The organism is Lujinxingia vulgaris, from assembly GCF_007997005.1.
GTDB lineage: Bacteria > Myxococcota_A > Bradymonadia > Bradymonadales > Bradymonadaceae > Lujinxingia.
The window spans coordinates 1-57,671 of the sequence record NZ_VOSL01000146.1 but is presented as its reverse complement, the minus strand read 5'-3'; the positions used below and the strand labels follow the sequence as shown (position 1 = coordinate 57,671).

General features: G+C 64.6%; 45 protein-coding genes and 1 tRNA gene (1 of these 46 running past the window's edge). 23 read left to right on the top strand and 23 right to left on the bottom strand.

Annotated elements, in window-relative coordinates:
* Nucleotides 1-340 carry the 3' portion of a tetratricopeptide repeat protein gene (locus FRC96_RS20565; protein WP_230470526.1) on the top strand. 533 nt of this gene lie to the left of the window's left edge, so only the last 340 of its 873 coding nucleotides appear in the window; the start codon falls outside the window, past its left edge; the stop codon is at nucleotides 338-340.
* Between the two features lie 15 nt (nucleotides 341-355).
* On the opposite strand, the gene FRC96_RS20560 is transcribed toward FRC96_RS20565, so the two are convergent.
* Complete coding sequence (locus tag FRC96_RS20560) at nucleotides 356-2,794, bottom strand: serine/threonine-protein kinase (protein ID WP_230470525.1); 2,439 nt, start codon at nucleotides 2,792-2,794, stop codon at nucleotides 356-358.
* Nucleotides 2,795-2,804: 10 nt separating this feature from the next.
* On the bottom strand, nucleotides 2,805-3,794 hold the full coding sequence (locus FRC96_RS20555) for a tetratricopeptide repeat protein (RefSeq protein WP_146977400.1): 990 nt from the start codon (nucleotides 3,792-3,794) through the stop codon (nucleotides 2,805-2,807).
* A 272-nt stretch (nucleotides 3,795-4,066) separates the two neighbouring features.
* Here FRC96_RS20555 and FRC96_RS20550 point away from each other — a divergent pair, with 272 nt between their 5' ends.
* Nucleotides 4,067-9,460: a translocation/assembly module TamB domain-containing protein gene (locus tag FRC96_RS20550; RefSeq protein ID WP_146977398.1), complete on the top strand. Its 5,394-nt coding sequence runs from the start codon at nucleotides 4,067-4,069 to the stop codon at nucleotides 9,458-9,460.
* 99 nt (nucleotides 9,461-9,559) lie between these two features.
* Here FRC96_RS20550 and FRC96_RS20545 read toward each other — a convergent pair whose 3' ends face one another.
* The gene (locus FRC96_RS20545; RefSeq protein WP_146977448.1) at nucleotides 9,560-10,696 is read right to left on the bottom strand and encodes a cystathionine gamma-synthase; all 1,137 of its coding nucleotides are present in this window, start codon (nucleotides 10,694-10,696) and stop codon (nucleotides 9,560-9,562) included.
* 442 nt (nucleotides 10,697-11,138) lie between these two features.
* Here FRC96_RS20545 and FRC96_RS20540 point away from each other — a divergent pair, with 442 nt between their 5' ends.
* The 6 genes from FRC96_RS20540 (at nucleotide 11,139) to FRC96_RS20515 (ending at nucleotide 18,725) form a co-directional block, all read left to right on the top strand.
* Nucleotides 11,139-12,221 (top strand): hypothetical protein, encoded by a 1,083-nt coding sequence (locus FRC96_RS20540; protein WP_146977396.1) that lies wholly within the window; start codon nucleotides 11,139-11,141, stop codon nucleotides 12,219-12,221.
* A gap of 72 nt (nucleotides 12,222-12,293) precedes the next feature.
* Nucleotides 12,294-13,643, top strand: a complete 1,350-nt coding sequence (locus FRC96_RS20535; protein WP_146977394.1) for a hypothetical protein — start codon at nucleotides 12,294-12,296, stop codon at nucleotides 13,641-13,643.
* A 335-nt stretch (nucleotides 13,644-13,978) separates the two neighbouring features.
* The gene (locus FRC96_RS20530) at nucleotides 13,979-15,694 is read left to right on the top strand and encodes a 30S ribosomal protein S1 (RefSeq protein ID WP_115604353.1); all 1,716 of its coding nucleotides are present in this window, start codon (nucleotides 13,979-13,981) and stop codon (nucleotides 15,692-15,694) included.
* A gap of 300 nt (nucleotides 15,695-15,994) precedes the next feature.
* Nucleotides 15,995-17,005 (top strand): ArsA family ATPase, encoded by a 1,011-nt coding sequence (locus tag FRC96_RS20525; protein WP_230470523.1) that lies wholly within the window; start codon nucleotides 15,995-15,997, stop codon nucleotides 17,003-17,005.
* A gap of 21 nt (nucleotides 17,006-17,026) precedes the next feature.
* Nucleotides 17,027-18,241, top strand: a complete 1,215-nt coding sequence (locus FRC96_RS20520) for an ArsA family ATPase (protein WP_146977390.1) — start codon at nucleotides 17,027-17,029, stop codon at nucleotides 18,239-18,241.
* A gap of 4 nt (nucleotides 18,242-18,245) precedes the next feature.
* Nucleotides 18,246-18,725, top strand: a complete 480-nt coding sequence (locus tag FRC96_RS20515) for an NUDIX domain-containing protein (protein WP_146977388.1) — start codon at nucleotides 18,246-18,248, stop codon at nucleotides 18,723-18,725.
* Nucleotides 18,726-18,737: 12 nt separating this feature from the next.
* Here the strand turns inward: FRC96_RS20515 and cmk are convergent, their stop codons facing one another.
* From cmk to mutL, 4 genes are read right to left on the bottom strand one after another with little or no spacing between them, the layout of a single operon-like run.
* Nucleotides 18,738-19,397: a (d)CMP kinase gene (gene cmk, locus FRC96_RS20510; RefSeq protein ID WP_146977386.1), complete on the bottom strand. Its 660-nt coding sequence runs from the start codon at nucleotides 19,395-19,397 to the stop codon at nucleotides 18,738-18,740.
* Complete coding sequence (gene hisC, locus FRC96_RS20505) at nucleotides 19,394-20,518, bottom strand: histidinol-phosphate transaminase (RefSeq protein WP_146977384.1); 1,125 nt, start codon at nucleotides 20,516-20,518, stop codon at nucleotides 19,394-19,396. The genes cmk and hisC overlap by 4 nt, the downstream gene beginning before the upstream one ends.
* 23 nt (nucleotides 20,519-20,541) lie before the next feature.
* Complete coding sequence (miaA, locus tag FRC96_RS20500) at nucleotides 20,542-21,579, bottom strand: tRNA (adenosine(37)-N6)-dimethylallyltransferase MiaA (protein WP_146977383.1); 1,038 nt, start codon at nucleotides 21,577-21,579, stop codon at nucleotides 20,542-20,544.
* Entirely contained in the window at nucleotides 21,576-23,570 is a 1,995-nt protein-coding gene (gene mutL, locus FRC96_RS20495; protein WP_146977382.1) for a DNA mismatch repair endonuclease MutL, read from the bottom strand. Before mutL ends, miaA begins: the two co-directional genes overlap by 4 nt.
* A 130-nt stretch (nucleotides 23,571-23,700) precedes the next feature.
* On the opposite strand from mutL, the gene FRC96_RS20490 reads away from it, so the two are divergent.
* Nucleotides 23,701-24,540 (top strand): type II CAAX endopeptidase family protein, encoded by an 840-nt coding sequence (locus FRC96_RS20490; RefSeq protein ID WP_146977381.1) that lies wholly within the window; start codon nucleotides 23,701-23,703, stop codon nucleotides 24,538-24,540.
* Nucleotides 24,541-24,637: 97 nt separating this feature from the next.
* Here the strand turns inward: FRC96_RS20490 and lexA are convergent, their stop codons facing one another.
* Nucleotides 24,638-25,318: a transcriptional repressor LexA gene (gene lexA / locus FRC96_RS20485; RefSeq protein ID WP_146977447.1), complete on the bottom strand. Its 681-nt coding sequence runs from the start codon at nucleotides 25,316-25,318 to the stop codon at nucleotides 24,638-24,640.
* Nucleotides 25,319-25,721: 403 nt separating this feature from the next.
* Here lexA and FRC96_RS20480 point away from each other — a divergent pair, with 403 nt between their 5' ends.
* The 8 genes from FRC96_RS20480 (at nucleotide 25,722) to FRC96_RS20445 (ending at nucleotide 32,989) form a co-directional block, all read left to right on the top strand.
* Nucleotides 25,722-26,099, top strand: coding sequence for an NADH-quinone oxidoreductase subunit A (locus FRC96_RS20480; protein WP_146977380.1), 378 nt, complete (start codon nucleotides 25,722-25,724; stop codon nucleotides 26,097-26,099).
* Nucleotides 26,090-26,647 carry an NADH-quinone oxidoreductase subunit B gene (locus tag FRC96_RS20475; RefSeq protein WP_111730221.1) on the top strand — a complete coding sequence of 186 codons (558 nt, stop codon included), beginning with the start codon at nucleotides 26,090-26,092 and terminating at the stop codon, nucleotides 26,645-26,647. Before FRC96_RS20480 ends, FRC96_RS20475 begins: the two co-directional genes overlap by 10 nt.
* 111 nt (nucleotides 26,648-26,758) lie before the next feature.
* The gene (locus FRC96_RS20470; protein WP_146977379.1) at nucleotides 26,759-27,310 is read left to right on the top strand and encodes an NADH-quinone oxidoreductase subunit C; all 552 of its coding nucleotides are present in this window, start codon (nucleotides 26,759-26,761) and stop codon (nucleotides 27,308-27,310) included.
* 44 nt (nucleotides 27,311-27,354) lie between these two features.
* Nucleotides 27,355-28,560: an NADH dehydrogenase (quinone) subunit D gene (nuoD, locus tag FRC96_RS20465; protein WP_146977378.1), complete on the top strand. Its 1,206-nt coding sequence runs from the start codon at nucleotides 27,355-27,357 to the stop codon at nucleotides 28,558-28,560.
* A 65-nt stretch (nucleotides 28,561-28,625) separates the two neighbouring features.
* Nucleotides 28,626-30,164: a molybdopterin-dependent oxidoreductase gene (locus FRC96_RS20460; RefSeq protein WP_146977377.1), complete on the top strand. Its 1,539-nt coding sequence runs from the start codon at nucleotides 28,626-28,628 to the stop codon at nucleotides 30,162-30,164.
* Nucleotides 30,165-30,218: 54 nt separating this feature from the next.
* Nucleotides 30,219-31,364: a complex I subunit 1/NuoH family protein gene (locus FRC96_RS20455; RefSeq protein ID WP_146977375.1), complete on the top strand. Its 1,146-nt coding sequence runs from the start codon at nucleotides 30,219-30,221 to the stop codon at nucleotides 31,362-31,364.
* A 61-nt stretch (nucleotides 31,365-31,425) separates the two neighbouring features.
* A complete protein-coding gene (locus FRC96_RS20450; protein ID WP_146977373.1) occupies nucleotides 31,426-31,956 on the top strand; it encodes a NuoI/complex I 23 kDa subunit family protein in 531 nt (176 codons plus the stop codon).
* A 28-nt stretch (nucleotides 31,957-31,984) separates the two neighbouring features.
* On the top strand, nucleotides 31,985-32,989 hold the full coding sequence (locus FRC96_RS20445; RefSeq protein WP_146977372.1) for a hypothetical protein: 1,005 nt from the start codon (nucleotides 31,985-31,987) through the stop codon (nucleotides 32,987-32,989).
* On the opposite strand, the gene FRC96_RS20440 is transcribed toward FRC96_RS20445, so the two are convergent.
* Nucleotides 32,946-34,454 carry a serine/threonine protein kinase gene (locus FRC96_RS20440; protein ID WP_146977370.1) on the bottom strand — a complete coding sequence of 503 codons (1,509 nt, stop codon included), beginning with the start codon at nucleotides 34,452-34,454 and terminating at the stop codon, nucleotides 32,946-32,948. The two genes, FRC96_RS20445 and FRC96_RS20440, sit on opposite strands and share 44 nt — an antisense overlap.
* 222 nt (nucleotides 34,455-34,676) lie before the next feature.
* Here FRC96_RS20440 and FRC96_RS20435 point away from each other — a divergent pair, with 222 nt between their 5' ends.
* Entirely contained in the window at nucleotides 34,677-35,600 is a 924-nt protein-coding gene (locus tag FRC96_RS20435; RefSeq protein WP_146977368.1) for a hypothetical protein, read from the top strand.
* Between the two features lie 29 nt (nucleotides 35,601-35,629).
* On the opposite strand, the gene FRC96_RS20430 is transcribed toward FRC96_RS20435, so the two are convergent.
* On the bottom strand, nucleotides 35,630-36,157 hold the full coding sequence (locus FRC96_RS20430; protein WP_146977366.1) for a 2'-5' RNA ligase family protein: 528 nt from the start codon (nucleotides 36,155-36,157) through the stop codon (nucleotides 35,630-35,632).
* A 436-nt stretch (nucleotides 36,158-36,593) separates the two neighbouring features.
* On the opposite strand from FRC96_RS20430, the gene dnaJ reads away from it, so the two are divergent.
* Nucleotides 36,594-37,706, top strand: coding sequence for a molecular chaperone DnaJ (gene dnaJ / locus FRC96_RS20425; protein ID WP_146977365.1), 1,113 nt, complete (start codon nucleotides 36,594-36,596; stop codon nucleotides 37,704-37,706).
* Nucleotides 37,707-37,802: 96 nt separating this feature from the next.
* On the opposite strand, the gene FRC96_RS20420 is transcribed toward dnaJ, so the two are convergent.
* The 8 genes from FRC96_RS20420 to FRC96_RS20385 form a co-directional block, all read right to left on the bottom strand.
* Nucleotides 37,803-38,432 (bottom strand): RNA polymerase sigma factor, encoded by a 630-nt coding sequence (locus FRC96_RS20420; RefSeq protein ID WP_146977363.1) that lies wholly within the window; start codon nucleotides 38,430-38,432, stop codon nucleotides 37,803-37,805.
* 66 nt (nucleotides 38,433-38,498) lie between these two features.
* Nucleotides 38,499-41,270, bottom strand: a complete 2,772-nt coding sequence (locus FRC96_RS20415; RefSeq protein WP_146977361.1) for a tetratricopeptide repeat protein — start codon at nucleotides 41,268-41,270, stop codon at nucleotides 38,499-38,501.
* Nucleotides 41,271-41,360: 90 nt separating this feature from the next.
* On the bottom strand, nucleotides 41,361-41,903 hold the full coding sequence (locus tag FRC96_RS20410) for a hypothetical protein (RefSeq protein WP_146977360.1): 543 nt from the start codon (nucleotides 41,901-41,903) through the stop codon (nucleotides 41,361-41,363).
* Nucleotides 41,904-41,996: 93 nt separating this feature from the next.
* On the bottom strand, nucleotides 41,997-44,288 hold the full coding sequence (locus FRC96_RS20405; protein ID WP_146977358.1) for a tetratricopeptide repeat protein: 2,292 nt from the start codon (nucleotides 44,286-44,288) through the stop codon (nucleotides 41,997-41,999).
* Entirely contained in the window at nucleotides 44,251-44,922 is a 672-nt protein-coding gene (locus FRC96_RS20400) for a DUF192 domain-containing protein (protein ID WP_146977357.1), read from the bottom strand. The genes FRC96_RS20405 and FRC96_RS20400 overlap by 38 nt, the downstream gene beginning before the upstream one ends.
* 1 nt (nucleotide 44,923) lies before the next feature.
* Nucleotides 44,924-47,230 carry a HEAT repeat domain-containing protein gene (locus FRC96_RS20395; RefSeq protein WP_146977355.1) on the bottom strand — a complete coding sequence of 769 codons (2,307 nt, stop codon included), beginning with the start codon at nucleotides 47,228-47,230 and terminating at the stop codon, nucleotides 44,924-44,926.
* A gap of 236 nt (nucleotides 47,231-47,466) precedes the next feature.
* Nucleotides 47,467-47,685 (bottom strand): hypothetical protein, encoded by a 219-nt coding sequence (locus tag FRC96_RS20390; RefSeq protein WP_146977353.1) that lies wholly within the window; start codon nucleotides 47,683-47,685, stop codon nucleotides 47,467-47,469.
* Between the two features lie 102 nt (nucleotides 47,686-47,787).
* Nucleotides 47,788-47,858 (bottom strand) — tRNA-Gln (locus FRC96_RS20385).
* A 200-nt stretch (nucleotides 47,859-48,058) separates the two neighbouring features.
* Between FRC96_RS20385 and FRC96_RS20380 the strand changes: the two genes are divergently transcribed.
* Nucleotides 48,059-48,262 (top strand): DUF465 domain-containing protein, encoded by a 204-nt coding sequence (locus FRC96_RS20380; protein ID WP_146977352.1) that lies wholly within the window; start codon nucleotides 48,059-48,061, stop codon nucleotides 48,260-48,262.
* A 179-nt stretch (nucleotides 48,263-48,441) separates the two neighbouring features.
* On the top strand, nucleotides 48,442-51,579 hold the full coding sequence (locus tag FRC96_RS20375; RefSeq protein WP_146977350.1) for a tetratricopeptide repeat protein: 3,138 nt from the start codon (nucleotides 48,442-48,444) through the stop codon (nucleotides 51,577-51,579).
* 96 nt (nucleotides 51,580-51,675) lie between these two features.
* Here the strand turns inward: FRC96_RS20375 and FRC96_RS20370 are convergent, their stop codons facing one another.
* Nucleotides 51,676-52,131 (bottom strand): RrF2 family transcriptional regulator, encoded by a 456-nt coding sequence (locus tag FRC96_RS20370; protein WP_146977348.1) that lies wholly within the window; start codon nucleotides 52,129-52,131, stop codon nucleotides 51,676-51,678.
* A 25-nt stretch (nucleotides 52,132-52,156) separates the two neighbouring features.
* Nucleotides 52,157-53,386: a DUF368 domain-containing protein gene (locus FRC96_RS20365; protein ID WP_230470521.1), complete on the bottom strand. Its 1,230-nt coding sequence runs from the start codon at nucleotides 53,384-53,386 to the stop codon at nucleotides 52,157-52,159.
* Between the two features lie 77 nt (nucleotides 53,387-53,463).
* Between FRC96_RS20365 and FRC96_RS20360 the strand changes: the two genes are divergently transcribed.
* The gene (locus tag FRC96_RS20360; protein ID WP_146977345.1) at nucleotides 53,464-54,156 is read left to right on the top strand and encodes a hypothetical protein; all 693 of its coding nucleotides are present in this window, start codon (nucleotides 53,464-53,466) and stop codon (nucleotides 54,154-54,156) included.
* An 82-nt stretch (nucleotides 54,157-54,238) separates the two neighbouring features.
* Here FRC96_RS20360 and FRC96_RS22510 read toward each other — a convergent pair whose 3' ends face one another.
* On the bottom strand, nucleotides 54,239-56,170 hold the full coding sequence (locus FRC96_RS22510; RefSeq protein ID WP_230470520.1) for a GYF domain-containing protein: 1,932 nt from the start codon (nucleotides 56,168-56,170) through the stop codon (nucleotides 54,239-54,241).
* Between the two features lie 218 nt (nucleotides 56,171-56,388).
* On the opposite strand from FRC96_RS22510, the gene FRC96_RS20350 reads away from it, so the two are divergent.
* Nucleotides 56,389-56,943, top strand: a complete 555-nt coding sequence (locus FRC96_RS20350; protein WP_146977343.1) for a hypothetical protein — start codon at nucleotides 56,389-56,391, stop codon at nucleotides 56,941-56,943.
* A gap of 3 nt (nucleotides 56,944-56,946) precedes the next feature.
* Here FRC96_RS20350 and xseB read toward each other — a convergent pair whose 3' ends face one another.
* Both xseB and FRC96_RS20340 read right to left on the bottom strand, forming a co-directional pair.
* Nucleotides 56,947-57,177, bottom strand: a complete 231-nt coding sequence (gene xseB, locus FRC96_RS20345; protein ID WP_146977341.1) for an exodeoxyribonuclease VII small subunit — start codon at nucleotides 57,175-57,177, stop codon at nucleotides 56,947-56,949.
* A partial coding sequence (locus tag FRC96_RS20340) for an exodeoxyribonuclease VII large subunit (RefSeq protein ID WP_230470519.1) occupies nucleotides 57,174-57,671 on the bottom strand: 498 nt, incomplete at its 5' end. The genes FRC96_RS20340 and xseB, both read right to left, overlap by 4 nt.

Here is a 57,671-nt window from a genome sequence, read left to right as displayed (position 1 = left end):
CCGCCAGGCCGGCCTGCGACTCGGCATCCTGCTCCTCTCCGAAGGCCGCCACCGCGAGGCCCTCCCCTACTTAAACACCCTCTACCAGGCCCACCCCGACGATCTCCAGGTCGGACTCAACCTCACCGACGCCCTGGAGCACCTCAACCGCCCCTCTCGGGCCACCGAGGTCTTTGAGGAGCTCCTGGAGCGCATCGGCGAGCAGCCCGGGCTTCTTTTTCGCTACGCGGCCTTCCTGGAGCGCCAGGGCCGCCCGGACGACGCACGCCAGATGCAGGATCGCGCCCGCGACGCCATGCCCGCCCTGCAGCAACGCGACGACATGCGCCCCCTGCGCTGACACACCTCCAACGCCTCAGGCCCGCGCCGCCGTGGCCGCACTCAGCGCGTCGATCACCTCTTTGGCCGACTGGTAACGCCGGTCGGGCTCCTTCTCCAGCAACTTCAAGATCATCGCGTCCGTCTCCTCGCTCAACCCCGGGTTGATCGAGCGTGGCGAGGGCGGACGCGTGTGCAGGTGATGGTAGCTCAGATCGCCCTTAAAGAAGGGCACGGTGCCCGTCGCACACTCAAAGATCGTGCATCCCAGGCTGTACAAGTCGCTACGGAAGTCGATGTCTTTGCCGATGATCTGCTCCGGCGACATATAGAAGGGCGTGCCCACCTGCTGGGTATGGTTGTTCTGGTACTCCTTCAAAAACTTCGCCAGCCCGAAGTCCATCACCTTGAGCGCCCGATCGCGCGTCGTCATCACGTTGCCGCTCTTGATATCGCGGTGAATGATGCCCTTGCCGTGCGCGTAATGCAGCGCCCGGCTGCACCCCAGAAAAATGTGGCGCACCTTGTCATCGGGGAGCGCCCCGGTGCGGCGAACGAGCTCTTTGAGCGTGGTCCCCTCCACGAACTCCATCGCCATATAATACTCGCCATCCTGCTCCCCGGCGTCGTAAATCGTGACGATGTTGGGGTGAGAGAGCGCCGCTGCGGCCCGCGCCTCACGCAAAAAGTACTTCACCGCGGTCTCATTATCGCGCAGGTTCTCGCCGAGGATCTTAAACGCCACCACCCGGCCCAGCACCGTGTCGCGCGCCTTGTAGACAATGCCCATCCCGCCGCGGGCGATCTCTTCGAGGATCTCGTAGCGCCGCGTCTCTTCGCCCTCGGCACCACCCCCGCCAAAGAGCCCGCTGGTGGTGCGGCCGGTCAATGTACCGCGGCGCATCCGCTTGCGAATCGCCCCCACACGCATCGTCGTGTCTTCGAAGTTGGGCTCAACCTCCAGGACCTTACTATAACATTCGAGAGCACCGGCCAGGTCGGGCTCCTCTTCCAGCGCACGCCCCATCTTGTAGAGCAGCGGCAAGGTCGCGGGCGAGGCTTCCCGATTGCCCAGCGCCGCGCGGTACTTGCCGTAGGCCTTCTCGGCGCGCCCCTGGGCGCGCAGCACATCGCCCTGAAGCTCCAGGCTGCGGCTGTACATCGCGTCGCGAGAGTCGATCTTCGAGAGGGCGTCGAGCGCCTCCTCGTACATGCGATGCTCAAAGCGCAGCCGCCCCACCCGGAAGTAGTCCCCCTGCTGATCGAGCACCCGCAGCTGCCCCTCCACATCGCCGGCTTCCTGATAGTACTCCGCAGCCCGCGCCAGATGGCCGGCCTGCTCGGCGCAACGCGCCGCATGCGCGAAGCGTGGAATCTCCAGATAGAGCTTAAGCGCCTCCTCAAACTCGCCGAGCTTCTCGTAGAGCTCGGCGGCCTGCTCCATCTTGCCGATCTCCGCAAACAGCTCGGCGGCCTGCGCATACTCTCCGGCGTCGCGAAGATGCGCGGCCGCCTCCGCACGCTCGCCATCGGCCAGGGCCACCTGCGCTCGCATACGCGCGGCCCGTTTGGCCTCACCGGCCTCTTCCAAAAACTTCGCAGCGAGCTCCGGCTGACGCGCTTCGATCAACAACTCCGCGGCACGCGTAAAGTCGCCGGAGACACGCAACGTCTCGGCAGCCTCAGCCGCAAACCCCGCCGCCAGAAAGATCTCGCTGGCGCGCTGATTCTCGCCGGCCTCCCGGAACAACTCCCCGGCGCGCCGGGCCTGCTCACGCAGCTCGTCGGGAAGCGCCGCCGCATCAATGCCATGCTCGGCGCGTTGCCGCTCCACATGGCGCGCATAATACTCGGCCGCATCCCCCGGGCGCTGGGCGGCGTCGTAGGCCCGGGCCGCCTCCAACCAGCGCTCCGCGCGCACGTAATTCTCGGCGGCCCGACGCATATCGTCGGCGCGCTCGTAATGCTGCGCCGCGCGCTCCCAGGCCCCCGCCTGAAAGTACTCCGCGGCAGCCGCGCGCGTGTCCCCCATCTGCTCATAGACCCGCGCGGCCTGCTCGTGATCGCCGGCGCGTTTAAAACAATAGATCGCCTGAAGTCGGCTCCCGGCCTGCTCAAAGGTGCGCGCCGCCTTCAAAAACACGCCCCCCTTGAAGTACGCCTCCGCCGCCTCATCGAGCGCTTCGGCCCGCGTGAGAAGATCGCCAGCGACCTCAAACTCCCCCGACGCGATCGCCTTATCGACCCGCTCCCGCGTCTCACGCGGCAGCATCTGCACCGGCGCGCTGTTGCTGGCGCTCATCGCCACGCGCACCCAGCGAATCCCGGCAAACACCACTCCGACGAGCACGCCCACCACAACAAGACCGCCCACCAGCGCGATCCAGGACGAGAGGCTGGTGCCGTAGCCCACACCCTCAGCCAGGTCCACGTAATCCGCGACCTGCGCCACCAACCACACGCCTGTTCCGATCATTGAGACACCTTCAGAATCGACCGCGCAGCCCGACAAAGCCGCCATCGGGGCTGACGCCGCCCTCAAAGCTCAAGCCCTCCTCCGAGGCCTCCTCGCCCTGCGTGGCGTTGTAGATGAGCATGCCCACGCCGGCCGCCGTCAACACACCGCCGGCGATGTACGCCGCGCGCGCCGTCTGGAAGTAGCCGGTGGCGTCGCTCTTCAGCCCCTCGAGCTCCTCGCGGCTCGCGCCGGCGGCCTGCTTGTCGTAGGAGTTCACCTCTTCGGTCGTGCCGTTTTGAAGGAGCGTGAACACACCGCCGGTGGCCAGCGCTGCCACGCCCAGACCGGTCGTCGTCCAGCCCCAGGTCCCCAGCGTGCCGCCTTCACCCTGCACGTCGCTCACATCGTCTTGAGCCACCAACACCGGCGCCGCCTCCACGAGCACGGGCGCCCAGGTGTAGCTGCCTTCGGCCTCGGCGTTCTCCTGCCAGATCGCCTCCTCGTAGCCCTCGGCGCGCAGTACCACGGTGACCTCTCCCGGCCCCACATCCACCTGGGCCGGCGTCACTCCGAGCTCCTGCTCGCCACCTTCGGCGTCCACCGCCACGATCGCGGCCCCGGCCGGCTCACTGCTCACATCGAGGATCGCCGGAACCTTCTCGCGCAACATCGGCACCACCTCGGCGATGCGTCCGATGAACTCAATATCCTGCCCCTCATCGAGGTAGGTCGTGTAGTGATCAATGGCCTCGCGGTACATCCCCAGGTTTTCGGCGGCCTGGCCCATACGGTAGAGGATCGTCGGCTCCGGAAGCTGCTCATACGCCTCGCTGTAGAGATCGTACGCCGTCTGGTAGTCCTCCGACTCAAACGCATCGTTGGCCGCGCGGATCGTCTCCAACATCGACATCCCCTGCGCCATCACCGGCGAACTCAGCGCGAGCGCGCCCACCACAAGACAAAGCCCTACCAGCGCTCGCCAGAACGCGCCCGGCGCGTCGCTACGAAAAACCACCATCACCTGCCTCCTCAATCTTGCGGACGCGTCAACCTTCTACACGTCCATGCGTGGGCCCGGAAAACCGATCCTCACGTGAAATGCTCATAGTATCCTGGACATCGTCTCACGCGTGTTATCGTAACGCCGTGTCACCGACGCGCGCAACCTCCGCCTCGCTCCCCCTCATCGACTCACCACATGGGCCACCGGCCTTGCGCCTCTTTTGGAATCTGGGAAGATGACGCGCCGCTTCATGTCGCGCCTGGCGCTGGATTAGAATGAAACGCTGGATGATAAGAATTGGTAAAGCGCTCGGGTTGGTCCTCGCGATCATCCTCGGCCTGATCGTGCTCGCGCTGCTCATCGTTCAGATCGGCGCGGTGCGGGACCCGCTCGTCCAACGCATCCTCGCCAGCGTCAACACCTCCCTCGAAGGCCGCATTGAGGTCGGCGAGCTCAGTGGCCCCCTGCTTGGAAGCGCTTCAGTGCGCGATATCGCCATTTACGATGGTCGCGACAACCTCGCTGCCTTCATCCCCGAAGCCACCCTCTCCTACTCCCTGGGCTCGCTCACCCGCGGGCAGCTGGTCATCGAAGAGGTCGCCGCGGAGCGCCCCGCGCTCGTCGTGCGCACCTACCCGGACGGCGCCCTCAACTGGACCACCCTGGCCCCCCCTTCCGACGAAGAGAGCCAGCCTCTGGCCACGCCGATCTTCGTCGAACGCGTCGCCATCAACAACGCGACGTTGGCCTATGTCGACGAGGCCACCGAATCACCCGACACGCCCGACCTCCTTCAACAACGCGACACGCTGCTCAACGCCCTGACTCAGGCATCCGACACCCCCGCCCAACTTTCCACACTCTGGCGCGGCGCCTGGAACGCCTCCTCCCCCCAGACCGACGGCGCTCCGGCCGCACCTCTGAGCGCAAGCCTCACCGATCTCAACGCAGAGGCCTCCGCGAGCCTCTACCAGCGCGACATCCTCGCCAACCTCACCCGCTTTGACGTCAACGCGGAGCTCGACTGGCTCGCCAGCGCACTTGCCATCAGCCTCGGTGAAAGCGAGGTCCGCATCAGCGACACCCTCACGCACGTCGAGCTCGGCGCGCTCAAGCTCGACGACCTCCTCTCGCTCAGCGCGCTACGCGCCACCCTCATCCTGCCCGAGACGCCCGCCGACGCGAACGCCGAGCCCGGCGACGATGTCGACAACGCCACGCCGCCTTTTCAAGAACTCTCCGCACACCTCGACACTCTGACCCTCCCGGCGGCCACCCTGGAGCGCTTCAGCGGACAGGATCTCGGCCTGCCAGGCGATCTTCGCTTGAGCGCACGCATCGGCGGCAGTGACCAGCTCGGCGCGCTGGCCGAAGTACACCTCCCTGGCATCGATGAGCCCATTCGGCTCAGTGCACAACTCGCCGACATCACCTCCGAGACGCCCCGTTACCTGGCCACCTTGAGCACGCCGCGCCTGGACACCGCCACACTGACCCCCGGACTCGACCTCCCGCCCCTCACCACGCGCCTCCGCGCTCAGGTCATGGGCATGGGCTTTGACCCACAGACGCTGCACACCGGCCTGCGCGCCCGCCTCGATGAGACGCGCTACGACTCCTACGAAGCCTCGCTCACCTACCTGGCCGGCGATCTCTCCGAGGGCGACATCCGCGCCCAACGCCTTGCCGCGCTCTCCCCCTACCTCAACCTCTTCGCCTCGGCGCACCTCGACCCGGAAGGCCGCGCCCGCGCCGTCGTGCGTACCACCGCCGATCCCGCTCAGGCCGAACGCACCGCTGACCTCACAGGCACACCGCCAGTCACCGCCGATCTGGCCGTCGATCTCGACGCCACGTTTAACCCCGAGCACAGCGACCTCCTTCAGGCCGCCCGCGCCCTCGATCTCGACGCGTCGTGGCGCTTTGAAGGCTTCGACGCCTTTGACATCGTCATCAACAACAGCCGCGGCACCCTGACCGCCGATCTGGAGCGCGTGGAGACCGCCACCGACCGCTACCGCGGCCGCTACACCCTGGACGCCCGAGCGGCCGGGGTGCGCTTCGACGGCATGAGCCTGGGCACCTTGCGCGCACGCGACCAGGGCCGCATCGAGCTTCAACTTCCCCTCGACGACCCGCTGGCCAGCCTCACTGACCTGAACAACGACCTGCGGATCGACCTCACCAACCTTCGCGTTCAGGACAATCGCCTGGAGCGAGCATCGCTACGCGCCACGAGCCAGAAGCGCCCCGACGCCCCCCGCTCCCTGCAGTCACGCCTGCGCCTTGGGGCCTCCGGCATCGCCACGCCGGACGCCTCCGTCGACCAGCTGGAGGGCGACCTCCGCGCCACCGCCCGCCTCGGGAGCGGAAGCGATCCCTTCGAGTCCCTTCGCGCCTTCACCCTGGCGGGCGAGCTCTCCGCCGACGCCCTGCGCGCCCCGGCCTCCAACGCCACCATCGCCTCGGCCGCCGTGGGACTTGACCTCCGCGGACAACTCGACGCCCCCCTGGGCGATGTGCGCCTGCAGCTCAATGAGATCACTTTCGGTACCGAAACCTTCGAGCGCGCCGACCTTCGTCTGGCCATGGCCTCCGGCGACACTGCGCGCCTCGAAGCCGAGCTCTGGCGCGACGCCACACGTCGCTACGACGTGGGCGCAACCGTGCAACATCGTCGCCGCTACACCGATCTCACCCTCACCGAGCTCCACCTCGCCAGCGACCTCACCCGCTGGGAGACCACCGAAGAGTCTCGCCTCAACTTCGACGGGCGTCGCCTGACCCTCGACGACGTGGAGCTCAACCGCCAGGACAGCAACCAGTCCATACGCGCCCACGGCACGTTCACCCCCGGGCGCTCCCAGGATCTGGAGATCGGCCTGCGCAATGTCGCCCCCGGCGAACTCGCGCGCGACTTCCACCTCGATCAGCTCCCCGACATCGGCGGTCAGATCGACCTGGCCCTGGCGCTGGGAGGCACCGCCTCCAACCCCACCGTCGATCTTCAGACCGACGCCTCCGAACTGACCTATGAGGGCGAAGGCCCCTTCAACCTCACGCTTGCCGCCAACTACGCCGATGGCCAGGCCCGCATCCCCGAAGTCACACTGAGCGCCTACGATCAAGACATCCTCGAGATGAGCGCCACCCTCCCGGTCAGCTTCAACCTCAACGGTGACTACGCCATCGACTGGGATGAAGACTTTCGGCTTAACCTCGATCTGGCCGAGATCACTCTGCGCGACTTCCACCAGCCCCTGCCCATCCTCAACGACTACGGCATCGAGGGCGACGTCAACGGTCGCATCCGCTGGTCGGGATCGTTGGAGAACCCCAACCTCGAAGTCGACCTTAACGCCCAGGGGCTTCAGTTCTCTGGCGAGGTCAACGGCGACTTCATCTCGCTGCGCAGCATCGATCTGGCCACCCAGACCACCTACAGCCCACCGCGGGGCCGCCGCGGCGGGCTCGACACCCGCATCAACCTCGACTGGCGCAGCGAGCGCATCGCCCGGGTGCGTGCCAGCGCCGCCCTCCCCCTGGCCCAGTGGCTGCGCTCGGCCACCGGCTACTCCGACGAGGAGATCCTCTGGCGCGACGCCTTCCTCACGCTACCGGTGCGCCTGCTCGTCGACATCCCCGACATCAACTTAGAACGCATCCCCCTGGAGCAACTTCGCGAAGCTGACGCCACCGGCGAGGGCTCCATCCTCATCGACCTCGACGGGACCGTCGCCCGGCCCACCGGCCGCATCGACATCGGTCTGCAAAAGCTCGGCTGGACGCACTTCCGTGACATGTTCATCGATCTTAACGCCCGCCTCGGTGAGGGTCGCCTCAACGTCGAGCGCCTGCGCTTTGAGTGGGACGCCGACGAGATCCTCGTCGCTGACGGCTCCTTGCCCCTTCCTGTCGAAGATCTCCTGGCCGGAGAGACGCTCGAAGACATCCCGCTGAACTTCCGCGCCCAGCTGCGCCAGCTCCCCATCTCCAAACTCAGCGCCTTCAACTACGAGTTCGCCCGGGTGCGCGGCGACATCGCCGCCTACATCACCCTCGACGGCAGCCTGCGCGCCCCGCGCCTGGAAGCCCGTGCTGGCCTCTTCGACACCCGCCTGGGCGACGGATCCACCGGCACCATCAGCATGGAGCTCCGGGGCGAAGACAACCTCCTCAACCTCGACGCGCGCCTCTGCCGCCAGTACAGCGACCTCGCCACCATGACCGCCGCGCTGCCGATCAACCTCGACGTCATCGCGCTGGCCAGCGGCGCCGACTGGCAGGCCCCCGGCGAGCTGCGCGTCGACGTCAAAAGCGACCCGATGGAGCTCGACAAGGTACTGCCCACCCAGCTCCTCTCGGACCTCATCGAAGAGCCCGAGGGCACCCTGAAGGCCGACCTGAAGATCCGCGGCGACTGGCAAGAACCCCGCATCGACGGGCAATTCAACCTCGACAAAGCCGCCATCACGCTGGTGCCTCTGGGACGACGTTTTGTCGACATCGACGCCGACATCGCGCTCGACAACGACACCCTCGACATCAACACCTTCGTGCTCAACGACGGCCCCAGCCGCGCCACGCTCACCGGCTCGGTGGGCCACGAGCGCTTCATCCCCGACGAGGTCGACCTCCGCCTGGAGGCAAAAGAATTCAACCTCGCCGGGCTCGCCGTCGACTTCCCCGTTTACGTCAGCACCACCACCACCGCGCGCGGCTCGTTGCGGGGATCACCGGGCAACATCAACGTCAACGTCGCGGGCCTCGAGGTCGTCCTCACCGACAATCAGGAGCAGGGCCTGCACACCACCGAGCTCGACCCGGACATTGTCATCATGGACGGGAGCAACCGAAACCAGACCAAAGATCAGACCGACGCCAGCGAACTCGCCAACCGCGACTTAAGCGACCCCGGCGCGTTGAACCTGCGCGTCAACGTGACCGTCGACCGCAACGCCTGGGTGCGTCACCCCATCGGCGACGTCAACATTCAGGCCAACATCGTCGCGCTGCTCGCCGGCACCAACGTCTCACTCACGGGCTCGGCCGAGGCCATCCGCGGCGATCTCGAGTTTCTGGGACGACGCTTCATCGTCGAACCCAGCGAAGTCGTCTTCACCGGCGCCACCCCGCCCAACCCCCGCCTGCAGCTCGAAGCCACCTACGAGCTCGACCGGTCCATCACCCAGTCGCTCGGCCCGCCCTCCGAGGGCGACCCGCGCATCATCTTCCGCATCAGCGGCAGCGCCGATAACCCGCAGCTTCTTCTGCAGAGCGACCCGGCGATGACCGACACCGAGATCCTCTTTGTGCTGATGACCGGGCGTCCCCCCAGCCGTGGCGACGTCGGCCAGGATGAGGGCGTCGCCAACCAGGCCCTTGGCGCCGTGAGCGGGCTCTTCTTCGGCCTGCTCCAGGATCAGCTCGCCGGCACCGTTCCGGTCGACGTGCTCCGACTGGAGCCCGGCGACGGCGGCCTCCAGGGCGGCCGCCTGGAGTTCGGCAAGTACATCACCAACGACATCTTCGTCTCCTACCGCGTGCAGTTCGGCGGCGAGGAAGACGACGCCACCAACATCGTCCGCGTGGAGTATCACTTCTTACCCCGCTGGATGGTCGAGCTCACCTACACCGACCGCAATGAGGGCGGCGCCAACATCTTCTGGGACGTGTACTGAGCCGCAGCGCGCATCACAGCCATCGCTCGACCACAAAAAACGCCGGCGTCCAATAGGGCGCCGGCGTTTTTGGTTCTCAAGAGCATCAAGCGTCGCGGATCAGCTCAGCGCCTGCTCCAGGTCGGCGACGAGATCCTGCACATCTTCAATGCCCACCGAGAGGCGTACCAGCCCATCGCTGATCCCCAGCTCCGCACGAACCTCCGGGGGTACCGAGGCGTGGGTCATGATCGCCGGATGCTCGATCAGGCTCTCCACCCCGCCCAGGCTCTCGGCCAACGCAAAGACCTTGACGCGCTCCAACATCGTGCGCGCCGGCTCCAGACCGTCTTTCAGCACGAAGGTGATCATGCCGCCAAAGCCCGACATCTGTTTTTTGGCGATCGCGTGCTGCGGATGGCTCTCAAGCCCCGGATAAAGCACCTTCTCCACGGCCTCGTGCTTCTCCAGATATTCGGCGATCACCTGCGCGTTCGCCGCATGCTGACGCATGCGCACCGCGAGCGTCTTCACACCGCGTAGCACAAGCCAGCTATCAAAAGGCCCGGGCACCGCCCCGATGGAGTTCTGCAGGAAGCGCAACTTCTCGGCAGCCTCATCGTCGTTGGTGATCACCACACCGCCCACAACATCGGAGTGCCCGTTGATGAACTTCGTCGTGGAGTGCACCACCAGATCCGCGCCCAGAAGCAGCGGATTCTGGAAGTAGGGGCTCATAAAGGTGTTGTCGACCACCACCGGAATGCCCTGCTCATGCGCGATCTCACAGATGGCCTGGATGTCGCAAATCTTGAGCATCGGGTTGGTCGGGCTCTCCAGCCACACAAGACGCGTCGCCGGCGTCAGCGCCGCCTTAAAGGCCTCAAGGTCCGTCATATCCACAAAGCTAAAGCCAATCCCCATCGGCCGAAACACTTTGGTGAAGAGGCGGTAGGTCCCCCCGTACACGTCGTCGCCGCTGACCACATGATCGCCCGCGTTGAGCATGTGCATGATCGTCGAGGTCGCGGCACACCCGGAGGCAAACGCCACCCCGTGCTTGCCCTTCTCCAGGCTCGCCAGGCAGTCCTCCAGCGCGTTGCGCGTCGGGTTGTGCGTGCGCGTGTACTCAAAGCCCTGGTGATGCCCTGGCGAGGACTGCACGTAGGTCGAGGTCTGAAAGATCGGCGTCATGATCGCGCCGTTGGACGGGTCGGGCTCCTGGCCAGCATGGATCGCCCGCGTATCAAAGCCCATCTGGCCGTAGTCGAGTTCCGGCTTATGCATCGCTCACTCCTCAGAAAGTCGCATGGTGAAAGAATCATCGGCTGTCTTGCGCGGCCATCATAGGGCTGTGGGCGTTTTTCACAACCGCCGAGAGAACCTCTCGCACCGCCTGGACCATCGGCATCGCATCGCCGACGTTGGAGGATTGAAAAGAATTGCAACAAACACCCTCTTAGATTTGACCCCCCCTCAAGAGGGTTATTACCCTCCGAAACATAATTCGTACTCTCCGAGTGGGGGAGGTGAATTCAGATGTCTCGCCAGTGGTGGCGAGTCGTTGGATAATTTTATCTTTTTGGAGGTAGCATCATGGTTGTTTCTCGCACCAAACTGCTTGCACTTGGCGCATTCCTTACCCTTTTCGGGGGGGGCTTGTGGTGAAAGCACGTCGCCTGAGCTCGAATCCAGCGACGTGATCCGCAGCGTCGCCCAGGCCTCCGAGAGCCAGTGCCGCACCGTCTCCACCCTCATCCCTCTCGACAACCTCTCCAACTGGCAAGACAACTTCAAAACCCCGCCCTGGCGCACCGTGAAGACCGATGGCCAGCCCGGCATCGACTACCGCGTGTACATTGATGTCGACGCCCTCAACGGCGGCGTCATCCCCACCGCTCCGGGACAGGGACACTACACCTCGCTCGAGCACTACCTCGACACTCTTTCCGACCTCGTCGGCGTCGATGTCCACAACAACTCCTACTTCCTCACCACGGTGGGCTCCAGCCTCAAGACCGACGCCAACGGCCTCCCGCTGACCTCATCCACCGGCGTCTTCGTCTACGACGCCCTCTCCGATGAAAAAGGCCAGATCTACATCGATGGCGTCAACGTCACCAAGCAGCTCCATCACCCCGAGCGCTTCCACAGCTACGCCATCGACTACGCCAAACTCAACGCCGCGCAGACCGCTACCGTCAACGCGCTCAACACCAACATCGGCGTGGCGCTCAACCTGCAGCAGTCCTCCCAACTGAACCTGTGGCCCGCTACCGAATGGGTCGACGGCATCGAGCTTGTGCCCCAGTCCGGCAAATGGCGCGCCTACCTCAACATGTTCCACGGCGAGTGGAACGCCAATAACGAGGGCCTGCCCCCCCAGTCCTGGAGCGACATCTACTGGCCCGGCGAATCCTACTCGCAGATCAAGGACGTGGTGGATTGCTACGTTCCCAACGCCTACCCTTGCACCTACACCGTCATCAGCCTGACCCCCTTCATGGCGGAGCGGGTTTGCTCGCCGGCCGACGAACTCACTCTCGACATGAAGGTGTTCCGGGATGGCGGCACGTACCCCCGAATTGGCCGCGAAATTGCCAACCTCGAAGACGTCAGCGCGATCGATGTAGGCTACTATTCAGTTCCCAACTCCAGGACCCCGAACGGAAACTCACAGGCCTGCGCCACCGGAGACGCCGTTTTCAAATACAGTCCATGGGAGTTCGACTCGGAACGTGTGAAGACCGATAATGTTACCTATGGTCATTGTGACCTCTAATTATCGGCCGAAGCCCCCCTAAGGAGAACGGTCTAACTCCCGACAGGGGGGCTTTTAAAAAAAAGGGACAATATGCCATCACTTGCACACGTTGTATCTCTGTCGCCCCCATTAGTTATCGCGGTTATTTTATTTAGCTGCACACAAGAGCCACAGCAACCCATCTACATTCCAGAAAACACCGATGATGTTAACCTGGTAGTTGATGCAGCCCCCCCCTTCGATGCGACGCCAGAAGATCTTGATGTGCAGACCGAACCGGACGCCGAGACCTGCAACCGCGACGTCATGACGGAAGACGCAGACTTTCAAAAACCTGCACCAGATGAAGACTGCAACATCGGCTACGGCTCACTACCCCAAACATACTCATGCGACGCGTCATGTGTGGAAGGCGTATTCTTCCGTTTCTCAATGGGTATGCGAAACCACATCCCTTACTCAGCAGGGATGAAAGAAGTCTGGCTTTTTGACGGGGAATATCTCGTTCTCGATACCGCACTCACCCAGAGCGACGCTCACTGGTGGCTGCCTGGCGAGTTTCAAGTCGTTGCCCTGCACGAAGGCCGCTACCTACCGATCCGTTACGTCGAGATCCACGAGCCGCACTTCCCCACGATGGAGGAGATCGAGTCCTGGCCCGAGAGCGACTACGCGACCGTGCAAACAATTTATCGCGAGCCTTTCGTCACATTTAACTCCACCTTCGTCATTCCCCCCTGGGCCTTTCCTGAAAAAGGCACTTATAACGTGCAACTTCTCATCTTGCCCATCTGGCGCGAACACCCTGAACGTCGCTTTCTTGCCGAACGAAACAGCTTCATTCACGTGCGAAACTCGGAACTCCATCGCACTTATACGGTGTACTACGGCAGCTACGACTTCAAATCCCACGCCGACATCGAAGATCGCCAGGACGACGCCGTCCCCTGGGAAGACGCCAGCCCCTGGGGCTACGTGCAAGAGCTCAATCTCATGTTCCTCGCCCCACCCACCGATCGTTTCGACTGGCGCCAGTACAACTGGGTTTGGGAGGACGCTTTCCCCACCGGCGAGCTCACGAAAGAGTTCGTCTTCAATGAGCCCACCGTCACCCTCGACTTTTTCACCGTTAATGGTGGCCTACGTCACACGCACACCACCGGCCAGAACCTCTATTACGTGCTGCGCAACGAGGAGGTCATTGACATGTTCCTGCTCGAGCCGCCCTCCATCGAGGGACTCGACCCGGTCTGGGAAGAGGAGCGCGGCGTGAAGCTCCCCATAACCTTCGAGCTCACCGAAGAGATGGCGTCTTATAAGATCATCGTTGTACCCGATCCCTTCGAACCCCAACGCGAATTCCCCATGCCCTCGGGCAACGTCCCGATCGCTTCCAACGCGTTGTTGATGCGTTATGAGCCGCCGGCTGAGGCCGAATGATCGCTGCGATGGCCCCTCCTGGCGATCCTCTCGCACGACGCCCTGATCGCGGGCGCGGCGGGCGCGCTCCCGGCCAACGCTCGACGCACCTCACCACACCATTGACAACCCCATCTCCCGTCGTTAGGTTTCCGCGTCGCCGATTTACCCGCGACTGAAGCATGGAGTGCGCCCGCCTTAAAGCGGTGCATATCTTCTGGCGGTTTACAGGCGTCACACACGTTCTACTTTTCACGGCGAAGGTCGCCTTCTAAGAGACGCTGGCCACGGGGGCCGGCGGGCGAACCTCCCCAAAACCAACCGTCGCTCATTGAGCGATATGTTCAAGGTCGTCAATGACTGTTCAACAAAACGAAAACTTCCCCACCACCGATGACTTCGCGGCGCTGCTCGACACCCACGAAGACTTCACCAGTGCGGTTCGCGAGAACGAAATCACCACCGGCCGCGTGCTTGAAGTCGGTGATGACTACGTGCTCGTCGACATCGGCTTTAAGTCCGAAGGCCGCATCGACCTCTCCGAGTTCATCGACGAGAAGGGTGAGGTCACCGTGCGCGCCGGCGATGACGTCGACGTTCTGCTCGAGAAGCGCGAAGACGAGTCCGGTCAGTGCATCCTCTCCAAGGAGCGCGCCGACCGCATGAAGGTCTGGGAGATCATCAGCGAGAAGGCCGAGGCCGACGAGCTGGTCCGCGGTACGATCACCAACCGCGTCAAGGGCGGCCTCCAGGTCGACATCGGCGTCAAGGCCTTCCTGCCTGGCAGCCAGGTCGAACTGCGTCCGACCCGCAACCTCGACAAGTACATCGGTCAAGAGTTCGCGTTTAAGATCATCAAGTTCAACAAGCAGCGTGGCAACATCGTGCTTAGCCGCCGCGCCCTGCTTGAGAAAGAGCGCGCCGAGCTCAAGAAGAAGACCCTCGAGAAGCTCAAGGCCGGTGCGGTCATCGACGGTATCGTCAAGAACCTCACCGACTACGGCGCCTTCGTCGACCTGGGCGGCATCGACGGCCTGCTGCACATCACCGACATGAGCTGGGGCCGCGTCTCGCATCCCACCGAGCTCTTCAACGTCGGCGACGAGATCCAGGTCAAAGTGCTCAAGTTCAGCGCCGAGAGCGAGCGAGTCAGCCTGGGCTACAAGCAGCTCACCCCCGATCCGTGGGAAGGTGCCGAGGACCGCTACCCGGACGGCGCGCACGTCCTGGGTCGCGTGGTCAGCCTCATCGACTACGGTGCCTTCGTCGAGCTTGAAGAAGGCATCGAAGGTCTGGTGCACATCAGCGAGATGAGCTGGACTCGCCGCATCAAGCACCCCAACCGTGTGGTGAGCGAGGGCGAGATCATCCGCTGCGTCGTGCTCAACCTGGATACGGACGCCAAGAAGGTCAGCCTGGGCATCAAGCAGGTCGAGCCCAACCCCTGGACCCTGCTCGAAGATCGCTACCCGGTCGGTACCCGCATCCTCGGCAAGATCCGCAACATCACCGACTTCGGTATCTTCGTGGGCATCGAAGAGGGCATCGACGGTCTGGTCCACATCAGCGACATCAGCTGGACCCAGAAGATCCGCCACCCCTCCGAGATCTACGAAGCCAACCAGGAAGTCGAAGCCGTCGTGCTCAACATCGACGTCGAGAACGAGCGCTTCAGCCTGGGTATCAAGCAGCTTGAGAGCGATCCGTGGGAGACCCTCCCGCAGCGCTATCCGCCGGGCAAGATCGTCGACGCCACCATCACCAAGCTCACCGACTTCGGTGCGTTTGCGGAAGTGGAAGAAGGCATCGAAGGTCTCATCCACATCTCCGAACTGGCCGACGAGCGCATCGAGAACCCGAGCGAAGTCGTCAAGGTTGGCGAAGAGCACAAGGTTGAGGTCATCAGCGTCGATCCGAAGGAGCGCAAGATCGCGCTCTCGATCAAGAACTTCGTGCGTCGCTCGGAGTCGGGTCACCTTCGGGAGTACGCCGAAGAGAGCGGCGCCACCGCGCAGCTCGGCGACCTGCTCAAGGGCAAGCTCGGCGACCTGACCGGCGACGAAGAGGAGTAAGCTCCTCACCCTGGCGAGCGTTACATCGCTCGCCTGCGTCCCGCGTCATGTGCGAGTAGCTCATGATCACAGCGAGGCGGCCCCTTTTCGGGGGCCGCCTCGTTGCGTTTGCACCCCTGGCGACAGCACCTGCCGCATTGACACCGGCAAGGCCCCTCTCTACAACCAGTGGCACCTGAGCGCCCGGTCCTGCGCGCCCCCCAATGAGGCGCGCGAGAGATGTTTGACGTTGCCCACTGCGCCGATGTCGCTAGCTTGTCCCTGTTGTTTCTCGCCCGCAGTGCAAGGATTTTCCTGACGATGCTGGACCCCCTCCTCGACAAGCGCTTGATCTTCGTCACCGGCAAAGGTGGCGTCGGCAAAAGCACCGTGACCGCCGCCCTGGGCAAAGCTCTGGCCGCGCGCGGAAAGCGCACCCTGGTACTGGAGACCGACACCTTCTCGGCCATGGAAGATCTTTACGGCTACGAAGGCACGGGCCTAGAGCCGGTGAAGCTCTCCGAGACGCTCTACGCCTCCAACCTGATGGCCGAGGATTGTTTTGTGGCCACACTGACCCGCTTTGTGCCTGGCGAGCGTGTGGCGCGAGCGGTGATCAACAACCGCGTGGCCCGCGTCTTCTTTAAGGCGGCGCCCTCGGTCAACGAGGTCACCATCCTCGACCAGATCCGCGTTTTCTATGAGGCCGAAGATCAGGGCAAGCCGCGCTACGACCACATCGTCGTCGACCTGCCGGCGAGCGGCCACGCGGTGACCTTTCTCAACGTACCGGCGACCATGAACGGCATGATGCGCGGCATTGGCCCCATCGCAAAGATGACCGCCCAGGTCTCAACGATCATCAACGATCCGAAGCAGACCGCCATCGCCGCGGTGTGCCTGCCGGAAGAGATGCCCGTCAACGAGACCATCGAGCTCGCGAGCAACCTTAAAAGCGTGCTCGGGCGCCCCCTCACACTGGCCATCGCCAACATGGTGCACCGCGCCCCCCTGCATGACGATGACCGCCCCATCTTTGACGCCCTGCTCGCCCGCGTCCGCGCCAACGCGCCGGGCACCAGCAGCCTGCTCTTTGACGAGGAGCCCACCGACGAGTCCGACGCGCTGGCTCGCCTTGTCGAAGGCAACGCCCTGGCGTTGGGCTGGCACGACCGCGATCAGCGCTATCTGGGCGAACTTCGCAGCCGCGTCGACGCCCCGGTCATTGAACTGCCCATCTTCTATGAGACCTCCGGCGACGACGTGGTCGCTAACGTCGCCCGTCAGCTCGGCGGCGACTCCTCCTCGCTCGATCATCCCCTGGCCATCTAAGCGCCCTGTAGGAGTTCCTCGGTGACAGCAAGCCCTCGCTCAGACGCCAACGCCGCGCCACTGCGCCACCTGCTCGACTCCGGGCGCCTCATCGTCTGCGTGGGACCGGGCGGCGTGGGAAAAACCACCACGTCGGCCGCCGTCGGTTTACGCGCGGCGATGGCCGGTCGTAAGACGATCGTCATGACCATCGACCCGGCGCGCCGCCTGGCCAACAGCCTGGGCCTCGATGACCTCACCAACGACCCGCAGCAGATCGATCTGAGCGACGCCCTCAACCTCACTGGCAACGAGGATCACGGCGGCGAGCTCTGGGCGATGATGCTCGACTCCGAGAAGACCTTCAACGACCTGGTCGACCGACTCGCCCCCGACAAAGGCGCGCTGAAGCGTGCCAAAGAAAACAACATCTTCCGCCTGCTCTCCTCGGCGCTGCACGGCATGCAGGAGTACATGGCGCTGGAGAAGCTCCACGACCTCTACACCGGCGGCTACTTCGATCTCGTCATCCTGGACACCCCGCCGACCAAAAACGCTCTGGAGTTTTTGGAGACACCGGGGCGGGCCAGCACCTTTTTTGATGAGCGCATCATCAAGTGGTTTTTGCCCAACCGCAAAAGCGGGCTTCTGGGGCGCGTCTTTAACCCGGGCTCCATCGTGCTTGGCCTCATCTCCAAGGTGCTGGGAGAGAGCTTCGTCAACGACCTTGTGGAGTTCTTCGACACCTTCCACTACCTGCAGGAAACCCTGCAGCAGCGCGGCGAGCTCATCGAGTTCATCCTGCGTGACCCGCTGACGCATTTTTTCATCATCACCAGCGCCGACCCCCGACGCATCAAAGAGGCGGTCTATTTTCATGAGAAGCTCGGGCAGCTGGAGCAGCAGGCGGACTTTTTCATCATCAACCGCGTCATCCCTCGCTTTCACCCCGAGGACATCGCGGCCATTGAAGACACCGACCTCGACGCTTTGCTGCGGGAGGCCGACCACGAGGCCAGCGCCGACCGTATCAGCGGGCTGCGCCAGCGCCTGGAGACCCATTACCTTCAGCTGGCCAGGCTCGCCATCCGCGACCGCGAAGCCATCGCCTCATTGGCCACAAAGGTCGGACACGAAGCGCTGCGGCTGATCCCCCTGCTGGGCGAAGACGTGCATAACCTCACACACCTGCTCAAGCTCAGCGACTTCATCACCCCGCTTGCCCCCGACGCGCGCGTCGCCACGGCGAAGGGCTAAGCAGATGCCCATCTCAGATTTTTTACGGGGTCTGCGAGACAAGGTTGGCCACGACCTGCTCTTTGTGCCCGCGGTCGCCGCGGTGGTGCGCGACGACCAGCGGCGCGTGCTCTTTCAGCGTCGCAGCGACAACGGGCTGTGGTCGCTTCCCTCGGGCACCATCGACCCGGGAGAGTCGCCGGCCCGGGCGATCGTGCGCGAAGTCTATGAGGAGTGCGGGCTTCACGTGCAACCTACACACATTCTGGGCGTCTACGGCGGCGACCGCGAGGGGTTTCGGGTCACCTACCCCAACGGCGACGAGCTGGAGTCGGTGGTCATCGTCTTCGCCGTCGAGGTGCTCGGAGGGGAGTTGGAGGCCATCGACGGGGAGAGCGCCGAGTTGCGCTACTTTGAGCCCGCCCAGCGCCCTCCGCTGATGTCGAAGTACCCGGACGCGATCTTTGAGGACCGCGGTCCGGTGTCGGCCGACTTCGACCGCTAAGCTGAAGCGCTTCTATCGGAGCGCGGCGATGCGCTCACAGAGCCCGGCCACGATCTCCTCGACGCTGGCATCGGTCGAGTCGATGCCGATGGCATCTTCTGCTTTCTTCAGGGGCGCGACGTCGCGCTCGGAGTCGCGCCGATCGCGCTCGACAATGTCGCGGAGCACCTCGGCCTCATCGACCTCGTCGCCCGCTTCGCGCATCTGCTCGACGCGTCGTTTCGCACGCACCGCTGGCGAGGCGGTGATAAAGACCTTGAGCTCGGCGTCGGGAAAGACCACCGTGCCGATGTCGCGCCCTTCCAGCACGCTGGAGCGCTCGCGCCCCACCTGGCGCTGCTGGTCGACAAGCTCGCGCCTGACCGAGGGGTGGGCCGAGATCACGCTGGCGTTACGACTTACCTCGGCGCTGCGGATCTCCTGATGGAGCGCGCGCGTATTGCAGTAGATGACGTTCTCACCGCCCTCGAACTTAAATTCAAAACGCAACCCGCGGGCGATCTCAGCGACGCGCTCCGCGTCATGCAGATCCACCCCGGCAGCGGCCGCCTCATAGGCCACCGCACGGTACATCGCGCCGGTGTCCACGAGCTGAAACCCCAACTTCTCGGCCAGCGCGCGGGCGATGGTCGACTTTCCGGCACCCGCCGGACCATCAATCGCGACAATCATGCCTCCTCCCTGCTCAAAAGCGCGGGGAGCACCTCGCCAAGCGAGCTCAGGCATCGACGCACCTCATCGGGTGTGCCGATCGAGATGCGCACGAAATCGCCCAGACCGTAGCCCGCCATCGGGCGCACGATCACGCCTTTGCGCAGGAGCGCGTCGTAGACCTTCACGCCTTCCACCGGCGTCTTCACCAGCAGGAAGTTCGTCTGGCTGGGAATCCAGCTCACGCCCAGCTCGCTCATCGTCGCCAGGCCCTCCTCCAGAATCGCTCGCCCCTCCTCATTGACGCGCACCGAGCGCCCCACGAACGCCACATCGGTGAGCGCAGCCGCAGCGGCGTCCTGTGCGAGGATGTTGACGTTGAAGGGCTCACGCACCCGGTTCATGCGATCGATGAGGCTCGCAGGCGCAATCCCGTAGCCGGCGCGAATGCCCGCAAGACCATAGCATTTGCTGAAGGTGCGGCAGATGATCAGTCGCTCCCGAAGATCGCGCATCGTCTCCGCGCTGGCATAATCCTCGGCCTGCACATACTCGTGATAGGCCTCATCCACCACTACGATCACATCTTCGGGCACCACCTTCAGAAAGGTGCGCAGCTCGTCGGCAGGCACATACGTCCCGGTGGGATTGTTGGGGTTCGCCACGAACACGATCTTCGTCTTCGGCGTGATCGCCGCGGCCATCGCTTCCAGGTCAAAAGTCAGGGGCTCTTTCATCGGCGCGCGCCGAATCGTCATCCCCTGCGCCTGACAGATAATCGGGTAGGCTGCGAAGCTGTACTCCGAGACCACCGCCTCGTCATCCGACGTGCAGAACGTCCGCACCGCGATGGTGAGCACCTCGTTGGAGCCATTACCGGTGATGACTTCATCGGCGTCCACCCCGTGAAACTCCGCAACCGCTGCACGCAGGCGATGCGCGGCCCCATCCGGGTAGATATGACCTTTGGACAAGAGCGCCCGGGCGGCCTCGGTGGCCTTCGGGCTGGGGCCCAGCGGGTTCTCATTGCTGGCCAACTTGATCGACCCTTCGATGCCCAGCTCTCGCTCCAGCTCCTCGATCGGTTTCCCGGGTACGTAGGGCTTAAGCGTCTCGATATGCTCTCCGACTAACGCCTTCATCGTTCCTCGTTTTGCTTGCGTTTTCAGGTGGGGCGCGACGCGCGCTCCACGTTATACGGGTCGATCTGGGCCCATTCAAGCGTGGGTTTGCCGCCCTCGATAAAGGCACGCAAATCTGCGAGCACCTCGCTCGGAATGCGCCCTTCACGCAACACCGGGGCCATCGCCCAGTGGGTGTGGGGCTCGCTTCGAAACCACGAGATCTGCTGCTTGGCGTAACGCCGCGTCTGCTGCTTGATCTCATGAATCGCGTCATCGAGATCTCGCCCCTCCAGAAGATGCTCTCCCACCTGACGGTACCCCAGGCTCTGCATCGGCTTGTGCTGCGGACCATAACCGCGCTCCAGCAGCCGCCGGTACTCGTCGATCAGTCCCTCCTCAATCATCTGATCGACCCGAGCGTTGATGCGCTCGTAGAGCTCTTCTCGCGGCCGTATCAGCGCGATCTTCAGCGCGTGATAGTTCGGCGCCTTAAAGCGATGCGCCCGCTGGTGCTCGCTAAGCGGCGTCCCGGTCTGATCGAAGATCTCCAGTCCTCGGGTCACACGGACCACGTCGTTGCGATTTACGCGTGCAGCCAGCTCCGGATCCACCTGTTCGAGGCGAGCGTAGAGCACCTCGAGCCCTTCCCGCTCGGCGATGTCTCGGTACGTCGCCCGCAGCGCCTCACTGGGTGGCGGCGCCTCAAAGAGCCCGTGCACCAGCAATCGCAGGTAGAGCCCGGTCCCTCCCACGAGAAGGGGAACCTTGCCCCGCGCCACGATCGAGGCAATGGCCTCACTCGCGGCCTCGCGAAAGTCGGCCGCGTTGAACTCTTCATCCGGCTCGGCCACATCGATCACGTGATGGGGCAGGCGCGCCCGCTCCGCCTGGCTCGCCTTTGCCGTCCCGATGTCGAGATGACGGTACACCTGGAGACTGTCCACACTCACGATCTCGGCATTCAGCGTTTCCGCCAGCTCGAGCGAGAATGCGGTCTTTCCCACGCCGGTCGGCCCTACCAGGGCCACCACGCGCGTCAGCCCCTCAAACAACTCCGGGTTATCTGCGATCTGCATCATCGGCGATCAAAGGCCTCTTCAAGTTCCATTAACGGAATGCGGTAGTACACCGGCCGCCCGTGGGGGCAGTTGGCGCGAAAGTCGATTTGATCCATCTGCACGAGCAGCCCCTCACACTCCTCCAGAGTGAGCTGCGTGGGGCCTCGCACCACCGAGTGGCAGGCCATGCGGCTCAGCACCGACTCCATCGCTTCTTCCACGCGGCTCGATCCGCCGAAGTTGGAGAGGTCATCAAGCGCGTCTTTGATGATCTTCTCGTGGGGCGCGCGTTGCAGCACCGCCGGTACCTCTTTGAGCACGTAGGTGTTGCCGCCAAAGTGATCGATCTCAAACCCGGCCTGAGCGAAGAACCCCATGGCTTCGCTCATCGCCGCCGACCGCAACGCGTCGAGCTCCATGCGCAGCGGAAAGAGCAGGGGCTGAGTCTCTTTATGTTCCCGCTTAAAGAGCGCTTTAAGCCTCTCAAACCCGACGCGCTCGTGGGCCGCGTGCTGGTCGATGATCACCATCCCGGAGGCGTCTTCACACACGATGTAAGCCCGCCGAAACTGGCCGATCACCTTTAAGGTCGAAAAATACGCATCTCGCCCCGACGGCCCGCCCTCCCCGGAGGGACTTCCGCCGACCTCGCCAAGGTCCATGCGCGGCGGCTCACTCAGAGGCGTCAACCCTCGCGCGATGAACCCGCCCTGCACATCTCGGGGTTCGGAGTGAAAGGGTGAGCGAAGCTCTCCCGGATCCAGTCGATCCTGCTCCGAGAGGCGTCGATGACGCGCGTTGAGGGGTTCAATCTTCACGCGCCCCGGCTGAAGCATCCCCCCGGTAAAGCCGCCGCCTTTCGCCGGTGAGCCTGCGGCCATGCTGCCCTCGGCAGCGTCTCCACTGAGTGTACGCCGCTCGCCAAGGTTGTACGCACGGGCTGCCTGCCCCTCCAGCCAGGGTGCCTCTGCCAGTGCATCGGCGATCGCGTGGTAGACCGCTCGGTAGATGGGCTGCGTGTCATGAAAGCGTACCTCGGTCTTGGCCGGGTGCACGTTGATGTCCACCATCGAAAAGGGTACGTCGATAAAGAGCACCACACTTGGATAGCGCCCCCGCTCCAATAGATGCTTGTACGCACCGGTGATCGCCGCGCGAATCGTGCGGTCGCTGACGTAGCGACCGTTGACGAAGGTGTACATGTTGTTGGGCGAACGCTGCGAATGGCCCGGTTTCGAAAAGTACCCGCGGGCCACCACGCCGTGAATCGCCGGATACTCAAAGGTCGGATAGAGGTCATCATAGACCTCTCGACCGAGCACTTCCAAAATGCGATCTTTGAGTCGGTCGACCTGAGGAAGATCCAGACGCAGCTTCCCATCCTTCACAAACTTGATGCGCACGTCGGGCCGGCTCAACCCCACCCGCACCAACATCTCGGTGATGTGCCGCGTTTCGGTCGCGGGCGTCTTCAAAAACTTCAAGCGCGCCGGCGTATTATAGAAAAGCTCCTCGACAAGGATCGTGGTCCCCGCGGCCATCCCGACGTCTTCAATCTCCTGCATCACCCCCCCTTCGATATAGATGCGCGTACCCTCCAGTTGATCCCTGGGGCGCGTGCAGATCTCCATCCGTGACACCGAGCCAATCGAGGGCACTGCCTCCCCTCGAAAGCCCAGCGTGCCGATGGCAAAGAGATCCTCAACCCGTGCGATCTTGCTGGTGGCATGTCGCTCCACGGCGCGCAGCGCATCTTCACGGCGCATCCCACAGCCGTCGTCCTCCACTCGGATCAGGTCTCTTCCCCCTCCCTCGATCGTCACCTCAATGCGCCGCGCGCCCGCGTCGAGGCTATTCTCCACCAACTCTTTGACCACCGACGCCGGACGCTCCACGACCTCGCCAGCGGCGATCTGGTTGGCGAGCTCCGGGGGCAGCACCGCCACCGAGCGAGGGGCGTCAGCGGCGTGACGTGCCGCGGTATTTCTCCAGAGAGGATCGTCCTGACTCACTGCTTACTCCCTTACAATGTTCGCGCCCGGGCTCGCTGTCGCTGACACAGGCTGGAAACCACCGCGCTTCTAGCGTAAAAGGTCGCCTCGCGCGACTGATGCCTCCGAACTTCTCCCGGCCTTGCTCCTTATGTTCTCTCCCCTGAAACGCCTCTGGGTGCTAACCCGTGACCTGGTCATCCAGGTTGAGACCCAGAGCAAGCACGCTCGAAACGCTCGCCAGGACACCGACATCGACTGGACGACGATGGGCGTGCTCACCCTGGCAGCACTGATCCTCTCGATCCTCGAGTATTACGGCTCGTCCACGCATTGGAAGAGTTTGGAGCCCCTGGTGGGACTCTTCTCGGACGATCCGGCCGCGACCCTCGGTGCAATCTTTGCCGATCGCTACTACGGCCGGCTGGCGCGACTGACGTACTGGAGTGGCACGACTTTTCTTGGCTACTTCGTGATCCCGGCGCTCTTCATCACGCTGATCATGAAACATCGGCTGCGCGATTTCGGCATGAAGCTCGAAGGGGCCCTCACCCATTGGAAGATCTACGTCGGCCTCTACGTGCTTGTGCTCCCCTTTGTGATCGCGGTGGCGTTCCACCCCAGCTTTCAGCGAACCTACCCCTTCTATCAAGCCGCAGACCGGAGTCTGCTCGACTTCTTCGCCTGGCAGATTGTGTACGCTGCACAGTTCTTCGCGCTGGAGTTCTTCTACCGCGGATTTCTCATTCACGGGCTGAAAGCACGTCTGGGGATCTACGCGATTTTTGTCTCGACGATCCCCTACTGCATGATCCACTTCGGAAAGCCGCTCCCGGAGACGGTCGGTGCCATCCTGGCAGGGATCGCCCTGGGGCTGCTCTCGCTCTACACGCGCTCGATCTGGATGGGTGTAGCGATTCACATCTCGGTGGCCGTCACGATGGACATCACGTCGCTGGCCGTTCAGGGGCGCCTGCCCTTCTTTCAATAAGGTTCAGGGCATAGCGTTGAGCCCGGCCATCAGGAACCGAAGACACGTCGGCCGTGCTGGCGCAGAGCGAGAACCGCCCGACGCCAGCACCGTCTCACTAGTTGAGACGACGAAACACGCCCACCACCGCCCCGAGCACGCTGGTATCCCGTCCGTCTTCCTCGCGGACGTAGATCGGCTCCATCGAAGCGTTGGCCGGCTGCAGGCGTACCTGCCCCTTCTCGCGGAAGAGGCGCTTTACCGTGGCCTCCCCGTCCACCATCGCCGCGACAATCACCCCGTCGCGCACATCACTCTGCTTGCGCACAAAGATGTAGTCCCCATCGAAGATCCCATCTTCGATCATGCTCTCGCCCTTAACGCGCAGCGCAAAAAGGTCCGGGTGTCGGCCCAGCAAACCTTCCCCGATGGCGACCACCTCTTCGGTCTGCTCGATCGCCGAGATCGGCAGCCCGGCGGCAATACGCCCCACCACCGGAACCTGATGGACATCGCTGTCCGGCTCCATCGCCGCGTCGCCTTGCCCGGCCGACGACGACGAAAGGTCAAACGCTTCACCGTTGGGCCAGAAGAGCGGTCGCAGGGTGCGCGACTTGGCGTCTTCGCGCGAGAGGTACCCCTTCTTCTCCAGGGCTTTGAGGTGGTCGTTAACCCCGTTGGTCGAGCGGATCCCCAACGCGTCGCCGAGCTCGCGGATCGTCGGCGGATAACCCACCTTCTGAATGTGATCGGCGATCAACTCCAACACCTTCGCCTGACGGTTTGTCAGCTTGGTCAGTGGCTTCATGATTCGGCCTCGTACCTGGCCAGCTCACCCCTCGAAATACGGCTCGGGCCTTGCCAGCGTTCGTATGAATGTCCCCGGTTCTCCGGGCGACGTCAGGGGCAGACTACTGAACACGTGTGCCCAGGTCAATCAAAGCTGAACACTCATACAGACAAAACAAGACTGGCCACAAAATTACCTGCACCTACAATCAGGCCCGGGCGAGCTTCCCCCCCGAAACGCCACGGAATGCAACAAAGCGCAGGGCCCGTGTTTGACACCTTTAGAGATGCCGTGTTAGGCACTCACCCGGTTTGAAATACGTCGCTGAACCCGGCGACACGGGCCGGCGAAACCCCGAGATTTGGCTTCGCCTGAGCCCCTCCCTTTTCACCCCGTGCAATGAGCGCGCCCCATGTTAATCGCCAACTACATCCCTCTTATTTTGCTGGTGCTGGTCGCTATCGCGGTGGTCGGCGGCATCATCTTTGCGGCGGAGTTCTTCGGGCCCAAAAACCCGACCCGCGAAAAGTTGATGCCCTACGAGTCCGGCTCCGATCCGCTCTCTGAGCCCCAGGCTTCCCGCTTCAGCGTGAAGTTTTACATGGTGGCGATCAGCTTCATCCTCTTCGACCTGGAAACGGTCTTCGTCATCCCGTGGGCCATGAGCTGGCGCGAGAGCGCGGCGATGGGGCACGGGTTCTACTCTTTTGCTGTCATGGCGCTCTTCCTGGCGATTCTGACTATCGGTCTCGTCTATGAGTGGAGCCAAGGGGGTCTCGAATGGGACTAGAACATCAACTTCCTGAAGTCATCACCACTCGCCTTGAAAGCGCGGTGGGCTGGGCGCGCAAGCACTCGCTCTTCCAGTACCCCTTTGTCACGGCCTGCTGTGGCATGGAGTATATGGCGACGGCCGCGGCGCGCTACGACATCTCGCGCTTCGGCGCGGAGATCCCGCGTTTCTCCCCGCGTCAGGCTGACCTCCTCTGGGTCGTTGGCACCGTCAACCACAAGCTCGCTCCCTTCCTGCGCCGTATTTACGAGCAGATGGCCGAGCCCAAGTGGGTGATCTCCTTCGGCGTGTGCGCGTCCACCGGCGGCTTCTACGACAATTACGCGACGGTCCAGGGCATCGATAAGATCATCCCGGTCGACATGTACATCCCCGGCTGCCCTCCCCGTCCCGAGCAGGTGCTCGATGGCCTCCTGAAACTTCAGGAGAAGATCCAGAACGAACCCTGGGATAAGTACGCCTACGAAGAGAAGCGGCGCCGTCGTCTGGCCGAAGGCATCGAAGAAGAGCCGACCTTCCTGGAGCGTTTCGGCACCAAGGTCTGATCCTTCGCGAAGCCAACACCTTTGCGTCACATTCCCACGGCAGACGCCTTCGTGCACTGAGCGCGCATCGGGGCACCGGACAGCCCGGTGCCCTCCTCCGGATTTAGAGATATGGCCAAAAAACTGATCGACTTTGTCAAAAAGCACTTCGGCGACGAGGTCCTCGACGCGCACTCGCGACTGGGTAACGACACCGTCGTGGTGGAGCGCGGTCGGGTTGCCGACATCATCGCGCGACTGCGCGACGACGACGCCACCCAGATGAATATGCTGCGTGCGATCACCTGCGTGGACTACCTGCACCGCGAGCCGCGCTTCGAGGTCGTCTACATCCTCTACAGCATCGCCAAAAAGCATATGCTGACGGTGCGCGTGGTGGTGCCCGAAGACGACTGCAACGTGCCCACCATCGAGCACCTCTACGGGTGTGCGGCGTGGATGGAGCGCGAGGTCTGGGATATGTACGGCGTCACCTTTGAAGGGCACTCCGATCTTCGCCGTGTGCTGCTCTACGAAGAGTTTGAAGGCCACCCCCTTCGCAAAGACTACGCCAAGCAGGCCTCTCAGCCTCGCCTGGAGCTGCTGGGCAAAGAGCGCGACAGCGTCGAAGAGTTCAACCGCTACGTCAAAGACAAGCCCTCCGAGGGCTCCCGCCAGGCGTGAAGCTGCCCGGCGCCCCCCTCACCATCATGCAAGGGTTTTGAATCATGGCCGAAGATATCTACAAGCCCATTGACCAGGACATCCACAGCGAGCCGATGATCCTCCAGATGGGTCCAAGCCACCCTGCCACCCACGGCACCGTGCGCTTCACCCTGACGCTTGAGGGCGAAAAGGTCATCAAGTGCGAGACCGAGGTCGGCTACCTGCACCGCGGCTTTGAGAAAGAGTGTGAGGAGGCGACCTGGACCCAGGTCTTCCCCTACACCGACCGCCTCAACTACGTCAGCCCGCTGCTCAACAACTTCGGCTACGCGCTGGCCGTCGAGCGACTTCTGGGCATTGAAGTCCCCGAGCGTTGCGATTGGATCCGCACGATCATGGGCGAGCTCAGCCGTCTCTCCGATCACCTGACCTGCATCGGCGCCGGGGGACTGGAGCTGGGAGCGATGACCGCCTTCCTTTACGCGATCGAAGGTCGCGAGCTGGTCTGGGATCTTATCGAACAGGTCACCGGCGCGCGCCTTACGGTGAGCTACGGCCGCATCGGCGGTCTCAAAGACGATCTGACGCCGGACTTCGCCGAGCGCTGGGCCTACACCCGCGAGCGTCTCATCGAGATCCACGAGACGACCCACAAGCTGCTCACGCGCAACCGCATCTTCCTCGACCGCATGGAAGGTACCGGCGTGATCACGCCGGAGATGGGCGTCTCCTACGGCTATACCGGCGTCTGTCTGCGCTCCACCGGCGTGGCCTACGACGTGCGCAAAGACCACCCCTACTTCAAATATGGCGAGGTGGACTTCGATGTGCCCGTGGGCAAGCACGGCGACAACATGGACCGCTACCTCTGCCGCATGGAGGAGCTGGTGCAATCCATTCGCATCATCGACCAGTGCCTGGCCAAGATGAAGCCAGGTCCCATCAACACCGATGATCCCCGCGTGGCGCTGCCCAGCAAAGACAAGGTCTACAACACCATTGAGGGGATGATCTCGCACTTCAAGATCATCTTTGAGGGCGTCCAGGTGCCCGCCGGTGAGGTCTACAGCTACACCGAGGGCGGCAACGGCGAGCTTGGCTTCTACATCGTGTCCAACGGCACCGGGAAGCCCTGGAAGATTCACGTGCGCTCGCCGAGCCTGATCGTGATGGGCGGTATCCACAAGCTCTTTGAAGGCGGCCTGCTCGCTGACATCATCCCCACCTTCGACACCGTCAACATGATCGGTGGCGAGTGCGATAAGTAATTACGGAGCGTGGTCTCAGGCGCTCGCCATTATGATGCGGGCGCGCCCACCCCTGGAGTAGTCAAATGCCAAAAGTCACCATCAACGGTACCGAGATCGAGGTCGAGAAAGGGACCACCATCCTGCGTGCGGCCGCTCAGGCCGGTTACGAGGTGCCCCACTTCTGCTACCACCCCGCCCTGTCGATCCCGGCCAACTGCCGGATGTGCCTGGTCGAGGTGGAAGGCTCCTGGAAGCTGCAGCCTTCGTGTTATTCGCAGGTCAGCGACGGGATGGTCGTCAACACCAAGAGCGAGCGCGTGATCAAGGCCCAGAAGGCCGTGCTCGAGTTTATCCTGATCAACCACCCGGTCGACTGCCCCATCTGCGACCAGGCCGGCGAGTGCAAGCTCCAGGATTACTACATGGCCTACGACGCGCAGGAGTCACGCCTGCGCACCGAGAAGACGGCCAAGGTCAAGGTCTTCCCCATCGGCCCCGAGGTGCTCTACGATGGCGAGCGCTGCATTCTCTGCACCCGCTGCGTGCGTTTCTGCGAAGAGATCACCGGTACCAACGAGCTGACCATCATTCAGCGTGGTGACGCCGCCGAGATTCGCCCCTTCCCGGGCCGCTCACTCGACAACCCCTACTCGGTGTGCACCGCCGACATCTGCCCGGTGGGCGCGCTGACCTCGCGCGACTTCCGCTTTAAGTGCCGCGTCTGGCTGCTTAGCTCCACCGACAGCGTGTGCACGGGCTGCTCCAACGGCTGCAACATCCACCTGGAGCATTTCCGCAACGAAGTGCAGCGCTACCGCCCGCGCTTCAACCCGGACGTCAATGACTACTGGATGTGCGACGCCGGCCGCCTGACCTATAAGGCGATTCACACCGACCGCCTCACCCGTCCGATGAGCAACGGAGCCGAGCTCAACTGGCACGGTGTCAGCGGCACCGCCGCCGATAAGCTCGGCCGCGCCATCGAAGATAAGGGAACCTTTGGTTTTGTGGTCAGCCCGCAGGCCAGCTGCGAGGACCTTTTCCTCGCGCGTCGTTTCGCGAAGGAAGTGCTGGGAACCGAGCGCATCTACGTGGGCGGCAACCCGGACGGCTTCGAGGATGACTTCCTCATCAAGGCCGACAAAAACCCCAACACCCGCGGGCTGCAGACCATCTTCGGACACGAGGGCGAGCTTCGGGACTTCGGCGCGCTTATCGACGACATCGAGAGCGGCGCGGTGACCTCGCTCTACATGATGGAGACACAGATCCCTGTCGCCACCGAGGAGAGCGCCCGCTTCGTAAGCGCGCTCGATAAACTCGACCTCTTCGTGCTTCAGGCCCAGCATCACGGCGAGCTCTCCACCAAAGCGCATATCGCGCTGCCGGCCTGCTCTCACGCCGAGACCGAGGGGACCTTCGTCAACTTCGACGGGATCGCCCAGGAGTTCGACCGGGCCTTTGCTCCGCTGGGTGAGTCGCTGCCGCACTGGCAGATCTTTATGCGACTGGCCCGGGCGATGAATCACAAGCTCACTTACACCTTCGTCCATCAGATCCGTAAGGAGATGTTCGAGGACTCGGCGGCCACAGAAGAGGCGTCTCAGACCCCTGCTGAGTGATGGAATTGAGGCTCGCCGCGACGCGCCGCTCTTCGTTGAAAGGATGAAATCATCATGATGGTCGAAGTGCTCATTAGTCTGGTTAAGATCTTCGTCATCGTCCTCGGGTTCGTTATGGCCGTCGCCGGCCTGCTGACCCTGCTGGGCGACCGAAAGCAATCGTCGAAGATCCAGAACCGCGTTGGTCCTAACCGCGCCAAAATCCTGGGCATTGGGGTGCTGGGTATCCCCCACTTCCTGGCCGATGGCCTGAAGCTGGTGCTTAAGGAGAACATCGTCCCGGCAGGCGCCAACCGCTTCCTGCACACGCTGGCACCGGTTCTGGTGCTGGCCCCGGCCCTGATCGGCTGGGCTGTGATTCCCTTTATGGATCACTACTGCACGGGCACCATGCAGACGACGGCCGAGTACACCGAGATCTGCGTGGGCGGGGAGTGGAAGAACTACTTCTCGATCATGCACCTCAACGCCGGGCTGCTCTTCGCGTTTGCGATCGCGGCGATCTCGGTCTACGGCGCGGCGATTGCGGGGTGGGCCTCCAACAGCAAGTACAGCCTTCTCGGCGGGCTGCGCTCCTCCGCGCAGATGATCTCGTACGAAGTCTCGATGGGGCTTAGCCTTGCGGGCATCCTGCTCATCTACGGCACGCTCGATCTCAACGAGATGGCGCGCATGCAGGGCTACCTCCTGTGGGACTGGCTGCCGATGTGGGGCGTTGTGGTGCAGCCGCTGGCGTTCTTCCTCTTCTTTCTGGCGGGGATGGCCGAGACCAAACGCGCGCCCTTCGACCTTCCGGAAGGCGAGTCGGAGATTGTCGCCGGTTATCTGACCGAATACTCCACGATGAAGTTCGCCGGCATGCAGCTTGCTGAATACGCGGCGACGGTGTTCATTGCGGCGCTGATCGCGGTGATCTTCCTGGGCGGCTGGCAGATCCCTTACGTCTACGCCGACGGCATCCGAATCTTCGACAACCACTGGGTGCCCTTTGGCGAGCAGGCCTGGTACTGGATCTCGATCTTCCTGCGCGTGCACGCGATGATCTTCAAGATCCTGGTGCTGGTCTGGCTGCAGTTCATGATGCGCTGGACGCTGCCCCGCTTCCGCTACGACCAGGTCATGACCCTGGGTTGGAAGATTCTGCTGCCGCTGAGCATCGCGAACCTCTTTGTGACCGCGCTCATCGTCACCCTGCTTTAATCCGAGCTCGTCGGGCCCCCAACCGGGGGCCCGGCCCTCGCCATCTGAACCGAGGTCGTTGATGGCCAACGTGAACGTCAAAGTAATCGATCGTGAGCCGCAGTCTCTCTGGGAGAAGAGCTACATCCCCGAGATCATCCGCGGGCTGGCGGTGACCACCGGTCACTTCTTTCGCAACCTGAACCCGAGCAAAGAGAAGCGCACCACCTTTACGCGCAACTACCCGGAGGAGCCGACGATCTACCCGGAGCGCTACCGGGGTCTGCACCGGCTGATGCTACGCGATGACGGCCAGGTGCGATGTGTGGCGTGTATGTGCTGCTCGACGATCTGCCCGGCGGACTGCATCCACATTGAAGCTGCCGAACACGATGATCCGACGATCGAGAAGTACCCCTCGGTCTTCGTGATTGATGAGCTGCGCTGCATTGTCTGCGGCCTGTGCGTGGAGGCCTGCCCCTGTGATGCGATTCGCATGGATTCAGGCGTACACATCCCGCCTTATGGTGAGCGCAACGAAGCGTTCTACGATCGCGACCTTCTGATGAGCATGGGGGGCCGTTCGCAAGCCGTCCAGGGTGGTAAGCGCTAACGCGACCCGGGTCGCCTTGGAGACAGGCATGTCGAAGTCGCACAGGGCGCACCAGGCGGGCCCGCTCCTCGGGGCGGGCCTGCTGCTTTTGGCAGGCGGGCTGAGCGTCGCCACCCAGGTGATCGTGCCGGCAAACGCGCCGAGCGATGACGCGTGGGAGCGCGCGGCCGACGTGGTCGTGGAGTCGGCCCGCCCCGAGGATGCCATCCGCATCGAACCGACCTGGTCGGAGAGCGTGATGGTGCACCTGGGGCCAGTCGGGAACCTGCTGCACCGCCACCACGACCCGCAGATTGAGGACTTTCAGGGGATCGAGCGGGTCTGGGTGATCGCCGAGGCCGACCGCGCCGAAGACGGCGCTGCGCGCCTTCCTCCGGGCTCGGAGCGGGTCTCGTCGGAGCGCCTGGGAGAGGTCCGCGTCGATCTCTACGCCCTGGCCTCCGAGACGCAGCTGGGCCCCTCGCTGCTGACGCGGCTTCCCGAGGCGCAGGTCGAGCACGTGAGCGCCGATGGCGAGCGCGCCACGCGCTGTCGCCGGTGGGACGCGCGCCGCCAGCGGTGGATGTGCCCGGGGGGCCACTATGTGGGCAGCGAGCTTCTGGAGGTGGGTGACGATCCCCGGCGTTGCGCCTGGGCGCACGCGCTCAAAGACGGGGAGGTGCTGCGTGTGAGCTTCCCCGCCGACGTACTGCAAAACGATGATGATGCCGGCGCGCGCTGGCTGCGACTTCGGGCCGGCGTGGACCTGCGGGGCGCGCGCCACGAGCGCGCGCAGGCGCTGACCTACCGCGTCCTTATCGGAGAGGAGGAGGTGCTCTCCCGGACGCTCGAGAAGTTCGACGCGAGCTGGATGGCTCACACCCTCGATCTTCAGACGTTAAGCGGTGAAAAGGAGCTGCGGCTGGAGATCCGCGCCGACGCCCCGGAGGCGCATGGACGCCGCTTCTGCTTCAATGGCTGGGTCGTCGACGATGCCCGGGCACAGCTGCTTAAAGATCATAGCGGAAGCGTTGAATCGAGCTCGTCGAAGTGATCGTCAGCGTTTCTTTGCGCGTCGTCTCACCCGTACGCAGTTCGATGCGGTAGGTTCCCGGCCGCAACGTGGTCTGGAAGGGGGTTTTTCCTACGACCTCGCCGTCGACCACGATCTCGGCGGAGGGCTGTGATGAGATCGCGACGATCTGACCGTCTGCATGACGCCAGGTCGCGGCAGCCGGTGTCGCCGCCACGGCCGAGGCGGCCTCAGTGGCCTCGTCTGCAGCCCCTTTATCGCCGGAGATCACCAGATAGCCCACCACGAAGAAGGCCGCGAGCAGACCGATCATCAAGAGTGAGAAGCCCGCGACCAACGCCAGGGACTTTCCTTTGGAAGGCGCAGGCTCATCGGCGGCGCCGGGTGAAGCGTCGGCGGGCACGCTGGCCTGATTCAGACCAGGCGCGCTGCGATCGGCAACCTCCGCCTGAGGCATCTCGCGCGTGGTCAGCCGCGGCCCGGCCGAGGTGACGCCGTGCTTCTCAAACCCGAAGAGCTGCTCGGTGGGTTTGGCCAGATCCAGGCCGCGGAGCTGGCGCACCATAATCGAGAGCTCTCGCGTGCCCACCACCTCGGTGTAGGAGCGCATGAAGGTCTGCAGCGCACGCTGCATCGCCGCGGCGTTGGCGAAGCGATCTTCCCGGTCTTTGGCCATGGCGCGGGCGATAATGCGCGCGAGCTCTTCGGGCACGTCCGTGCGGTAGGTGCGGATGTCGGCCGGGTCTTGAGAGAGGATCATCGAGACCGCTTTGAGATCTTCGCCAAAAGGTTTGACGCCGCTTAAGAGCTCGTAGAAGAGCACCCCGATCGAGAAGATGTCGGCGCGCCAGTCCAGCGGCTTGCCCTCGATCTGCTCGGGGGCCATGTAGGCGAACTTCCCTTTTACAGCCCCGGATTCGGTCTTGGTGGTGTTGATGCTGGCCTTGGCCACCCCGAAGTCCACCAGTTTGACGACGCCATCGTTGGAGATCAGCGCATTCTGCGGGGAGATGTCGCGGTGAATGAGCCCGACGTGGTTACCATCGCGATCGACGAAGTCGTGCGCGTAGTCGAGGGCTTCGAGCAGGTCGGTGATGATCTTGACCGCGTAGGCCACCGGGATCTGCGAGCCCCGCTCTTTGAGCGCGCCGGCAAGCTGGGCCAGGTCCAGGCCGTCGATGAACTCCATGGCGATGAAGTACTCGCCCTCAAGCTCACCGAGCTCGAAGACCTGCCCGATGTTGGGGTGGGTGAGGTGCGCGACCATGCGCGCCTCATCGAGGAACATCTGGGCGACCTGCCCCTCCTGAGCCAGGTGAGGGAGGATGCGTTTGAGCACCAGCTCTTTGTTAAAGCCCCCCGGCCCGCGCTGCTCGGCCAGCCAGATCTCGGCCATCCCGCCGACGGCGATCTGCCGAATCAGGGTGTACTTTCCAAACTGTGCGTCGGCGTGCATGGCCGCCGGGCCTTTGAGGGTGGTTGTCATGCGGCTGCTCCTTGTGGCCGTCTGAGGTCACGACGGTATGAGAGAGCGGGCGGCCAGGCAAGCCCGGCCGCCCCGCCCTGCTGTCGCAGCCAAAAAACTTGGCGACGCGTCACTCTCCTTTACACTGCGAATCGTCGCACCGGTAAAGCACTTAGGGGCCATGGACGGTCACCGGGTCCGGTCGACGCGATATCCCTGAGTGGATGTTAAGGGAGTATGACGATGGCGAGATCTCTGTGGCAATGGACCGGGGCGATGATGATGGCGATCGCCGGCGCAGGATGCGCCGCGTCGACCAGCGCGCCCTTTCATATGTACGCCTCACCGATGCTGGAAGATGAGCTCGCACCACCCGGTGCGCGGGGCCTCTCCGACGCGAGCAGCGGGGAGGCCGGGGTGCTACCGGCGCACGTCTACGTGTACCGCAGCAAGGGCGGGCCGGCCCAGCCCGGTCAGCGACGCAGCCTACCGGCACCGGCGACGACGCCCTCGCGCGCGCCGCTCGACAGCGTGACTCGGCCTCAACGCCCGGCCCTGGCCAGCTACCGCCCGAGCGTCACAGCGACAGGAAGTTCGACGACCAACGCCGAGAGCGCCTCTCATCCGCCGGCCCCCCGAGGCCCGGCTGCGCCTGAAGCCGACGGACCTCTGGCGGCGGCCTACGTGCATGCGGTCTTTGCGCTCAACGGAGTCACCCTCAACGAGGACGCCGCCTCAAGCGTACCGGAGCTCTATCGGGCCTGCCGCAGCGAGGGCAAGGTGTACCACTCCAGCCGCCCGGCCATCGGCGACATGGTGTTTTTCCATAACACCTATGACGCCAACGACGACGGGCGCAACAACGACTGGTACACCGCCGTCGGGATCGTCGAGGAGCTTCAGTCCGGCGGGACCGCGTCGGTGCTGGCGTATCTGGGCGATGGAGTGCGCAGGCTCTACCTGAACCTGGAGCACGTCGATCGCGAGGAGCTCGACGGCGGCCAGCACGCCAACAGCGTGCTGCGCGAGCAGCGTGAGAGCGACCCGCCCTTTACGCAGTACCTGGCCGGGCAGCTCTTTGCCGGCTTCTGCAACGCGCTCGGCGATCGCGACGAGCTGATGGTGGTAGATAACTGGCAGCCGGGCATGGATTTGAGCGCGCAGTAACAGGAGCGTTGCGGCATCGGGGCGCAAGTTCAGGGCGCTGGCGTCGCGGGAAGCCCCGGCCGATCGATGGGCCCAAGCAGGCAGAGAGGCCCGATCTCCCAGCATCCCTGAAGATCCTCGTAGCGCGTCCCCGCTCGCAAGAGCGCGCAGAGCGTCGCCGGGCTAAAGGGCCCCAGCGCCAGGGTGATGTGCGGCGTCCACATCGCCGGGCTGTAAAAGGGGTGGAGATGATAGCCCTGGGCCATCAGGCGAACGTTGATGGCCTGAAAGTAGCGGTCAAGCGCCGGCTCGCGCACAACGCTTAAGAAGAGCACCTGACGGGGGCGCGCGAAGACGCCGAGAGCGCTGGTCCGGATGGTGGCGGGGACCTCACAGAAAGGCTCACGCAAGAGCACCTCCAGGGCGTGAGGATGAGGCGTCTCCACCAACTGAAAGGAGACGTGAGGCACCCTTGTGGCCCGAGGGATCTGGTGGGGCGCGATGAGCTCGGTGCGATCCCAGAGGCGCGCGATGCGCTCCTCGAGATCCTCGCCCAGGCGTGCGGCGACGGCGTACATAGGCGTGCTCCACAGCGAAACGTCTCCCGGTTCCACACGATTAAGCGCGCAGCCGGTGCTCGAAACCACACTTCGATCCTAGGCGCGAGCTCGGCCCCACCAACACAACTCGCCGACCACGTTCCCCTCGATGCGCGCGCTATGGAATAGCCTCGCCGCTTCGATGGTGAGTATGGGCGAGCGCAAAGATTACGCTGTGATTGCATTATGTTAGTGTGGCTTCACAACTTGCCGCCGGCAACTTCGCGCCTAGATTGGCGACAATCTGGGGGCTGAGGTGCCCGGCACGACCCGCTGCCCGCCTTGACAAGCGCGCCCGGGCGTTGCGAGGTTCTGGCGCGAAGCGCCAGGCCGCGTCGATCATCGGTGATGACTGACGAGCGGCGCCCCTCCCCACATCCCATGTTACGAATGCACTGCCCAGGACGAGCCCCCTATGAGTAAGCGCGACTACTACGAGGTGCTCGGCGTCTCCCGTGACGTCGACGATAAAGAACTCAAGAAAGCCTATCGACGCCTGGCGATGAAGTACCACCCGGACCGCAACCCGGACGACGCGCAGGCCGAAGCCAACTTCAAAGAGGCCGCCGAAGCCTACGAGGTGTTGAGCGACGCGCAGAAACGCGCCCGCTACGATCGTTTCGGTCATGAGGGCGTGCGCGGGGCCGCCGGCCCCGGGGCCGGCTTCCACTCGATGGACGACATCTTCTCGCAGTTCGGCGACATCTTTGGCGATATGTTCGGCTTTGGCGGCGGACGCGGCCGCCCGCGGGGCGGACCTCAGCGGGGCTCGGACCTTCGCGAGGACATCCACCTTAGCTTCAAAGAAGCCGCCTTCGGCACCTCGCGCACCATCTCGGTGGTGCGCCACAACGACTGCGAGACCTGCTCGGGGAGCGGCGCCAAGCCGGGCACCTCGCCGGTGACCTGCTCGACCTGTCAGGGGCGCGGGCAGATCAACCACAGCCAGGGCTTTTTCACGCTGACCTCCACCTGCCCCCACTGTCAGGGGAGCGGCAAACGCATCGAAGATCCCTGCGACGATTGCCACGGCTCGGGCAAGCAGCGCGCCACCCGGGAGGTGAGCGTCACCATCCCGGCCGGCGTCGACACCGGCATGCGTCTTCGCCTGGGTGGCGAGGGCGAGGCCGGCACTCGCGGAGGGCCCCCGGGCGATCTTTACGTGTTCATTCACGTGGAGCAAAGCGAGGTCTTTGAGCGCGACCACGAGGACCTGCACCTGCGCCAGCCCATCAGCTTTGTGCAGGCGATTCTCGGCGCCGAGCTCGAGATTCCGACCCTGGAGAGCACCGAGACGATCACGGTCAAGCCCGGCACCCAGCATGGCGACACTCAGGTGCTCAAAAACCAGGGCCTGGCCCGCGTGCAGGGCTCGGGACGAGGCCACCTCGTGGTGCACTTCGACGTCGAGATCCCGACAAAAGTCTCCTCCAAAGAACGCGAGCTCCTGGAGAGCTACGCCGAGCTTCGCGACATCCCGGTCAAGAAGGGCGGGTTCTTCGACAAGCTCAAAGAGAAGATCAGCTAAGGACTGTGTGGGTGCGTCAACGCGCCCACGCCAGCCCCTGAGGGCGCTTTGCCGAGGACACGGCGAAGCGCCCTTTTTCGTGGGCGGGCGCTCGTTCTAGTTGGAGATGTCTTCTTCGCGGCCCAGGTAGGGCTCCAGCGCCGCCTGCAGAAAGAGGCGCGCGCGGTGCAGGCGGGTCTTGACCGCGCCGGTGCTCAGGTCGAGGACTGAGGCGATCTCATCAAGGCTCAGGCCCTCGATCTCACGCAACAGAAACGCAGCCTGGTACTTCGGGTCGAGCTGGTCGATGGCGGCCAGGATCTGATCGCGGAGCTCGCGATTCTCCGCAGCCTCATCCCCGCGCACACGCCAGCCGGCGGGCTCCCCCGGGACGGAGGGCTCAAAGTGGGCGGGATCCGAGACGTCATCGACGCTGACTTCGGCGCGGCGGCGCGTCTTGCGAAGTCGCATCAGCGCCGCGTTGACCACGATGCGGTACATCCAGCTGCTCAGCTGCGCGTCGCCGGCGAAGGTGTCGAGCTTGCGGTAGATGTTGATAAATGCTTCCTGGACCACGTCCTGAGCGTCGGCCTCGCTTTTGGTGAGGCTAAACGCCAGGCGGAAGGCTTTGTCGCGGTGGCGCTCAACGATCTTCTCAAACGCCGCGAAGTCGCCGTCGACGGCGCGGCTGGCGAGCGCGGCGTCGTCGAGGGCGTCAAGAGCGTCTGCGGAGAGAGGATCGGTCATGATGAGGTCAACACCTTAAGAACGCGGTAGGGCAAACCGGAGCGCCGGCTGTAACGCCGGGGCGCCTCACTGGATCAGAGGAGCCTTATCGCGCCAGCCGCCGCGGGTCAATTGCTCGCGGGCCTCTTCTTTAATGGTAGACGCGCGCTGCGGATCGCTGAGCGCGGCGCGATCAAAGGCGGCGATCGCCTCCTCGGGGCGCTTCAGCTCCAGCAGCGCGGTGGCGACCGCCAGGTGGGCCTCGGCCCGGAAGGTCTCGATGGCCGCCCAGCGGCGGGCGGCGCGCAGGCGAAGCTCACCCCGGCTCGACGCGTAGAGGGCCTGAGCCAGGCGCGGATCATGCGCCGAGCTTTCAAAGCGTGCACGTTGGGCGCGGCTGGCGAGCGCGTGATCGTTTAGCGCGTCGGCGCGCTCCTGGACCATCGCCCACGCCTCCGCGGAGCGGGGATTGATGGAAGTGGCCGCTTCAGCGTGCACCAGGGCCTCTTGAAGCTGCTCGCGTCGGGCGGCAGCCTGGGCCAGGGCCAACCGGAGCTCGGGGCTCTCCAGGCCCGCGTCGAGCGCCACACGGCCTGCCTGAAGCGCCTCATCGCTTTGCTCGAGCGCGTTGAACGCATGCACGAGCGTGGCCTCTACACGCGCCTGCGCGGGCTCTCCGGCGTTCGACGCACGGCGGCGCGCGCTTGCGATCAGCACCCGCGCCTGGTCGTCACGGCCCTCGAGCGCCGCCACCAGGGCCTTATAGGCGCCCTCCTCCACCGCGTCGGCGTGCTCAACCTCCAGACCTGCCGCCATCCGCCGGAGGCGATCCACATCGATCATCGGGTGTGCGATCAGCGGGGCGTAGCGCGCGCGGAGCCAGGCATCAAAGCCCTGGTCGAGCTCTTCCATCGTGCGATCCAGCACGGTCGGAGCCAGCGCCTCAAAGCGCGGCACATCGGCAAAGCCGCGGAGCAGGCGCGTGGGCGCGTCTCGGCCCCCCACCTCGACGATGTAATCGATGGCCAGGCTGGCCAGCTGGTAGGCCACAATGACGTCAAAGCCGCGGCCGGCGAGGAACGCATCCCCCAGCTCGCTTAAGGCGGGCAAGGTGCCATGCTGAAGGCGACGCGCGATCTCCTCGTCATGAAAGCGCCGGTAGCTCGCGTCGCGCTCGCCCGTCTCATACTCGGCCAGGCCCTCGGTAAACCAGCGCGGCACCCGCGCCTGGGAGACGCGCAGGTGGTAGGCGTGGGCGGTCTCATGCCAGAGGACCATCTCCCAGTTGAAGTCCGCGTCGGCCGGGCTGCGAAGAAGCACGGTGTCGCCAAAGCAGATGCCGTGAGGATCGATCCTGGGCACGCCCACCGAACGCACCGAGAAGTTCTCGGGCTCGGCGTAGATCTCGACGATCAGCGGCTCGATACGCTGGCCGTAGCGCTGCGAGAAGACCTCATGAGCCTCATCGACCAGCGGGAGGCTCGCGGCCTCAAGGAGCGCATGCTGCTCCTTGTGCGCGCGCAGCCGCAGCCCGGATGCAACCGGCGCGGTGAGGTAGTCGCGCAACCCCCGCTGGTAGAGCTCCAGCATGTTATGCACGCGAACATGAAAGCGATCTTCGCGGGCGGCGCGCTCCAGAACGTTGAGCGCGCGGGGCTCATCGCCGGTGCGTGTAAGCGCGAGACCCAGGCCAGCCAGGGCGCCGGCGTCTTCCGGGTCGCGTTCCAGCGCCTCTTCAAAGAACCGGACCGCCTCGGAGTGGCGGTTGTTTAAGGCGGCGGCCTCTCCGACGACCCGCCATAGCGTGGACGCGGCCGCGCGATGTTGCGTAAAGGCGTCCCGCGCCTGCTCAAACCCCACCCGATCGCCGCCCAGGTAGCGCACCGCCGCCAGGAGGCTGAGCGCCTCGCCATGGCGAGGCGCGCGCTCGAGGATCTCTTCAACCCGCTGTGCGGCATGCGCCCACTCCCCCCGCGTCATCGCGAAACGCGCGCGTTGCAGCGCGACTCCGAGGTGGTGCGGCGCGATCGCGTCGGCCAACCGGAGGCGCTGTTCGGCCTCGGCGAAGTTGCCGCTGACAAAGAACTCGATCTCCGCCATCAGGCGGTGCGCCTCGGGGTGCTGCGGCGCCGCTTCCAGGGCGCGATCCAGCGAGTCTTCGGCCTCGGCGTGGTTGTAGCTGGCGAGCATCAGCTCGGCGAAGGCGATGTGGACCTCCGGGTGGTCCGGAGCCTGGCGAGCGGCCCGCCCCAGCGCGCGGTTGGCGTCGCGCAGTCGCCCGAGACGTTGCATGCCGTGGCCGACTGCAACGAGCTCCTTCGGATCGTCGATCAGCCCGTCGTTATAGCGCGCAGCCATCGCCTCGAGAATCTGTGTCGCCTCGGGGCGGTCGCCTCGCTCCCAGAGAAGCTGCCCGAGGGCGAGGCGCGCGCGCATGCTTTGAGGCGCCCTGGCGAGCGTCTCTCGCAGCAGCGCCTCAGCCCGCTCCCAGTCTCCCCTCAACACCATGAGATCTGCGTGGGCGATCGCGGCGTTTACCCGATCGCTATCGGTGGCAGCGAGCGCGATGGCCTGCTCGGTCATCTGCAGGGCGCCGGCGTCATCGCCGCTCCAGTGTGCGAAGCGAGCGCGGACCACCAGCGACGCGCTGTCGTCCCGCGCGCCGGCGAGCGTGCGCGCCTCTGCCAGTCGCCCCATCTCAAACGCGCTGGCCGCATCGCGCTGACCGGACGCACTCGGCTGCTCGCTATCCTGCGGAGGACTGACCGAGGTCTGCGCCCAAGCGACGATCGGCAACGCGCAGAGCAGCACCGCCCCGAGCGTGCCTCGCCAGAGAGGTCGTCGATTGCGCTGCTTCATCGCTGCTCCGGTCCGGGCACTGCGCGCCGTTCTACGTCACGCTCTCGTCGTTCGTGTTGGGAAAACCGAACCCTGAAACAGGGTGCCGCATCAGAGCCCGCCGACGATCTTCCAGCGGTCCTCTTCGTGCACCAGGCGCAGGCGGTTGACGTCCACGCCCGCATCCCAGGTTTTCATATCACCCACCTCGTACTGGTAGGCGTAGTCGTACTCGTAGTCGACGTGGGCGCGCGCGCCCTCCACCTTCAGCCCCTTGACGACCACGGCCATCTGGATGCGGTCGGCGTGCTGTGCGGTCATCTCGAGCACGGAGACGAGTTCATCGCGGCCGTAATCATCCGAGGTCGTCTCGGTGGTCCCGGCGTTGTCGTAATAGTCATCGCTGACGAGCTGATTGAGGGTGCCGTAGTCCTTCTCCACGACCGCCCGGCGGTAGCGATAGAGCACATCGAGCACTTCGCGCGCCTCGGTGGTGTCGACGATCTCGCTCTCGGCGTCGATGCGGAACTCCGGATCATCGGTGTAGAGCGAATCGGGGGTGATGTAGCGCGAGGCACAGCCCAGGCTCAGTGTCACAAAGATAAGCGTCATCAGCGCCACGGCGGCGCGGGCGATACCTCGGGGCATCAACATACAGGGCTCCTGCTCAGTACGTGGGAAGCGCGGAAAGCTCCCTCAGAAGTTCTTCATGGGCGGGCCCACCGGTGGACTCCGGCGGCGCGACGTCTAACGCACTCCATTCTCGATGCTATTCCTTTTCCACTGCAGGCGATCAAGCCACTGACGCGCCTCTTCGCGGTAACGGGTCAACGGGGAGTGACTCAGCGCCTCAAAGAGCGCTTGAGCATCCTGCGCACGGCCCAGGAAATAGTGGACCTGACCTAACATCAGGGCGGCCTCAGCGTCCAGCACCTCGACGCCAAGTGAGCCCTGGGCACGCTCCAGCCAGGGGCGCGCCTCGACCCACTCCTCGCTCTGCCAGAGGCGACGGCCGATCAGGTAGGCTACCCCGGGGTCCTCGGGGGTCTCCTCATCCCAGCGCATCAACCGGTACATGCCCATCGCACCACCGGGGGTGTCGATCAGATAGGAGCGCGCGCGGCGTTGTTCGCGTCGCGCATAGCGCAGACGCATCTGCAGGGAGCGCTCCAGATCGACGGGCACTCCGACCTCCAGGCACGACGCGTAGCTCTGCGACGCCTCCTTTGCGCGACCCGCCCTCCAGCGTAGATCGCCCATCAGGGCTTCGAGTTCCGCGCGCTCCACCGGGCTTAAGGGGCTCTGCTGACGCGCCTCCAGAAGATCGAGGGCCTCATCCATCTGGCCCATCTGCGCCAGGGCGCGCGCCAGCTCCAGGTGTGCCCAGAGCAGCTCGGGCTGCGCATCGAGCACGCGCCTTAAGAGCACGATGGCCTCCGCCGGCTGGCCGTCTCGGGAGGCCTCGTTGGCCTGACGTCGCCACTCCGCCATGGTGCGGGCGCAGACCCTGACGAAGATGCTGGGGCGATCGTAGAGGTAGCGCGCCACCTCGCGTTGATCCTCACTGAGATCGAGGGCGTCGACAAAGCGCTCCCACTCCCCGACCAGCGCGCCCACGTCGTTGCCATAGACCTCCTCAAAGTGGCCTTCACCGTAGACCTCTTTAAAGCGCTCAATGCCGTAGGTATCGATGAGGTAGCGCACAAAGGAGCCCATCAGGGTGTAGGCCCGGCCGGAGGCCTGGGTCCAGAAACCCGACGCGCCCAGCAGGGCTCCGAGGTCCGGGGCAATGCCCAGCTCGCGCATCGCGCGGCTGGCCTGGTGAGCGTCGAGTTCACGGGCGGGCCATTCAGCGGCAAAGGCCACCCCTTCGACGAGCCCCATATTCACGCCCACGCCGCGCTGCATGCTCAGCCTCAACGGGCCGCTGCCAAAGGGTTCGGTGAAGATGTGCGCCAACTCATGGGTGAGCATCCGATCGCCGGTGCCGCGCCAGAGGATGTGCATCTCGTGCAGCCAGAGTTTGGCCACCATGGTGTTGCGCCCGCCCATCAGCGCGCCCTTGGAGTCGCGATCGGCGTAGACGAAGCTGCGCACCTTTCGACCGTGCTCGGCCACGGGATCGGTACCGAAGAAGCGCTTGAGCTGGTCGTAGCGGTACTCATGATCTTCGGCGAGCAGCGGGGCCTTCTTTTGCCAGGCGCGCGTCTGCGGGTGATAGATCAAGAAGTGCTCAGTCTCAATGACGCCGCCGAGCTCCGCGATGATGTGGTCGCGATCGATGGCGATGCCCGCGTCCTGGCGGTGGGCAAACCCCACTGCCATCGCGAGCGTTGCTCCCAGCGCCAGGGTCGCCGTCCAGCCGGCGCGCGCGCCCTGCTTCCAGCGCCAGCGCGCGTCGAGCGCCGCGACCACAGCCACGATCGCCAGAGCGTGCAATGCCCGGTAGACGATGAGGCTTACAGGCACCGCCAGCGCCTCATCGTAGATGGAGCCGCCAAAATAACCCAGAAACCACTGATGCCCGACGATCGGGGGCTGGGTTGCAAGGTGGTACGCCAGCGCCGCGGCATCGAGCAGCGGCAACCCGAAGGCCAGCGCGTATGAGACTTTACGGCCTCGGAGCACCGTCACCGCGACCCAGGCGCTGGCCGTGCCCATCAGCACCGCCATCACCGAGATCAGCGCCCAGAAGCTCAGGCCAGCTCCCCAGTCGCAGTTGGGAACCCTAAGCCCGTTGAGCGACAGGATCAGCAGCGGCGCGATCAGCAGCGCCAGGTTGCGCAGCGCGAGCCTCCCGAAGTCCAGCGCGCGCCCCTTCAGCGCGTCGAAGCGGCGCGCATCAGCCACGGTGAGCCCCGTGGCGAGCAGCCCGCCGAGCACCCCGAAGAACGCTGCGGACTCATAGCCCACAAGGTTGAGCAGGGGCACAAAGGAGAGCACCACCGCCGCGAGAGCACATGCCCCCAGGGCGACCAGGTAGGTACGCGTCAGGTGCAGCTCAGCGACGCGGCGTGTGATGACCTTCCATGTTTTCAAATCGTACCCGGGTGCCTTCGCCGATACCCAGCTCGGCGCTCAACCCACCGTTGATCTCAAAGACGTAGCGCGCCGGCCGATCCACGCTGCGCGGCGTAAGCGTCTGCGGCTCCGCCATCTCCACGACCCCGACGACCTCGCCGGCGTCATCGATGAAGATCATGTCGAGGGGAATCAACGTGTTCTTCATCCAGAAGGAGAGCGTGCGCTCGGCGGGGTAGATAAAGAGCATCCCCCAGTCGTTGCGCATGTGCGGGCGGTACATCAACCCACGCGACTGCTCGGCCGCGGTGAGCGCGAGCTCGGTATAAAAGCTCACCAGTGGCTCACCGCCCTCCTCGGGCACCTCAACGTCGGGGGAGAAGAAGCTGAGCACGGGCGTCTCCTCGTCACGCTGGCCGCTCATCGCCGGGGGCACCTGACAGGTGCTCTCGATGCACCGATAGAAGCTCTCGCAGTGCTCATCGAGCACGCAGGTCGAGGCCTCGTCCTCGCTGCGCCCGCTGTCGGACGCGACGCTCTCTTCCGCTCCCGAGGTGTGCTCGCAGCTAAACGCCATCGTCATCAGCCCCACCAGCAGCACGAGGCATCCGCGGCTCACCGACGACGCTGTCGTGCCGGAGGTCAGGGGCATCTCAGATCTCCTCGATGGTCGAGCGGATCAGCGCCTTGAGCTGCGGATCGTCTTCGGACTCCAGGCGGGTCTGCAGGCGCGCCTTTTTGGTGCTGCCGGGCATCTTCGCCATCGCGACGATCGCCTCGCGGCGCACCTCGGTGGCGCCATCGCGCAGCGCGGTCTCCACCAGGGGCTGGGCGCTGGCGTGGCCGGTGTTGCCCAGGGCGCGGACGGCCACCGCCCGAAGTTCGGGCTCCTCGGAGTTGACCTGCAGCGCGATGTTGGTCACCGCCATCGCCAGATCGAAGCGCCCGAGCTGATTGAGCGCGGCGATCTTCACCTCGCGAGCCGGATCATTGACCGCGCCCCCTAAAAGACCGAGGTGGCGGCGCACCGACTCGGTGTCACCACCGATCGTAAAGGTCGTCAGCGCGCGCAGCGCCGCAGCGCGCACCGCCGGCGACTCATGCGTGGCCATCGGGCGAATGCGCTCGATCGCGCTCGGATCGTTGCGCATCCCCATCGCGTCGACCGCCGCAGCGACCACCCTCGGATCGCTGTCGTCGAGGTAGGCGGTCAACGTATCGGCCTGCTGGTTGGAGGGAGCGTTCCCCAGCGCGAGCGCCACGCTGCGGCGCACCTCCGCGGAGCGATCCTCACTCATCTCACTGAGGCGAGTTAGCGCGCGCTCCCCACCGATCTGCCCGAGGGCGCGGGCCGCAGCGCCGCGGATGGCGTCGTCGCGGCTCTCACTTCCCTCCAGCAGGCGCGTGAGCACCTGGGAGGATGGCGAGCCCCCCTGGCGCGCAGCGCGCTCGCCAAGGGCCTCGTAGGCTACGCGCTGCACGGCCAGGTTGCGCGACTCGGTCTGCGTAAGCACCTCATCGAGCGACTGCCCGACCATGATGGTGTAGGCCGCCTCCGTAAGTCGCTCCTCTTCGGCGCCGGAGGCATCCTCGGCGCGCTCTCGGAGTGCGGCGACGCTGGCCACATTATTCTGTAGCACCAGGGCCTCGGTGGCCGCCGCACGCCGGCGGGCGCTCTCGTCGCTCAAGAAGGCTTCCAGCGCCTGGCGACCGGCGTCGGTGTTGAGCGTGGCGACCTCATTGAGCGCCTGATTGATGTGCCCCTCGGTGCGATGTTTTGCGATATAGCTCAACCCGGCCAGACGCACGTCAGCGGGCTTATCGTCGGCCGAGAGGTCGTCGGCGAGCTGCAGGCGAACCTCGGCGTCGATCGCGTCGGTGCCCAGAGCGGCCACCCGGGCCTCATGGGCATCCAGCGCTTCGAGCGACGCCGCAGCGCGCATCGCGAGCTCGTTATTCTCGGCGCTGAGGGTCGCGACCAGAAGCTCGACCACGCGCTCATCACCCGAGAACCCGGCCAGCGCCTCGGCGGCGGCCAACTTCTCGGCATCTTCGCCCCGGCGCAGCAGGAAGAACTGCTTCTGGACGTTAAAGGTCTTATCGCGGGCCTCGCCCAGGAACTCGGCCATCGCCCGCGCCAGCGTGGCGCTCGACTCATCGGGCATGCGCTCGGCAACCGCTGTGAGCACACGCTCCTCACCGGCCTCTTCTTCGAGAACACGCAGCGTGGACTGACGCACCCGGGCATCCTCGTGACTCAGCAGCGGGAGCACCGCATCGAGGCGCAGCTCCCCGAGCTTCGGCAACACCTCCACCGCCGAGCGCACCGTGTGGGACTGCACCGCGTCCAGGTAGCTGTAGACCTGATCGACGACCGCCCCGCGCTCACTCGCCCAGCGCTCGCGCACCTGCGACATCGCCACAAGCTCACCATCGGGCATGATCACCTGAGCGCTGGTCACCGGCCCCGGGGGCACGACCTTCCACAGCGGCACACTCAGCGTATACGCCGCAAAAGGCACATCGGCGCGGGTCAGCGGACGATCCGCGTGCCCCGGAAAGCTCACCGCCGGCACCCCGAACTCCGTCATGGTGTAGACGGCCTCGGCGATGATGATCAGCGCGTACTGAGCGTGGTTGCGGTCAATATGCACCTCGACCGTCGCCCGCTCCGGCACCCGACCGGAGACCTCCACATAGGAGTTTCCGTACGTGGGACGCTTGGCGCGGCGGAGGCTCTCAAAGGCCCGCTCCAGCGTCTCCGTGGTGACCTCCCCGGCCAGCGAGCCCTCGGCGCGTGGCACCAGCATATAGTCGCGCTGGTCGGCCAGTCGCACCTCCTCGTAGGAGAAGCGCACGTTTCCACCCTGAGCCCACGCCTGGGGCACCGCGGTGAGTGTCCCGGCCGACATCAACAGGCCCGCTACCAGGGCGCCTATCCGCTTCTTCGCTTTCATCATCCAGCCTTCTCCTGCGATCGTTGTTCGACGTCGTCGCGCTCACGGTGAAAGGTCGTCCTTGGTCGAACCTCTACTTTGGAGCCCGCCACCATGACCTATAAGACGGCGCTTCTTCAAGATCATTCCAAACAGAGTCGACCGGTACGGCCCGACTCTGGCCACAAAAAAGCCCGCTCGAAGGCGGGCTCTCTCGTCGTCGGCGTCGCGGGCGACGCGCGACAGAATGCGATGCACAATCAGGCGCTCTTGTCGAGCAGGCTGCCCACGTGCTGGCCGTGCTTGGAGACCAGCGCCAGGCAGGAGTTGCTCGTGCAGGCCCACAGCATGCCGCTGGGCCCTTCGGTGAAGCGCATCACGCGCGTGATCTGCATCTCGGTCTGGCACACCGGACAGGTGCGGCTGTCGGCTTTGCCTTTTTTCTTACTCGCGATCTTTGCGGGACGCTTGGTAGCCATATCGATTCCCTGCTCTGTGAAGCCCCGGTCGCGCGTCGTGCGCTTTCGGTGGCGTCTTTCGTGGTTAAATGCCGCATCACTCGGTTCTGGTGAGTGACGTCATTCGGGGACTAGGATTCGAACCTAGATTGACGGGACCAGAACCCGCTGTCCTGCCGTTAGACGATCCCCGAGCACGCCCGTCGTAGCCGGGCATCCCCTCTGGGAGGCGGATAGCTATCCGATGGGCAGGGGTGTGTCAACAGGTTTTGGCCTTTTGACCCGAGGATAACAGGTGTGACGGTTGAATATTTCCCCGCAGATCCCCACACTGGAGCTATGGCCCTCAAGGGTGAGCTTGAGGCCATCCCCCCTACCCTATGGCGAGGACGCTATGCAGCAGCGCAGAACCCCGATGTCCGAAGGCCCCCGTTCGCTCGACGAGCTTCGCGCTCAACACCTCGAGCTTAAGGAGCGACTTCAGGCACTCGAGAAGCTGCGATCGCTCTCCCCCGAAGAGCAGTTTGAGGCTCGCGTCATCAAGAAGCGAAAGCTCGCCATCAAAGACGCCATGCGCGCGCTCGAACACCAGAGCTAAAAACTCGCCGCAGGCGCTCATCGGCGTTAGCTTTTGGTGCGGCGAAATAGCGTCGCTTCGCGCCGCGGTTTACCGAACGCATCCCCCGGCGGTGTGACACGCTCTAGAAGGCGTGTGACCTCCGTCGAGCTGCGGCCTCGTACCTTCACTGACCACGTCCGTCACCCAGGCACCCTTCCATGACTCGACGTCCCCCTGCCCCCCGGCTGGCTGCGGGAGCGCTGGCGGCCACCGTCGCGATCGCCCTTTTTAGTTTCGGCGCCGACTCCGCCCCCGCCCAGGATGGTGAGGCGCGCGTCAGCGCGATGGCCCGCGCCGGCCAGGCCAAAAGCCCACGCCCGAGCGCGCTTGTTCAGGCGCGCCAGATCCTGGATCGATCGGCCGATGCCGCCCGAGACGCCGCGCGCCAATGCGCTACTGCCTCCCTTATTGGGGAGGAAGCTCGACAGGCGCTGCTCTGGCAGCGCCCCGACGAGGCGGCCGCCGCGCTCGATGCGCTGCTCCAGATTGAGTGCGACACGTCGGCCTCCACGCGCAACCTGACGCACTTTCAGCGCGCGTACCTTGCCTACCATCAGGGCGACCACGCCACCGCGCTCACGCACCTCGACGCGCTGGAGGGCAGCACGCCCATCGACGATTACGTCAGCTACCTGCGCGCGCTCAACCTGAGCGCGTTGGAACGCCACCAGGAGGCCGCCCAGGCCTACGAGCGCGTCTACGAGGCCAAAGACAGCCCCATGATCTGGCGCGCGCGCGCCGCTCAGGCCGAAGCGCTGATGGCCGCCGAGCGCTATGAGCAGGCCGCCCCCGTGCTCACGCAGATCGCCGAGATGTTCCCCGATTACCCGCGCCGCCACATCATCCTCTACCTGCAGGGGCGCGCGCTCGAGGCAACCGACCGCCCTCAAGACGCCGCCCGCTCCTACCAGCTGGCCTGGTTTGAGTTTCCTTATAAAGAAGAAGGAGAGCTCGCGCTGGAACGCCTCGACGTACTGCGTGAACAGGGGGTTACCATCGCCGAAATCCCCCGTGAGGATCGTCTCAAACGCTTCCGCCAACTTCGCGTCGACAAATTCTGGCCGCTGGCCCACGAACTGCTCACCGGCCTGCTCGAAGAGCACGCCACCGAGAGCGGCGACTCGGCTTTTGAGAACGAGGTCACGCTCGAGATCGCGCTTAACCGTTATTACAGCCACCAGTTCGAGGCCTCACTCCCCTACTTCGAGGAGGCCCGGCGGCGTTTTGAAGCCGGCAATGAAGCCGGCATGAGCAAACGCACGCTCTACCGCTTCCACAGCTTCGCCCTGGCGCGCCTGGGGCGCTTTGATGAAGCCATCGAAGCGCTGGAGACACTCTACCGCGGCGAACCCGCCCGGGAGCTCCTGAGCGCACTTGCGGGCTTCTACGAGCAGCACGGCCGCTACCCCGAGGCCCTCGCCGCCTACGACCGGCTCTACAGCGCCTACCGCAAACGTGGGTGGCACTACACCTACCTGCTCTATAAGAGCGGGAAGTTCGACGAGGCGTACGAAAACCTGCGGCGTCTGGCGGATCGCTCCAGCGGCCAGAACCGCGCCAAGTACCTCTACTGGACCGCGCGCACCCTGGAGCGCAGCGGCAACGACGAAGAAGCTGCCCTGGTCTTCGATGACGTGGCTCAGGCCTACCCCACGAGCTATTACGGACTTCAGGCCGCCGGGCGCCTTCTCGACCTTCGCCAGCGCGCCGGAAGCGACGGTGGCTTCGTCCAGGCCGAGCGGGTCGTCGAGAGCTCCGATGAGGTCTTCGACGCCTTCGACGAAGCCTCCTTCTACGGCTTTCGTCAGGCCCCGGGCACCTATCAGGATCCGCGCGCCACACCGCTGCCCGGCGCGCTCACCGAAGAAGGCCCGGTACGCCGCACCGACACCGGTCCGTACTACGCCACGCCCTGCGATCCCGAAGACGACGGCTGCGTCTCAACGCCCTCGATGGTCGCTCCCGGCGTCGGGCTGACCTGGAACCCGGGCCGCCCCCTCATCGCGCCCTCCCAACTTCTGGGCGTAGAGCCCGACACCTCCCGCGACGAGATCGATGACACCGACCGCGACAACATCGCCGGCCTCGACGATCGAAACGCCCCCCAGGCGCGTGTGCCCTCCGGCGAGGTCGACTTCACTCGCCCCGCCGGCCGCGTGCGCTACAACGCCGAGGCCCGCATCTACTGGGGAGGCCGTAACGGCTCCGACATGGCCTTTGTGAACTATGCACGTGGCGAGATGATCGGGCCGGTGCCCGAGGCCATCACAGCCTACGATGACGACACCCACCGCGGGGGGCTGGCCCGCGCGGTCGAAGAGGCCGGGGAGCTCTTTCCCAACCTGGAGCGCGCCCGCTGGCTCTGGCAGGCCGGCTGGACCACCGAGGCCCGCCGCGTCATCCGCGACGTCAGCCTGGAGTTTCGTGGCCTCTCGCGACGCGCCCGCGCCGGCTCCAGCCCGGTGGAGCTCCCCTACCGCCGGTGGGGCTACTACATCGACAACCGCCCGCCCCGAAAGCAGGCCCAGCTCTGGGGCATGGAGTCCGATGAGCTGCGCTTCCCGGTGGCCACAACCACCTCGGAGCGACGCGCCCAGATCGCGCGCCAGCAGGCCATCTTCGATCGCCGGCGCCGTCTTGATACCGTGCTGGTTCACGCCTTCCAGGAGGTCGGTGACTATCATCTGGTCCGTCGCCACGCGCTCGGCAACACCTGGTGGCTGCGCCGCGCCCCCGAGGGCGAGGCCCGCCGTTACTGGATGATGGCCTACCCCCGCGCCTTCCCCGAGAAGGTCATCCCCCTGGCCAAACAACACGGGGTCAACCCCTACATGATCTGGGCCTTGATGCTGGTCGAGAGCTCCTTCAACCCCGACTCCTTAAGCCGCGCCGACGCCCTGGGGCTCTTGCAGGTGATCCCGCGCACCGGCCTGAAGATCGCCGACCTCTTCGGTGACGAAGACTTCGGCCCCTACGATCTTCTCGAAGAAGATAACGCCATCGCCCACGGCATCTTCTACTTCAGCCGCCTTGTGCGGAAGTTCCACGGCCAGGAGCTCTTTGCCTTCGCCGGCTACAACGGCGGCCCGCACCGCGTCGGCGCCTGGCTGGAGATGCGCGGCCATCAGATCCCGCTCGATGAGTTTATCGAAGAGATCCCCTACGCCGAGGCCCGCGGCTACGCCAAAAAGGTGCTGCGCTTTGTGAACCTCTACCTGCGCATCTACGAAGATGGCGAGCCCCTCTACGTCGGTCAGAACGTCCGTCAGGACTACCTGGAGATGCCCAACTTCTGAGCCCGGCCGGGCCCCACAGGTAGCTCCCACACACAAAGAGAGCGCGCTCGCCACTGGCAAGCGCGCTCTTTTTGTTCACGCTCAAAACGTGCGAATTCAGATCTGGTAGATGGGCCGAAAGTCCTCCAGACGAAGTTCGGGCACGCTGTCGGCGATCGACTGAATCGTATAACGCTCCAGCACGCGGATCGTCGCATCGCGCACCTCACACCAGACCGGCCCAAACGCCCGCTGCCGCTCGGTGAGCTCGCCCTCGGCCGCCGCCGTGCGATCTTCGTAGCCCAGCGGCGCGACCGGCCCGTCCAGGTGACGGATCACGCTGAGCAGCGTGATCTCGCTGGCCGGCCTCGCCAGCATGTACCCGCCGTTGGCCCCCCGCTTGCTGCGCACGAACCCGCCGCGTTTTAAGTCGGCCATGATCCCTTCCAGAAACTTCCCCGGAAGCTCCTCCTCGTCGGCGATCGTCTGAATGCTCATCGGCTCGCAACTTCGGGCCCCTGCGAGGGTCACCAGGGCGCGAAGCCCGTACATCGTCCGTGCGCTAATCTCCATGACCTGCTCCTCTGCTGCGGCGGCCTCAGCTCTCCAGCGAGCCCGATGGGTGGGCGCTGCCAACCTTGCCCAACACCGTCACCAGCACCGCCCCCACAAGCGCGGCGATGATCGACGCGATCACGGTGCCGTTGATGCCGGCCGGCATCACATTGACCACATAGCCCGACGCCATCCCCCGAAAGGGCCAGATGCCCCGAAGACAGCCCAGCATCAGCCCCACCAACACCCCGAGTGTGGGCACAGTGAAGCGGTGCAACAACCAGCTTAACACCCGCGAGAAGCTCAAAATGCCAACGGCCGCCCCCACCATAAAGAGCCCCACATACATCGCCGCGTTCATCGGAAGACTCCCCGAGGCCAGCCCCGTGAGGACGCCTTTGAGCGCATTGAGCACAAAGAAATACCCGCCCAGAATCAGCAGAAGATACGACCCGCTGATCCCCGGAAGGATCATCGCGCAGATCGCGATCATCCCCACCACAAAGATGTACCAGGGCGCCGGCTGCGGGATCTGCACAGGCGTGCCGGCCGGGATGGTCAACGCCTCATAGGCCTCGCTGCGCGCCTTGACCGCATCTTTATCCTGCGCGGCCTCGGCCCCCGGGGGCGCGAGATTCAACTCGGGATAGGCCTGGGCCATCGCCTCTCGCAGCGCTTCATTCTGAGGCGCCCAGTAGACCTGCTCGGCCGCCCAGGCGCTGGGGCCTTCGCGCACCACATCCCGCATGGTCTGCTCCTGAGAGCTGACCTCTTTCCAGGTCATCTGAGTCTCGAAGGTGGTGGCCGGGTTGGTCAGCACCCACCCGAAGATCACCCCAAACACGACCGCCACAGCCGCCACAGCCTTCATGCGGCTGTCGCGAAACTCGATCATCTTAAAGGGCACCGGCACACTCGCCAGAATCAGCCCGAAGAAGAGCGCCCGCATCACCTCCGGATAGCGCTCCAAGAGCCCCGGCAGCACCAGCCCCCCGACGGCGATGGCCGTGGCGATGCCGGCGCCAAGTACCATCAAAAAGACCAGGTTGAGCTTCTCGAGTGCAGCGATCAGCGCGCGCCGATCCTCGTCTTTCCGTCCCTGGGTCAACCACCGCCCCAGAGGGGCCACCCACCGCAGGTTGAGCCCCTTTATCGTATTGACCAGCTCGGTGTAGATTCCAAGAATCAACGCCAGCGTGCCGCCACTGACCCCCGGAATGATGTCGGCGATGCCCATGCACACGCCTTTAAAATAGAGCAACACTCGCTGCATCCCTGCCTCATCTCTTCGCGCGCCCTGGCAATGAGCGCGCTTTATGGGGGCGTCTCCACGCCCCGAAAGGTTGAACGATGTCCGACGACTTCGCACCATCGATTGGCGACAACTACCCTGACTACCTCGACGACGAAGCCGGATACCTTTACCACGCATGGGAGGTCACCTCCATCGGGGAGGCCGCCCGCCATGACCGTTGGCTCCTGGCGCCGCTCGATGACGAGCTTCCCCTCAGCGAGTTGCAGAGCGATCTGGAGCGCTGGGCGCTGGCCCGCCGCTGCCTGCAGCTGCAACGCCCCGACGATTTTTTGACAATCTGCGAGGCGATCCTCACCGGCGAGCGCCACCATCCGGCGTTGAACTATGGCGAGATCGCCTTGCAACGCGCCGCCGCCCTCGCCCGGGCCGCACGACTTCCGGACGCCCTCGCTGTGATCGACGTTGACGCAGGCGCGCCCCATCCCCTGCCCCTCTCGTCGGCGCGCGCGAAGGCCTGGCTAACCCTGCTCGCCGGACATCCCGAAGATGCCGACCGCCTCTACCAGGATGCGCTTGGCGTGGCGCCGGAAGCCTCCCCGGGAGACACCCTCTTTGAGATCGCCGAAGACTTCGTACGTGCCGGCGCCATCGCCCAGGCTCGGGCATGGATCGAACGCACTGCAGAACATCTTCACGCCCACAACGATCGCCTCACCGCAGTCGATCTGGAGCTGCTTCGCGAAGAGCTTCGCGCTCTTGAAACCACAACACCCGATCCCGCCCCCTGAAGCCCTCCTCGACGCTCCCCAACATAAAAAAGCCCGGCTCGCCAGAGCCGGGCTTTTTTATGGAGAGAGGACACCGTCCCGCTCACTGCAGCACGAAGGGCGCGCGAACTTCGATGGGCTCTCCGTTGAAGCTCGGGAAGCTCCACCGGTCACGGTGCGTGTTCATGCACCGACTAAACTCGGTGCCTTCCAACGAATCCGGCTCCAGCTTGATGCGCCCGATACGCCCGGTGTTGAGCACCTGCAGCGTCAGGTGAATGCGTCGCGCATCAATGGTGCCACCGCGCCACATGTGGCGCTCGCGGCACAGCCCGATGCTCTGCGAGACCGTACGAAATCCCTGGGCGACCTCTTCCGGAGAGAGCCCCTGCGGGCCTTTGGCTTTGCGACCGGCCTCCAGCTCCGCATGCGGGCGGTAGATCTCCCGGTTCGACTCGGTCTTGAGCGCCGCCATCCGCTGGAAGCGGTCATCGGCCACGTTGGCCTCCGCCGCACCCGCCAGCCCGCCGACCTCAAAGCCACCGGCGGTCGCGCCCACGCCGTCACGGTTGATGCCGGAGCTCGACGTCCCGCGACCGATCTGGGCGCCCTCGGTGGAGCCCCCTTCAAAGCGCAGGGCGTTGGCGTCGATCTTCGGAAGAAGCCGCGGGTTGTTCTCGGCGCGCGCGATTTGCTCGCGGCGGATCTCTTCGGCGCTCTTACCCGCCTTACGCGCTTCTTCTTCCTGCTCAAAGGCCGCGCGGCCCTCTTCGCGGGAGATCACGATGTCTTCTTCGATCACAAACATGCTGGTCGCGCGCGCGGCCTGCTCTTTGGAGTACTTGTTGAACTTCGGCGCCTGACCCAGGTTATCGAAACGCACCTTCGGCCCGGTGTCCACGACCTCCGTCGACTCCGAGGTGGCCACCACGTAACCGACGCCCCCGATCACACACACCAGAACGAGCGCCGCCGCTCCGAAGAAGATCATGCGCTTGCGGCTGTCTTTCTTGATGGAATTGAGCTGAATCAGCAGGCTCCCGGTGATCTCCTCCAGGCGACTTGATGAGGTCGCCTTGGGGTCACCGAGCCTGGGTGCGCTGGGGAAGAAGGGCACCGCGTCGGTGGGCTGGTCCTCCTGCGCATCGCCCTCCTGCGCCTTCTGCTGAGGCTGGGCGCCTGCTGGCGTGGTCGCACTCGGCACATCAAACCCACCGAAAAGCCCGTCATGCTCCGAGGTGGGCTCGCTGTGCGTCTGCGGGGCATCGTCGCCCGCATCCAGCGTGTCGCCCAGAGCGAAGTCCATGCCGCTGTCGGGTTGCGCGTCGTCTCCGCCGAAGGCGGGCTCGGTCGCAGCGTCGTCTTCCTCTTCGGCTTCGTCCTCATCGAGGTGCAGGCGCTCGCGAAGTTTCGCCAGACGATCTTTACGCGCACCTTCGCCCGTCGACTCGAGACTCGCCTTGAAACCTTCCACCGCCTTATCGGCGCTCGCCGCCTGACGGGCAGCCGCCGCTTTGAGCACCTCGGAGCGGTTCAGATCGACGACCGTCGCGTCGTCCTCAGCCTCGCTGGGCTCGGCCTCGGTGAAGCTGGGCTCAGCCCCGAGCCCCAGCCCGGCGTCCTCGGGCGCGCTGACCGCGCTGAGGGCCTCTTTAACCCCGATGGTGCGCGGCGAGGGCTTGACGGCCTGGGCCTGCGCCAGCGCGTCGGCAAACTCCGCGACCGCGCGCAGCGGCTTCCAGTCGCCGAAGGTCTCATTCCAGAGGTACGCCGCGTCACCGACCTCACCCGAGGCGACCTTCTGGCGGAGCACCTCTTCGGCCATCGGCCCAAACGACTGGCCGTTGATGGCATAGTGCCAGGCCACCGTGCGCGCACCGGGTGCAGCCGGAGGTGCGGCCGCCGCCGGCCGACTCGCCTCGCGTACCGTGATGATGTGGCTGCATTTCTTGCAGCGCACCTTCAGAACCTTGCCTCGAACCTTCTCATCGGCGATCGAGTACTTGGTCTGGCAACTGTCGCAGTAGAACTTCATGCAGATTGAGTCCTCATTCGGGCCTGTCTGGGCCTCGGAAAATCGGGGCAACTCTACCGCTCGTAACCCTATGTGACAAGCGGCCTTGCGCCCCCTCTTTGAGGGATGCCAACCGCCCAAACTTGAAACGCGATGCGTGTGTGCGCAACCTCTTCAGGTCGCGTCCAACCCGCGAGCGTGTTGATTGTCCCACTCCCTTTGTGTCGAACGGAGCTTTGATGATGTTCTCCCCACCCTCTCTGTCCAGCCGCCATCTTCTCATCGCAGCGCTCGCCATCCTCATGCTCGGGTTGAGCGCCTGCGGCATCGCCGCCTTCACCATCACCGAAGATAGCGGGGTGATCGAGATCGAGGGACGAGGCGGCAGCCTGCTGGGGCTGGGCGACGTCTTCCCGACGCGCATCCCCCTGAGCGTCAACCTTGAGCAAGAACTTCAAGCTCAGGACGCCGACGGCGCCAAAGCGGTCTACCTCACCGACCTGACCTTCGGGCTCGAGAGCGACAGCGAAGAGCCCAACTTCGACTTCATCGATGAGGTCACCATCACGATCGAGTCCACACGCGATGGCTCCGATCTTCCCGCGGTGGAGTTGGCCTGGCGCGACCCGGCCCCGGAAGGCGCCACCGATTTCGCCCTGGAGATCGAAGATGGCGTCAACCTCAAGCCCTATATCGAAGAAGGCATGCGCCTGAGCAGCGACGCCTCCGGCAGCGCCCCCGAGCAGACCGCCCGTTTTCGCGTCATCGCCGACTTCCGCGTCGAGGTGCTCTGAGCTTTAGTCCTCGTCGCGCCCGTCGAGCTCTTCGATGATCGTGCGGACCTGAAACTCGGTCTGATCGATCTTCTCGCGGCACATGCGAATGAGCTCGGCGGCGCGGGCCACCCGCTCGCCAAGCTCATCGAGATCGACGGCGTCGCCTTCGATGGCGGCCAGGATGCGGTTGAGCTCTTCCATAGCTTCGCCATAGCTGAGGCTCTCTTCGGGGGGCGTGGCAAACTCGCTCATGGGGTCTCCTCAGGCGTCGTACCATCGGCGCGATCGGCGCCGGTTGAAGAAGGATCATCAAGGTTGGGGGCGTCGGCGTCAGGCGCACGGGTGGCCGCCAGGCGACCGCCGGCGAGCTCCACCTCAAAGCGGGCTCCTACAGGGAGTTGGCCCGGCTCACGCACCACGCCCTGCGGTCCGCGCACAATCGCAAAGCCGCGGGCGAGCACTCGGGCCGGATCAAGCAGTCGGCGGTGCTCCTCGGCAAACTCCAGCTGCGCCCGGGCCTGCTTAAGCGTCACTCGGGTGGCGCGATCGAGGCGCTCCTGGCGATCGCCAAGCTCCTCCGACCTGCGCCGAAGTCGCGCCTGCACCGCCGGCCATGAGAGCCCGCGGGAGGCCCGCTCCACCTCTCGCCGCGCATCATCGGTGCGCCGCTCCACCGCCCGGGTCAGCCGCTCCTCGGCGCGCTGGGTGAGGCGTTCGGCCTGCTCCACGCGGCGGCGCACCGCCAC

Coding starts and splice junctions, on each gene's coding strand:
- FRC96_RS20560 (WP_230470525.1), bottom strand. CDS start 2,794: ATGATCGGAACAGGCGTGTGGTTGGTGGCGCAGGTCGCGGATTACGTG.
- FRC96_RS20555 (WP_146977400.1), bottom strand. CDS start 3,794: ATGGTGGTTTTTCGTAGCGACGCGCCGGGCGCGTTCTGGCGAGCGCTG.
- FRC96_RS20550 (WP_146977398.1), top strand. CDS start 4,067: ATGATAAGAATTGGTAAAGCGCTCGGGTTGGTCCTCGCGATCATCCTC.
- FRC96_RS20545 (WP_146977448.1), bottom strand. CDS start 10,696: ATGGGCTTTGATACGCGGGCGATCCATGCTGGCCAGGAGCCCGACCCG.
- FRC96_RS20535 (WP_146977394.1), top strand. CDS start 12,294: ATGCCATCACTTGCACACGTTGTATCTCTGTCGCCCCCATTAGTTATC.
- FRC96_RS20530 (WP_115604353.1), top strand. CDS start 13,979: ATGACTGTTCAACAAAACGAAAACTTCCCCACCACCGATGACTTCGCG.
- FRC96_RS20525 (WP_230470523.1), top strand. CDS start 15,995: ATGCTGGACCCCCTCCTCGACAAGCGCTTGATCTTCGTCACCGGCAAA.
- FRC96_RS20515 (WP_146977388.1), top strand. CDS start 18,246: ATGCCCATCTCAGATTTTTTACGGGGTCTGCGAGACAAGGTTGGCCAC.
- cmk (WP_146977386.1), bottom strand. CDS start 19,397: ATGATTGTCGCGATTGATGGTCCGGCGGGTGCCGGAAAGTCGACCATC.
- hisC (WP_146977384.1), bottom strand. CDS start 20,518: ATGAAGGCGTTAGTCGGAGAGCATATCGAGACGCTTAAGCCCTACGTA.
- miaA (WP_146977383.1), bottom strand. CDS start 21,579: ATGATGCAGATCGCAGATAACCCGGAGTTGTTTGAGGGGCTGACGCGC.
- FRC96_RS20490 (WP_146977381.1), top strand. CDS start 23,701: ATGTTCTCTCCCCTGAAACGCCTCTGGGTGCTAACCCGTGACCTGGTC.
- FRC96_RS20480 (WP_146977380.1), top strand. CDS start 25,722: ATGTTAATCGCCAACTACATCCCTCTTATTTTGCTGGTGCTGGTCGCT.
- FRC96_RS20475 (WP_111730221.1), top strand. CDS start 26,090: ATGGGACTAGAACATCAACTTCCTGAAGTCATCACCACTCGCCTTGAA.
- FRC96_RS20470 (WP_146977379.1), top strand. CDS start 26,759: ATGGCCAAAAAACTGATCGACTTTGTCAAAAAGCACTTCGGCGACGAG.
- nuoD (WP_146977378.1), top strand. CDS start 27,355: ATGGCCGAAGATATCTACAAGCCCATTGACCAGGACATCCACAGCGAG.
- FRC96_RS20460 (WP_146977377.1), top strand. CDS start 28,626: ATGCCAAAAGTCACCATCAACGGTACCGAGATCGAGGTCGAGAAAGGG.
- FRC96_RS20455 (WP_146977375.1), top strand. CDS start 30,219: ATGATGGTCGAAGTGCTCATTAGTCTGGTTAAGATCTTCGTCATCGTC.
- FRC96_RS20450 (WP_146977373.1), top strand. CDS start 31,426: ATGGCCAACGTGAACGTCAAAGTAATCGATCGTGAGCCGCAGTCTCTC.
- FRC96_RS20445 (WP_146977372.1), top strand. CDS start 31,985: ATGTCGAAGTCGCACAGGGCGCACCAGGCGGGCCCGCTCCTCGGGGCG.
- FRC96_RS20440 (WP_146977370.1), bottom strand. CDS start 34,454: ATGACAACCACCCTCAAAGGCCCGGCGGCCATGCACGCCGACGCACAG.
- FRC96_RS20435 (WP_146977368.1), top strand. CDS start 34,677: ATGGCGAGATCTCTGTGGCAATGGACCGGGGCGATGATGATGGCGATC.
- FRC96_RS20430 (WP_146977366.1), bottom strand. CDS start 36,157: ATGTACGCCGTCGCCGCACGCCTGGGCGAGGATCTCGAGGAGCGCATC.
- dnaJ (WP_146977365.1), top strand. CDS start 36,594: ATGAGTAAGCGCGACTACTACGAGGTGCTCGGCGTCTCCCGTGACGTC.
- FRC96_RS20420 (WP_146977363.1), bottom strand. CDS start 38,432: ATGACCGATCCTCTCTCCGCAGACGCTCTTGACGCCCTCGACGACGCC.
- FRC96_RS20415 (WP_146977361.1), bottom strand. CDS start 41,270: ATGAAGCAGCGCAATCGACGACCTCTCTGGCGAGGCACGCTCGGGGCG.
- FRC96_RS20410 (WP_146977360.1), bottom strand. CDS start 41,903: ATGTTGATGCCCCGAGGTATCGCCCGCGCCGCCGTGGCGCTGATGACG.
- FRC96_RS20400 (WP_146977357.1), bottom strand. CDS start 44,922: ATGCCCCTGACCTCCGGCACGACAGCGTCGTCGGTGAGCCGCGGATGC.
- FRC96_RS20395 (WP_146977355.1), bottom strand. CDS start 47,230: ATGATGAAAGCGAAGAAGCGGATAGGCGCCCTGGTAGCGGGCCTGTTG.
- FRC96_RS20390 (WP_146977353.1), bottom strand. CDS start 47,685: ATGGCTACCAAGCGTCCCGCAAAGATCGCGAGTAAGAAAAAAGGCAAA.
- FRC96_RS20380 (WP_146977352.1), top strand. CDS start 48,059: ATGCAGCAGCGCAGAACCCCGATGTCCGAAGGCCCCCGTTCGCTCGAC.
- FRC96_RS20375 (WP_146977350.1), top strand. CDS start 48,442: ATGACTCGACGTCCCCCTGCCCCCCGGCTGGCTGCGGGAGCGCTGGCG.
- FRC96_RS20370 (WP_146977348.1), bottom strand. CDS start 52,131: ATGGAGATTAGCGCACGGACGATGTACGGGCTTCGCGCCCTGGTGACC.
- FRC96_RS20365 (WP_230470521.1), bottom strand. CDS start 53,386: ATGCAGCGAGTGTTGCTCTATTTTAAAGGCGTGTGCATGGGCATCGCC.
- FRC96_RS20360 (WP_146977345.1), top strand. CDS start 53,464: ATGTCCGACGACTTCGCACCATCGATTGGCGACAACTACCCTGACTAC.
- FRC96_RS22510 (WP_230470520.1), bottom strand. CDS start 56,170: ATGAAGTTCTACTGCGACAGTTGCCAGACCAAGTACTCGATCGCCGAT.
- FRC96_RS20350 (WP_146977343.1), top strand. CDS start 56,389: ATGATGTTCTCCCCACCCTCTCTGTCCAGCCGCCATCTTCTCATCGCA.
- xseB (WP_146977341.1), bottom strand. CDS start 57,177: ATGAGCGAGTTTGCCACGCCCCCCGAAGAGAGCCTCAGCTATGGCGAA.